Here is a 57,671-nt window from a genome sequence, read left to right as displayed (position 1 = left end):
GCGGCGCGGGTGCCGCACGTCTGCGAGCAGGCGCCGGCGGCGCGCAGGTCGCAACGGACGATTATAGCGTGATGCAATGCGGTCACGGCCCGCCGCAACGGCGGCCGGGCCGGTCGAATAGAGGGTATCGAATCAAATGAACAACGCGGTACGCGGCAGCCTGCCGACGCTGGCCATCCTGATCGGCGCGTCGGTATGGGGCCTGATCTGGTATCCGCTGCGGATTCTCGCGTCGCTCGGGCTGACCGGCACGCTGGCCAGCGCGCTGACGAGCGCGGTCGCGTTCCTGTTCGTGATCGTGGCCCGGCACCGCACGATCGCGACGCTGCGCTGGCACTGGGTGCTGCCCGGCATCGCGATCACGGCTGGCGTGACCAACCTGGGGTTCGTGTGGGGCACGATTCACGGCGAAGTGCTGCGCGTGATGCTGCTGTTCTATCTGACGCCGGCTTGGACCGCGATCTATGCGCACTTCCTGCTGCGCGAGCGGCTGACGTGGGCCGGCGCCGGCCTCGCGGCGCTGTCGATCGGCGGCGCGATGCTGATGCTGTGGTCGCCGAAGCTCGGCGTGCCGCTGCCGGCCAATCCGGCCGAATGGGCGGGCCTTGCTGCGGGCCTCAGTTTCGCGATGAGCAACGTGCTCGTGATCAAGGCGAGTCGCGAGCTTCCGGAGATGCGCGCCGAGATGCGCACCGCGACGCTGTTCGGCGGCGCGGCGGTGTTCGGCGCGGCCGCGTCGCTGGTCGAAGGACTGCCGGCGGCGCCCGCCAGCGGGCAAGTCGGTCCGGCCGCGCTGATCATCGTCGCGATCGGCGTGACGATGGCCGCAAATAATCTGCTTGTGCAGTACGGGCTCGCGCGCGTGCCCGCGAACCGCGCGTCGATCATCATGTTGTTCGAGATCGTGATCACCGCGCTGTCCGCGTGGGTGTTCGCGAACGAATTGCCGAGCGCGCGCGAGTGGGCGGGCGGCGCGTGCATCGTGCTGGCGACGCTGCTGTCGAGCCGGGTCCATCGCGCCGCGCCCGCATCGGGCAAACCCGGCGGCGGTCGGGACGGCGCACGCGCGATGGTATGATGGAAGCCGTTTGCGGGGCCCAACGCTTCAGATGCGCGCGGCCCCGTTTTTGAATTCCGGGGCGCATCGCGCGTACGGGCCGCTCGGCCCCGCGCGACGCGGCCCCGTCCGTTTCACACCTTCTTCACATCCGATACCGCCGTGCGTCTGAGCTCGATCAAACTCGCTGGCTTCAAATCCTTCGTCGATCCCACGCATTTCCAGGTTCCGGGCCAGTTGGTCGGCGTGGTAGGCCCGAACGGGTGCGGCAAGTCCAACATCATCGATGCCGTGCGCTGGGTGCTCGGCGAGTCGCGGGCGTCCGAGCTGCGCGGCGAGTCGATGCAGGACGTGATCTTCAACGGCTCGACCGCCCGCAAGCCCGGCAGCCGGGCGAGCGTGGAACTGATCTTCGACAACTCCGACGGCCGTGCGGCCGGACAGTGGGGGCAATACGGCGAGATCGCCGTCAAGCGCGTGCTCACGCGCGACGGCACGTCGAGCTACTACATCAACAACCTGCCGGCGCGCCGCCGCGACATCCAGGACATCTTCCTGGGCACGGGGCTCGGGCCGCGCGCCTACGCGATCATCGGGCAGGGCATGATCGCCCGGATCATCGAGGCGAAGCCGGAAGAGCTGCGCGTGTTTCTCGAGGAAGCCGCGGGGGTGTCGAAGTACAAGGAGCGCCGCCGCGAGACCGAGAACCGCCTGCACGACACGCGCGAGAACCTGACCCGCGTCGAGGACATCGTTCGCGAACTCGGCGCGAACCTCGAGAAGCTGGAGGCGCAGGCCGTCGTCGCGACCAAGTACAAGGAACTCGTCGCCGACGGCGAGGAGAAGCAGCGCCTGTTGTGGCTGCTGCGCAAGAACGAGGCCGCGGGCGAGCAGCAGAAGCAGCAGCGCGCGATCGAGCAGGCGCAGATCGACCTCGACGCGCAGACGGCGAAGCTGCGCGAGGTCGAGGCGCAGCTCGAAACGCTGCGGGTCGCGCATTACTCGGCGAGCGACGCGATGCAGGGCGCACAGGGCGCGCTGTACGAAGCGAACGCCGAAGTGAGCCGCCTCGAGGCCGAGATCAAGTTCATCGTCGAATCGCGCAACCGCGTGCAGGCGCAGATCGCCGCGCTGAACGCGCAGCGCGAGCAATGGCGTGCGCAGGCGGAGAAAGCGCAGGACGAGCTCGAGGAAGCCGAAGAGGCACGCGCGATCGCCGACGAGAAGGCCGCGCTCGCGGAAGACGCCGCCGCCGCAAAGCACGACGCGCTGCCGGCGCTCGAAGCGAAATGGCGCGACGCGCAGGCGCAGCTCAACGATGAGCGCGCGCGGATCGCGCAGACCGAACAGTCGCTGAAGCTCGAAGCCGCGCACCAGCGCAATGCGGACCAGCAGCTCCAGCAGCTCCAGCAGCGCCACGAGCGCCTGAAGGCCGAGGCGGGCGGCCTCGACGCACCCGATGAAGCGCAGCTCGAGGAACTGCGCATGCAGCTCGCCGAGCAGGAGGAAATTCTCGCGGAAGCGCAGGCACGTCTGAGCGATGCGCAGGAGGCGCTGCCGCGCCTCGACGGCGAGCGCCGTGCCGCGCAGGAGCGCGTGCAGGCGGAAAGCGCGCAGATCCACCAGCTCGAGGCGCGGCTGGCCGCACTCAAGCAACTGCAGGAGAACGTGCAGACCGAAGGCAAGATCCAGCCGTGGCTCGACAAGCACGAGCTCGGCGCGCTGCCGCGCCTTTGGAAGAAGCTGCATGTCGAAGCCGGCTGGGAAGCGGCGCTCGAAGCCGTGCTGCGCGAGCGCCTCGCCGCGCTTGAAGTGTCGAATCTCGACTGGGTGAAGGCATTCGCGACCGATGCGCCGCCGGCGAAGCTTGCGTTCTACGCGCCGCCGATGGCCGGTGAGGCGCCGGCCGCCCCGGCGGGCCTGCGCCCGGTGCTGTCGCTCGTGCGCATCGACGATGCGGGGATTCGCGCGGTGTTGAACGACTGGCTCGGCAACGTGTACGTCGCCGACGACGTCGCGCAGGCGCTCGCGACGCGTGCGCAACTGCCGGCGGGCGGCGCGTTCGTCGTCAAGGCCGGCCATATCGTCACGCGTGTCGGCGTGCAGCTGTACGCGGCCGATTCGGAGCAGGCCGGGATGCTGGCCCGCCAGCAGGAAATCGAAAACCTGACGCGCCAGGTGCGCGCGCAGGCGTTGCTCGCCGACGACGCGCGCACGGCAGCCGTGCGCGCGGAAGCCGCGCACACGCAGGCCACGCAGGCGCTCGGCGATCTGCGTGCGCAGGCCGAACGCGCGACACAGCGCGTGCACGCGCTGCAGATGGAGGTGCTGAAGCTCGCGCAGGCGCACGAGCGTTACACGCAGCGCAGCACGCAGATCCGCGAGGAGCTGGAGGAAATCGGCGCGCAGATCGACGAGCAGCGCGCGCTGCGCGCGGAATCCGAAGCGAACTTCGAGCGTTTCGACGGCGAGCTCGCGGAACTGCAGGCGCGCTTCGAGGACAACCAGCTTGCGTTCGAGGCGCTCGACGAATCGCTGACGCAGGCACGTCAGGAAGCGCGTGACCTCGAGCGCGGCGCGAACGACGCGCGTTTCGCCGCACGCAACGCGGTCACGCGGATCGACGAACTGAAGCGCAGCATCCAGGTCGCGCACGAGCAGAGCGAACGTGTGGCCGCGTCGCTGGAAGATGCGCGCGCGGAGCTTGAAACGATCAACGAGCAGACCGCGCACACGGGCTTGCAGGATGCGCTCGAAATTCGCGCGGTGAAGGAGGAGGCGCTCCAGGCCGCGCGGATCGAACTCGACGACCTGACCGCGAAGTTGCGCGCGTCCGACGAACAGCGTCTCGTCGCCGAACGTTCGCTGCAGCCGCTGCGCGACCGCATTACCGAGCTGCAGCTGAAGGAGCAGGCCGCGCGCCTGGCCGTCGAGCAGTTCGCCGAGCAGCTCACCGCCGCCGAGGTCGACGAGGAAGCGCTGCGCGCCAAGCTGACGCCGGACCTGAAACCGTCGTACCTGCAGGGCGAGGTCACGCGCCTGAACAACGCGATCAATGCGCTTGGCCCGGTGAACATGGCTGCACTCGACGAGCTGAAGGCCGCGAGCGAGCGCAAGGTGTTCCTCGATGCGCAATCCGCCGACCTGACCGACGCGATCACGACGCTCGAGGACGCGATCCACAAGATCGACCAGGAAACTCGTACGCTGCTGCAGGGCACGTTCGACGAGGTCAACCGTCACTTCAGCGATCTGTTCCCGCGCCTGTTCGGCGGCGGTCAGGCGAAGCTGATCATGACGGGCGACGAGATCCTCGACGCGGGCGTGCAGGTGATGGCGCAGCCGCCGGGCAAGAAGAACGCGACCATCCATCTGCTGTCGGGTGGTGAAAAGGCGTTGACCGCGACCGCATTGGTGTTCGCGATGTTCCAGTTGAACCCGGCGCCATTCTGTCTGCTCGACGAGGTCGACGCGCCGCTCGACGACGCGAACACGGAGCGTTTCGCGAACCTCGTGCGCGCGATGTCCGACAAGACGCAGTTCCTGTTCATCTCGCACAACAAGATCGCGATGGAGATGGCGCAGCAGCTGATCGGCGTGACGATGCAGGAGCAGGGCGTGTCGCGGATCGTCGCGGTGGACATGGAAACCGCCGCGGGTTTTGCCCAGAATTGACGTTTGACGAAACCGGACCGCGTTCGCGCGGCGCATGGGCGCCCGTTCGCGGTTCCGACGACAAAGAATTGCTGATGGAGCATGCATGGACGAGTTGACACTCGGATTGATCGGCGCCGGCGCCGTCGTGGTGGGCGGCGTCGTGGTCTACAACGCATGGCAGGGCGCGAAGGTGCGGCGCAGGATGCCGCGCCCGATGCCGGAGGAGGCGGCTGAGGCGATGAATCGCCCCGAGCGCGACGACGAGCTGCCGTTCATCGAGCCGGTGCGCCAGCCCGTGCGCCGCGAACCGGCGGCGTCGGCACCGGCCGCCGCGGCGGCTGCATCGGCCGAAGCCGCACGCGTCGAACCGACCTTCGGCGGCTCAGCGTCAAGCGGTGCGGCGCCTGCCGACACGCCGGCCGATCTGCAGGCCGAGGCCACCGGCACCGACGTGCCGTCGGAGTCCGCCGAGTCCGCCGGGCAGGCCGTCGGCGAAGGTACGGTCACTGCAACGCAGGAAGCACCGGCCGACGTGGCGAGCGAGCCGGCCGAACCCGTGCTGCCGGCCGCGACGACGATTTCGTCGGCGCCGCCGGCGATCGTCGACCGCCGGATCGACTGCATCGTGCCGATCCGCCTGGGCGCGCCGCTGCCGGGCGACAAGATCCTGCCGATCGCGCAGCGGCTGCGCCGCGCGGGCACCAAGCCCGTGCACATCGAGGGCAAGCCGGAAGGCGGCCATTGGGAGTTGCTGCAGAACGGCGTGCGCTATGAAGAGCTGCGCGCGGCCGCGCAGCTCGCGAACCGCAGCGGCGCGCTGAACGAGCTCGAATTCTCGGAGTTTGTCACCGGCGTCCAGCAGTTCGCCGACGCAATCGACGGCGCGCCCGAATTCCCGGACATGATGGAGACCGTCGCGATGGCGCGCGAGCTTGACGGCTTTGCCGCGCAGTGCGACGCGCAGCTGTCGATCAACGTGATGTCGGACGGTGCGCCGTGGTCCGCCAACTACGTGCAGGCCGTCGCGTCGCAGGACGGGCTCTTGCTGTCGCGCGACGGCACGCGGTTCGTGAAGCTCGACGCGAAGCAGAATCCGGTGTTCATGCTGCAGTTCGGCGACACGAACTTCCTGCGCGACGATCTCACCTACAAGGGCGGGAACATGATCACGCTGGTGCTCGACGTGCCGGTCGCCGAAGAGGACATCCTGCCGTTCCGGCTGATGTGCGACTACGCGAAGTCGCTGTCGGAGCGAATCGGCGCGCGAGTCGTCGACGATTCGCGCCGGCCGCTGCCGGAATCGACGCTGGTCGCGATCGACCAGCAACTGATGAAGCTGTACGCGAAGCTCGAGGAAGCGGGCATCCCGGCCGGGTCGCCGGTCACGCGGCGGTTGTTCAGTCAGTAACGCGTGTCGCGTGCGGGGGCTACGCTGCCGCACGTTGCTGCTGCAGTGCACACACGCTGTGCGCGCACTGCAGCAGGCCCGCGTAACGCACATCGCGTGCCCCGCCGCGGCGTCAAACTGAGATAATCGGAAATCCGATTTTTCAGAACGAATCCGCCGCCAGCATGGCCCGAACCCAAGCCGAACCGCCAGCCAGCCAGCCCGACGCGCGTGCCGCGTGGCTGCGCGATCAACTCGAGCGGGCGAACTACGCCTATTACGTGCTCGATCAGCCGGATCTGCCCGACGCCGAATACGACCGGCTGTTCGGCGAGCTGCAGCAACTCGAAGCCGATCATCCCGAACTCGTGACCCCCGATTCGCCGACGCAGCGCGTCGGCGGCGAAGTGGCGAGCGGGTTCACGCCGGTTGTCCACGACGCGCCGATGCTGTCGCTGAACAACGGCTTTGCCGATGAGGACATCGTCGCGTTCGACAAGCGCGTCGCCGATGCGCTCGCGAAGACGACCGATCTCGCCGGCTCGGTGATGGACCCTGTCGAATACGCATGCGAGCTGAAGTTCGACGGTCTCGCGATCTCGCTGCGCTACGAGCGCGGCGTGTTCGTGCAAGCCGCGACGCGCGGCGACGGCACGACCGGAGAGGACGTGACCGAGAACGTCCGCACGATCCGCTCGATCCCGCTGAAGCTGAAGGGCGCACACGTACCCGCCGTGCTCGACGTGCGCGGCGAAGTGCTGATGTTCAAGCGCGATTTCGCACGCCTGAACGAACGCCAGCGCGCGGCCGAGCAGCGCGAATTCGCAAACCCGCGCAACGCCGCGGCCGGCAGCCTGCGCCAGCTCGATCCGAAGATCACCGCGCAGCGTCCGCTGTCGTTCTTCGCGTACGGGATCGGCGTGCTTGACGGAATGCCGATGCCGGACACGCACAGCGCGCTGCTCGACTGGTACGAGTCGCTCGGCCTGCCGGTGAACCGCGAACGTGCGGTCGTGCACGGTGCCGATGGCTTGCTCGGCTTCTTCCGCAAGGTCGGCGAGAAGCGCGATTCGCTGCCGTACGACATCGACGGCGTCGTCTACAAGGTGAACCGGCGCGACGAACAGGATCGGCTCGGCTTCGTATCGCGTGCACCGCGTTTCGCGCTCGCGCACAAGTTCCCCGCACAGGAAGCGCTGACGAAACTCGTCGCGATCGACGTGCAGGTCGGCCGCACCGGTGCGATCACGCCGGTTGCGCGCCTCGAACCGGTGTTCGTCGGAGGCGCGACGGTGACCAACGCGACGCTGCACAACGAGGATGAAGTGCGCCGCAAGGACATCCGGATCGGCGACACCGTGATCGTGCGGCGGGCGGGCGACGTGATTCCGGAAGTGGTCGGCGCGCTGCTCGACCGACGTCCGGCGGACGCGGCCGAGTTCGTGATGCCGACCGAGTGCCCGGTGTGCGGCTCGAAGATCGAGCGTCTGCCGGACGAAGCGATCGCGCGCTGCACTGGCGGCCTGTTCTGTCCGGCGCAGCGCAAGCAGGCGTTGTGGCACTTTGCGCAGCGCCGCGCGCTCGACATCGACGGGCTCGGTGAGAAGATCATCGATCAGCTCGTCGAGTTGAATCTCGTGCGCACGCCGGCCGACCTGTTCAATCTCGGCTTCGCGACGCTCGCGGAGCTCGACCGGTTCGCGGAGAAATCCGCCCAGAACCTGCTCGACTCGCTCGAGAAGGCCAAGCACACAACGCTCGCGCGCTTCATCTACGGGCTCGGCATTCGCCATGTCGGCGAGTCGACCGCGAAGGATCTTGCGAAGCACTTCGGGTCGCTGAATCCGATCATGGATGCGTCGATCGACGAACTGCTCGAAGTAAACGACGTCGGGCCGATCGTCGCCGAGTCGATCCATCAGTTCTTCGCGGAAGAGCACAACCGCACCGTGATCGAGCAACTGCGCGCGCCCGGCAAGGTCACGTGGCCGGAAGGCCCGCCCGCACCGAAGGCGCCGCAGGGCGTGCTGGCCGGCAAGACCGTCGTACTGACGGGCACGCTGCCGAACCTCACGCGCGACGCGGCTAAGGAGATGCTCGAAGCGGCGGGCGCGAAGGTCGCCGGGTCGGTATCGAAGAAGACGGATTACGTGGTCGCGGGCGCCGAAGCGGGCAGCAAGCTCGCGAAGGCGGAGGAACTCGGGATCCCCGTACTGGACGAAGACGGACTGCATCAACTCCTGGAGGGCAATACGCCATGATTCGCGAGATCCTGAAGATGGGCGATCCGCGCTTGCTCGAAGTCGCGAAGCCGGTCGAGCGATTCGATACGCCCGACCTGCACGAGATCGTCGCGGACATGTTCGAGACGATGCACCACGCGAACGGTGCGGGGCTCGCCGCGCCGCAGATCGGCATCGGGCTGCAGATCATCATTTTCGGCTTCGGCAGCAACAACCGTTACCCGGACGCGCCGCCCGTGCCCGAGACCGTGCTGATCAACCCGAAGATCGAGTACATGCCGCCGGACATGGAGGAGGGCTGGGAGGGCTGCCTGTCGGTGCCTGGCATGCGCGGGGTCGTGAGTCGCTATTCGAAGGTGCGGTATAGCGGCTACGACCAGTTCGGCGCGAAGATCGATCGCGTCGCCGAGGGCTTCCACGCGCGCGTGGTCCAGCACGAATACGACCACCTGATCGGCAAGCTGTATCCGATGCGGATCACCGACTTCACGCGGTTCGGCTTCACCGAGGTGCTGTTCCCGGGGCTCGATCCGACCGGCGACGACTGACCGGACGCCGGCGGCGCGCGGCGTCGAGCGTCGCCGTTGTCCCCGCCGTTGTCCTGTAAACGAAAGAAGCCCGCTGGCGCGGGCTTCCTCACTGCGTGGCACGTACTGCGTGCCGGCAATCAGAACGATTCGTCGGCTGACAGGTAGCGCCATTGGCCTTGCGGCAGCGCGCCGAGCATCACCCGACCCATCCGCACGCGCTTCAGGCCGATCACTTCGAGTCCGACCAGTTCGCACATCCGGCGGATCTGGCGCTTCTTGCCTTCGCGCAGCACGAAGCGCAGCTGCTCGCCGTTCTGCCAGCTCACCATCGCCGGCTTCAGCGGCACGCCGTCGAGTTCGAGACCATGGCGCAGTTTCGCGAGCGATTCGGCGGGGAAGTGCTGGTCGATGTCGATCAGGCGATCGCCGAAGCGCACGCGCACCAGGTATTCCTTGTCGATGTCCGATTGCTCGCCGATCAGCTGTTTCGCGATCACGCCGTTCTGCGTGAGCACGAGCAGGCCCGTCGAGTCGATGTCGAGCCGGCCGGCCGGCGCAAGCGCGTGCAGGTGTTGCGGCGAGAACCGGATCTGCGAGCGGTCGCCGCTCCACTGGTTCGCGCGCGTGATCAGCACCGATGCGGGCTCGTAGCCGTCTTCGGCCTGCCCCGACACATAACCGACCGGCTTGTGCAGCAGGATCGTCACTTGCGCAGCCTGCGCAGCGCTAGCGCGCTCGTCGATCTCGATCTTCTGGTCGGGACGGACCTTCGTGCCGAGCGTGTCGATGCGTTCGCCGTCGACCAGCACCCAGCCCTTTTCGATCCATTCGTCGGCTTCGCGGCGCGAGCACAGGCCCAGTTCGGACATCCGTTTCGACAGGCGCATCAGGCCCGTTTCGTCGCCGTGATCGACGTCGGCGGCGCGGCGCTTGACCGGTTGGGCGGTCTTTAGCGCAGTGCCGGTCGGGCGGCGCTCGGTGCTGCTGCGTTCGCCGAAGCTGCGCTTCGCGCCTTCGCCGGCCGGCTTGTCACGGTACGGCGCGCGTGTGCCGCCTTCGGTGCCTGCGCGGCGCGGGCGAGCATCGTCGCCACTGCGGCGGGCGGGACGATCGGACGGGGCGCGGCGTTCGCCGAAGCTGCGCTTCGCGCCGTCGCCGGCCGGCTTGTCGCGGTACGGGGCGCGTGCCCCGCCTTCGGCGCCTGCGCGGCGCGGGCGTGCATCGTCGTCGCTGCGGCGTGCGGGGCGATCGGACGATGCGCGGCGTTCGCCGAAGCTGCGCTTCGCGCCTTCGCCGGCCGGTTTGTCGCGGTACGGCGCGCGTGCGCCGCCTTCGGCGCCTGCGCGGCGCGGGCGAGCATCGTCGTCGCTGCGGCGTGCGGGACGATCGGACGATGCGCGGCGTTCGCCGAAGCTGCGCTTCGCGCCGTCGCCGGCCGGCTTGTCGCGGTACGGCGCGCGTGCGCCGCCTTCGGCGACTGCGCGGCGCGGGCGTGCATCGTCGTCACTGCGGCGTGCGGGGCGATCGGACGGGGCGCGGCGTTCGCCGAAGCTGCGCTTGTCGCCGTAGCCGTCGGCCTTGTCGCGATAGGGCGCGCGTGCGCCACCTTCGGCGACTGCGCGGCGCGGCCGAGCGTCGTCGCCGCTGCGATACGGACGCGCGTCGCCACGTTCGGCACCACCGTCACGCGGCACACGTTTCGCCGGCGCGCGGTCCGCACCGGGGCGGTCCGTGCCGCGCGGCTTGAACGCGCGTTCCCCGGCAGCTGCTGGCGCGGCGGCCTTTTTGGGGCGCGGAGGCTTGTCGGCTGCGGGCGGCGCGGCGGCGCGCACCGGCTTGCGGGCGACGAGGCTGCCGGAGCGGACAGGGGCGCGGGTCGGCGATGCCGGCTTCGGATTCTTGACGGTGAGTTTGGTGCGCATAAACGCTGGAATTCATTCAGACTGCGATCGCGCGCAGCAATTCGGTTTCGAGCTGGATCTGCAGGCGGTTGTCGGACAGGCCGGTACCGTCGAGCAGGAAAATGTCCTCGACACGTTCGCCGAGCGTGTTGATCCGCGCCGCGTGGACGCCGACCCGATGCTCGGCCAGTACGCGCGCGATCGAATAGAGAAGGCCCGGCCGGTCGTTGGCGGACACGGACAGGATGTAGTACTGGCCGCGCTCGTCGGCCCGGAGGTCGACGCGCGGCGTGATCGGAAACGTCCGCGACAGCCGCGACAGGCGGCCCTTGGACGGCTCCGGCAGCGGGGCGGTTTCAGCGAGGCGCGCCGCGAGCTGCTGTTCGACGAGATTCGCGATGTCGCGATAGCGCACGTCGTGCTCTGTCTGCGTGACGATGAAGTTGTCGAGCGCATAGCCGTGCCGCGTCGTGCTGACGCGCGCATCGAGCACCGACAGCCCGTTGCGGTCGAAGTACGCGCAGATGCCCGCGAACAGGTCAGGGCGGTCCTTCACGTATACGAGCACCTGCAACGCGTCGCCGATCGGCGACGGCCGCGCCCGCACGATCGCGGTTTCGGCGTTTACGTGCCGGTACAGTACGCGCGTCTGCCATGCGATGTCGGCCGCGTCGTGACGCAGAAAGAAACCTACGTCGAGCTGATCCCACAGTGCGCGGTGCGCGTCGTCGGGCACGGTCTCGAGGCGCAGCAGTGCGAGCGCCTGCTCCTGCCGCGATTTCAGTTCCGAGTGCGCGTCGGGCTTCGCACCGCCAAGCACCGCGAGCGTGATGCGGTAGAGATCCTCGAGCAGCTTGCCCTTCCACGCATTCCATACCTTCGGGCTCGTGCCGCGGATATCGGCGACGGTCAGCAGGTAGAGCGCGGTCAGATACCGTTCGTTGCCGACGACTTCCGCGAAGCGCTGGATGACTTCCGGATCGCTCGTGTCCTGTTTCTGCGCGACCTGGCTCATCGTCAGGTGATGCTGGACAAGCCACACGATCAATGCAGCATCGTCGCCTGCGATCCCGTGCTCGCGGCAGAAGCGCCGCGCATCGGCCATCCCGAGCGTCGAATGATCGCCGCCGCGGCCTTTCGCGATGTCGTGGAACAGCGCCGCGACGTAGAGCACCCACGGCCGCTCGAAGTTGCCGATCAGCTGGCTGCAGAACGGGTACTCGTGCGCATGCTCGGCCACCGCGAAGCGGCGAATGTTGCGCAACACCATCAGGATGTGCTGGTCGACCGTGTACACGTGGTACAGGTCGTGCTGCATCTGGCCGACGATGCGGCGGAAGTTCAGCAGATAGCGGCCGAGCACGCTCGTCTGGTTCATCAGCCGGAACGCGTGCGTGATGCCTTCGGGCTGCTGCAGGATCTGCATGAACGTGCGGCGGTTCTGCGGATCGCGCCGCCAAGTGTTGTTCATGATCTCGCGCGAGTTGTACAGCGCGCGCAGCGTGCGGGCCGACAACCCCTTCACGCCGCGGGTCGTTTCGTACAGCAGGAACGCCTCGAGGATCGCGTCCGGATGACGTTCGAACACGCCGTCGTCGACGATCTCGAGCATGCCCTGCTTCTCGACGAAGCGATCGGGCGACAGCACCCGCGTGATGCCGCTCGTTGCGGGGAACAGCTGCGCCTCGATGTTCTGGATCAGGATCGTCGCGAGCTGCGTAACCGCTTTCGCGGCCCAGTAGTAGCGGCGCATCAGCTGCTCGCTCGCGCGCTTGCCTTGCGTCGACTGATAGCCGAAGCTCTCGGCCGCCTGCGTTTGCAGGTCGAACACGAGCATGTCCTGGCGGCGGCCGGCGATCACGTGCAGCCGCGCGCGCAGTGTCTTCAGGAACCCTTCGTTGCGGCGCAGCTCGCGCGCTTCGCGCTCGGTGATGAGGCCGCGCGTGTCGAGCTCGCGCCAACTGCTGCCGAAGCCGGCCGCGCGCGCGATCCACAGGATCGTCTGCAGGTCGCGCAGCCCGCCGGGGCTTTCCTTCACGTTCGGCTCCAGGCTGTACGGCGTGTCCTGGAACTTCGCGTGGCGCTGCCGCATCTCGAGCACCTTCGCGGTGAAGAATGCGCGCGCGTCCAGCGCCTCGTGATAGCGCACGGTGAAGCGCTCGAACAGCGCGGTGCTGCCGACGATGCGCCGCGCCTCGAGCAGCGAGGTCTGCACGGTCACGTCCTGCGACGCTTCCTCGATGCATTGCGCGACCGTGCGCACGCTGCTGCCGATCTCGAGCCCGAGATCCCATGCCATCCCGATGAAGCGCTCGATCCGCGCGTCGAGCGCTGCATCGTGCGCATCGGGCAGCAGCACGAGGATATCGACGTCCGAGTGGGGCGCGAGCTCGCCGCGCCCGTAGCCGCCGACCGCGACGAGCGCGAGCGTCGCCGGCAATCCGCAGTCGTCCCATACGCGCTTGAGCGCGTCGTCGGTGAGTTTCGACAGCGCGTGCATCAGCGATGCGACGTTCGTCGCGCTGCGAAAGCGCTCGAGCATGTCGGCCTTGGCGGCCTTGAATTCGGCGCGCCGCGACAGCGCTTGGGGCGAGGGGGCGGCGTGAGCGCTCATGGGCGGCCGTTCAGGTCAGGTGCGGGTGGACGGGAGTGACGAGTAACGCGGCGGCGCTCAGACCGCGGCGGCCGGTTGCGCGAACACCGGCCGCGCCGGCGTGCCGGCGGACACGGTCAGCACTTCGTAGCCGGTGTCGGTGACGAGCACCGTGTGCTCCCATTGCGCGGACAGGCTGCGGTCGCGCGTCTTGACCGTCCACTGGTCGGGCATCGTGCGGATGTCGCGCTTGCCGGCGTTGATCATCGGCTCGATCGTGAAGATCATCCCGGCCTTCAGTTCGATGCCGGTGCCCGGCCGGCCATAATGGACGACCTGCGGATCTTCGTGGAAAACGGTGCCGATGCCGTGGCCGCAGTACTCGCGCACGACGCTGTAACCCTGCGCTTCCGCATGCTTCTGGATTGCATAGCCGATGTCGCCAAGGTGCGCGCCGGGCTTGACCTGGTCGATCCCGAGCCACATGCACTCGTAGGTAGTCTGCACGAGGCGCTTCGCGAGGATCGAGCCCTCGCCGACGATGAACATCCGGCTGGTATCGCCGAAATAGCCGTTCTTGATGACGGTGACGTCGATGTTCAGCGCGTCGCCGTTCTTCAGCACCTTCTCGCCCGGAATGCCGTGGCAGATCACGTCGTTGACTGAAATGCAGGTCGCTTTCGGGTACGGCGGATAGCCGGGCGGCTGGTAATTCAGCGGCGCGGGGATCGTGCCCTGCTCGTTGACCATGAATTCGTGACAGAGCCGGTCGAGCTCGGCGGTCGTGATGCCCGCGACGACGTGCGGCGTGATGAAGTCGAGCACTTCGCTCGCGAGACGGCAGGCGACACGCATCTCGGCGATGTCGTGTTCGTTTTTGAGCGTAATAGCCATCGAGGTATGCCTGGAATGCGGTGAATTAAAGGATTATCGCACCTTATGGCGGGTATCGCAGCCCCTGCGGCTCGCCCTGGTGCGGGTTTTCGCGGATTGTCCGCGGGGCTCGCGGGCGGCAGTCGGAAATGGCGAGCGACTTGAGAGCCGACAAATCGGCGTGCTATACTCTCTGGCTAAGTCGACATCCAAATGCCGAACATGCTCCATCCGGGGTGATGTGGGGCGGTATCGCGATGAAAGGCTTGCGGCACGCGCATTTTCGCACGTGCCGAATCGCAAGCCGGCGCAACCAGGGTGCCGGCCGCGCGGAACGAAGGCCTCACGGCGCGTTCGCGCGGCGGTACGGCAGCCGGCTTAAGACCCAACCCTCGTGGAGAATTTACATGGCAGTTACGATGCGCCAAATGCTGGAAGCGGGTGTCCACTTCGGTCACCAGACGCGCTTCTGGAACCCGAAGATGGCTCCGTTCATTTTCGGTCACCGCAACAAGATTCACATCATCAACCTCGAAAAGACGCTGCCGATGTTCACGGACGCACAGAAGTACGTGCGCCAGCTGGCAGCGAACCGCGGCACGATCCTGTTCGTCGGCACGAAGCGCCAGTCGCGTGACACGATCGCCCAGGAAGCGCAACGTGCGGGCATGCCGTACGTCAACGCACGCTGGCTCGGCGGCATGATGACCAACTTCAAGACGCTGAAGGTATCGATCAAGCGCCTGAAGGACATGGAAGCCGCAGTCGAGGCGGGCGAGCTCGAGAAGATGAGCAAGAAGGAAGCGCTGCTGTTCGAACGCGAAATCGCCAAGCTGCAGAAGTCGATCGGCGGCGTGAAGGACATGGGCGGCATTCCGGACGCAATCTTCGTCGTCGACGTCGGCTACCACAAGATCGCCGTCACGGAAGCGAACAAGCTGGGCGTGCCGGTCATCGCCGTGGTCGACACGAACCACTCGCCGGAAGGCGTGGACTACGTGATCCCGGGCAACGACGACTCGAGCAAGGCTGTCGCGCTGTACGCTGAAGGCGTGGCCGACGCGATTCTGGAAGGCCGTGCGAACGCGGTCAACGAAGTGGTCCAGGCCGCGCGCGGCGACGACGAATACGTCGAGGAAAACGCGTAACTGGCCCCGAGCCGGCGCAAAAAGGGGGCTCTCAACAGGCCCCCTTTTTTTAAGCTTGTGCGCCGGACCTGATCGCGCGGAATCTGCGCGGGTCCGGAAACGATTTTCGGCCGTCCGCGTCCAAGCGGGCGGCGTTGTGAATACAGACTCAAGGAGCGAATGATGGCGGCAATTACCGCAAGCATGGTGGCAGAACTGCGCGCAAAGACGGACGCACCGATGATGGAGTGCAAGAAGGCGCTGACGGAAGCCGACGGCGATCTGGCCAAGGCTGAAGAGCTGCTGCGCGTCAAGCTCGGCAACAAGGCGAGCAAGGCGGCATCGCGCGTGACGGCCGAAGGCGTCGTCGCATCGTTCGTCGGCGGCAACGCAGGTGCGTTGGTCGAGCTGAACTGCGAAACCGACTTCGTCGCAAAGAACGACGACTTCCTCGCGTTCTCGAAGACGGTTGCAGAACTCGTTGCGACGAAGAACCCGGCCGACGTGGCCGCGCTGTCGGCGCTGCCGCTCGACGGCAAGACGGTCGACGAAGTGCGTCTGGCACTGGTCGGCAAGATCGGCGAGAACATCTCGATCCGCCGTTTCGTGCGCTTCGAAACCGCGAACAAGATCGCGACGTACCTGCACGGCGCACGCATCGGCGTGATCGTCGAGTACACGGGCGCGGACGAGCAGGTCGGCAAGGACGTCGCGATGCACATCGCCGCGATGAAGCCGGTCGCGCTGTCGTCGGCCGACGTGCCGGCGGAACTGATCGAAACGGAGCGCCGCGTCGCCGAACAGAAGGCTGCCGAATCGGGCAAGCCGGCTGAAATCGTCGCGAAGATGGTCGACGGCAGCGTCCAGAAGTACCTGAAGGAAGTGTCGCTGCTGAACCAGACGTTCGTTAAGAACGACAAGCAGACGATCGAGCAGATGCTGAAGGCAGCGAATGCGGCAGTGCAGAAGTTCGCGCTGTTCGTCGTCGGCGAAGGCATCGAGAAGCGCCAGGACGACTTCGCCGCCGAAGTGGCCGCGCAAGTCGCAGCAGCAAAGCAGCAGTAAGCAGTCAGGCAGTATCCGCGGCGGGCGTCCGCTCCGCCGCGGCCGGCGGCGCCGCCGGCCGGCCGGGAACCCCGGTCCGGTCGCCGGCGCTTGCCCGAATCAGTATTTCGCCCCTACAGTTCGTGGTTGTCATCCTCTCGTCGCTCGGAAGCCCCTATGTCCAATGCCTATAAACGCGTCCTCCTCAAACTCTCCGGCGAAGCGCTGATGGGCGACGATGCCTTCGGCATCAATCGCGCGACGATCGAGCGGATGGTGGCGGATATCGCCGAAGTCGTGGGTCTCGGCACGCAGCTCGCGGTCGTGATCGGCGGCGGTAACATTTTCCGCGGTGTCGCGGGCGGTGCGGCCGGCATGGACCGCGCGACGGCCGACTACATGGGGATGCTGGCGACGATGATGAACGCGCTGGCGCTGCAGGACGCGATGCGCCACGCCGGCATCGTCGCGCGCGTGCAGTCCGCGCTGCGCATGGATCAGGTCGTCGAGCCGTATATCCGGCCGCGCGCGATCCGCCAGCTCGAGGAAGGCAAGGTCGTGATCTTCGCGGCCGGCACGGGCAACCCGTTTTTTACGACGGACACGGCCGCCGCGCTGCGCGGTTCGGAAGTGGGCGCCGAGGTCGTATTGAAGGCGACCAAGGTCGATGGCGTATATTCTGCCGATCCGAAGAAGGATCCGTCGGCCACGCGTTACACGACGATCAGCTTCGACGAGGCGATCAGCCGCAATCTGCAGGTGATGGACGCGACGGCCTTCGCGCTGTGCCGCGACCAGAAGCTGCCGATCCGCGTGTTTTCGATCAACAAGCCGGGCGCGCTCAAGCGCATCGTGCTGGGCGAGGACGAAGGTACGCTCGTCCACGTGTAAACTCCCGCGGATGCGGGCAAGCGGCGTGGGTCGTCGGCCGCGGCGCGTGGCGCGCCGGGCGGGGCCCGCGTTCATTGAAGGTTTGAAGGTTCGGAGGTTGAAATGAGTGTCGCTGATGTCAAGAAGGGCGTAGAGCAGAAGATGCAGCGCTCGATCGAAGCGTTCAAGAACGATCTGGCGAAGATCCGCACGGGCCGTGCGCATACCGGTCTGCTCGATCACGTGCAGGTCGACTACTACGGCTCGATGGTGCCCATCTCGCAGGTCGCGAACCTGACGCTCGTCGATGCGCGCACGATCGGCGTGCAGCCGTGGGAAAAGAACATGGTCGCGAAGGTCGAGAAGGCCATCCGCGAAGCCGATCTGGGCCTGAACCCGGCCACGGCCGGCGACCTGATCCGCGTGCCGATGCCCGCGCTGACGGAAGAGCGCCGCCGCGAGCTGACCAAGGTGGTCAAGAGCGAAGGCGAAACGGCCAAGGTCGCGATCCGCAACCTGCGCCGCGACGCGAACGAAGCGCTGAAGAAGCTCGTGAAGGACAAGGAAATCTCCGAAGACGACGAGCGCCGCGCGAGCGACGACGTGCAAAAGCTCACGGACAAGCACGTCGCCGAAGTCGACAAGCTCGTGCAGACCAAGGAAGCCGAGATCATGACGGTCTGACGACCGTCGTCTCGCGCGCCGCCTTCTTCCCGCATCACTGTCTCAACGGCCATGACCTATACCAGCTCTACCGTTCGCGTGCCTGACGTCGGCGCCGTGCCGCGTCATATCGCGATCATCATGGACGGCAACGGCCGTTGGGCGACCGAACGCCGCTTGCCGCGCGTCGCGGGGCACACCCGTGGCGTGGACGCCGTGCGGGCGGTGGTCGAAGGCTGCGCGCGCGCCGGCGTCGAATACCTGACGCTGTTCGCATTCAGTTCGGAAAACTGGCGCCGCCCGAGCGACGAAGTGTCGTTTCTGATGCGCCTGTTCATCACCGCGCTCGAGCGCGAGATCGGCAAGCTGCACGCGAACGGGATCCGCCTGCGTGTGGTCGGCGATCTCGAGCGCTTCGAGCCGCGCATCCGCGAGCTGATCCGCCGCGCCGAGACCAAGACGGCGCGCAATACCCGCCTGACCCTGACGATCGCCGCGAACTACGGCGGCCGCTGGGACATCCTGCAAGCGACGAAGAAACTCGTCGAACAGGCCGTGCGCGAGGGGCGCGAGGTCGACGTGACCGAAGAAGCGTTCGCGCCGCACCTGGCGATGGCCTATGCGCCTGAGCCCGACCTCTTCATCCGCACCGGCGGCGAGCAGCGCGTCAGCAATTTCCTGCTGTGGCAGCTCGCGTACGCCGAGTTCTACTTCACGGACAAATACTGGCCGGACTTCGACGGCGCGGCGCTCGCCGACGCGATCGCGTCGTACACCGAGCGCGAGCGTCGTTTCGGACGCACCAGCGCCCAGCTCGAACCGCAATCGCAGAACGCCGACTCCCTTTCATGCTGAAGACCCGCGTGATCACGGCGGTCGTGATGCTGGCAGTGCTGCTGCCGGTGACGCTGTTCGCGCCGCTTGGCGGTTTCGGCGCGCTGATCGGCGTCGTACTCGTGTTCGCCGCATGGGAATGGGCGCGCCTGTTGAAGCTCGGCGCCGCCGGCTCCGTCATGTACGCGATCGTCGCGGCACTCGCGCTGGCAGCCACCACGCCGCTCGGCGTCGGTGCGACTTCGTCCCGTCCCCTTTTCATGGCGGCCGGCGTGTTCTGGCTACTCGTCGGCCCGTACTCGTTGCGGCGCAAGCCCACGCTCGCCGGCGGCGTGTGGCGGCCGTTCCTGCTCGCGGCCGGTGTCGTCGTGTTCGCGGCCTGCTGGCACGCGCTCGTCGCGGCGCGTGCGCAGGGCGTGCCGTTCGTGCTGTCGCTACTTCTCGTCGTGTGGCTCGCCGATATCGGCGCATACTTCGCGGGCAAGGCGTTCGGAAGGCGTAAACTGGCGATCACGATCAGTCCCGGCAAAAGCTGGGAAGGCGCCGTGGGCGGCTGGCTGGCTGTGATGATTGTCGCCGGTGTCGCCATGGCCGCGCACTGGTTCGAACCGACCCTGTTTTCTGCGTTTGCCGCGCGCTACGGGATGCCCGGCGCATGGGCCGCGCTGACGCTGCTGGTCGTCTACAGCGTGATCGGCGATCTGTTCGAATCGCTGCTCAAGCGTCAGGCGGGCGTGAAGGACTCGAGCGGCCTGCTGCCCGGTCACGGCGGCGTGCTCGATCGCGTCGACGCGCTGCTGCCCGTGCTGCCGCTCGCGATGCTGCTGCTTGGTTAAACCACTATTTCTGTTATGCAAAAACGTCTGACACTGCTCGGTTCCACGGGCTCGATCGGAGACAGCACGCTCGACGTGGTCGCGCGCCATCCCGAGCGTTTCTCGGTCTACGCGTTGACCGCGCACCGTAATGGCGACAAGCTCGTCGAGCAGTGCCTGCGCTTCGCCCCCGAAGTCGCGGTCGTTGGCGATGCGGCGACGGCCGCGCACGTCGAAGCGCGGCTGCGCGCGGCAGGCAGCAAGACCGCGGTGCTGTACGGGCCGCAGGCGCTCGTCGACGTGTCGAAGAGCGACGGCTGCGACACGGTCGTCGCGGCGATCGTCGGCGCGGCCGGCCTTGCGCCGAGCCTTGCGGCCGCACGCGCCGGCAAGCGCATCCTGCTCGCGAACAAGGAATCGCTGGTGATGTCGGGCTCGATCTTCATGGACGCGGTGCGCGATCATGGCGCGATCCTGCTGCCGGTCGACAGCGAACACAACGCGATCTTCCAGTGCATGCCGCGTGACGGGAACGAGCACGGCGGGATCTCGAAGATCATTCTGACCGCGTCGGGCGGCCCGTTCCGCACGCGCGAGCCGGCGACGCTCGCCGACGTGACGCCGGACGAGGCGTGCAAACACCCGAACTGGGTGATGGGCCGCAAGATTTCGGTCGACTCCGCGACGATGATGAACAAGGGCCTGGAGGTGATCGAGGCGCACTGGATCTTCGGCCTGCCTGGCGACCGGATCGACGTGCTGATTCACCCGCAGAGCGTGATCCATTCGCTCGTGTCGTACCGCGATGGCTCCGTGCTCGCGCAGCTCGGCAATCCGGACATGCGTACGCCGATCGCGCACGCGCTGGCATTCCCGGAGCGCGTCGACGCGGGCGTCGAGCAGCTCGATCTTGCGCAGATCGCGCAGCTGTCGTTCGAGAAGCCCGATTACGCGCGCTTCCCGTGCCTCGCGCTCGCGCTGAAGGCGCTCGAAGAGGGCGGTATCGCGAGTGCCGCGTTGAACGCCGCGAACGAAATCGCGGTCGAAGCGTTTCTCGAGCGCCGAATCGGCTTCATGGCGATCGCGGCAACGGTCGACGCAGTGCTTAACGCATTGCCGAACCGCGAGCCGAACGGGCTCGACGACGTCCTGGCGGCGGATGCCGAGGCTCGCCGCCTCGCCGCCGAGATCATTGCGAAAGCGCCTGCGCCACGCGTGGAGCGTACTGTCTGAATGAGGTGCTCATGAACGTGCTGGTCGAACTGATCGCGTTTGCGGTGGCGATCGGGGTGCTGGTCGTCGTGCATGAGTACGGACATTATCGCGTCGCGCGCTGGTGCGGCGTGAAGGTGCTGCGTTTTTCGATCGGCTTCGGCCAGCCCGTCGCGCGCTGGGTCAGCCGCAGGACCGGCACCGAATGGACGCTTTCCGCGTTGCCGCTTGGCGGGTACGTGAAGATGCTCGACGAGCGCGAGCCGGGGCCGGGCGTGAAGCCAGAGGAACTCGACCAGGCGTTCAACCGGCAGTCGGTGTTCAAGCGTATCGCGATCGTTGCCGCCGGCCCGCTCGCGAACTTCCTGTTGGCAATCGTCCTCTTTTCCGCCGTATTCGCGACTGGCGTGACCGAGCCGGCCGCGGTCGTCGCGCCGCCGGCCGCCGGCACGGTGGCGGCTCGCGCGGGCTTCGACGGCGGCGAGACGATCGTGTCGATCCGCGACGCCGACGGCGGCGATGCCGCGCCGGTTCGCTCGTGGTCGGACCTGCGCTGGAAGCTGCTGGCTGCTGCGTTCGATCATCGCGAGGTCGTGCTCGGCGCGCGCGACGGCGGTTCGTCGACGTTCGATTTCCGCGTCGACCTGCGCAATGTGCCCGAAAGCCAGCTCGACGACGATTTCATGATGCACCTCGGCTTCGAGACCGGAGGCGGCACGCTGTCGATCGCATCGGTGCAGCCGGGCAGCGCGGCCGAGCAGGCAGGCCTGAAGGCCGGCGACAAGCTGCTTGCGCTCGACGGCAAGCCGATCGGCGGCGCATCGCGCTTCATCGATATCGTGAAGCACCACGCGGGCCGGGCGGTCGACCTGCAGGTCGACCGCGGCGGTTCCACGCAAACCGTGCAGATCGTGCCGCAGGTGCAGCGCGACGACGAGACGGGGCAGCAGATCGGCCGCATCGGCGCTGCGCTGTCGATGCACACGCCGTCGGTCGACGTGCGATACGGCCCGCTCGAAAGCCTGCGGCTGGGCGCGCATCGCACGTGGGACATCGCCGTCTATTCGCTGAAGATGTTCGGTCGGATGATCACGGGCAACGCGTCGTTGAAGAACCTGTCCGGCCCGGTGACGATCGCCGACTACGCGGGCAAGAGCGCGCGGCTCGGTCCGTCGGCCTTCCTGTCGTTCCTCGCCCTTGTCAGCATTAGCCTCGGGGTGTTGAACTTGCTGCCGATTCCCGTTTTGGACGGGGGGCATCTGTTATATTATCTGGTTGAAGCCGCGACCGGGAAAGCCGTCTCGGAGCGCTGGCAGCTGATTCTGCAAAGAGCCGGGTTGATCTGCATCGTCGCGTTGTCGGCGATCGCGCTGTTCAACGACCTGGCTCGGTTAATCCATTTCTGAAGCGTCAGGCGGCGGCCGGTCGGCCGCCGCCTGATTTGATGCAGCTAAATATTGGGGATGCACGTTGTTCAAACCTCATCGCTTTGTACCTAAGACAGTTGCAGCGGCCGCGCTCGCCGCGCACGGCCTCGCGGCGCATGCAGCGGCACCGTTCGTGGTGCAAGACATCAAGATCGAGGGGTTGCAGCGCGTCGAAGCGGGTTCGGTGTTCGCGTACCTGCCGATCAAGCAGGGCGATACCTTCACCGACGACAAGGCATCCGAAGCAATCCGCGCGCTGTACGCGACGGGCTTTTTCAACGACGTGCGCATCGCGACGCAAGGCAACGTCGTGATCGTGCAGGTGCAGGAGCGTCCGGCCATCGCGTCGATCGACTTCACCGGCACGAAGGAATTCGACAAGGACAACCTGACGAAAGCGCTGCGCGCGGTTGGCCTGGCCGACGGCCGCTACTACGACAAGGCGCTCGTCGACAAGGCCGAGCAGGAGCTCAAGCGTCAGTACCTGACTCGCGGTTTCTACGCGGCCGAGGTGAAGACGACGATCACGCCGGTCGACGCGAACCGCGTGTCGATCCTGTTCGCGGTCGCGGAAGGGCCGAGTGCGAAGATCCGCCAGATCAACTTCATCGGCAACAAGGCGTTCAGCACCAGCACGCTGCGCGACGAGATGCAGCTGTCGACGCCGAACTGGTTCTCGTGGTACACGAAGAACGACCTGTACTCGAAGGAAAAGCTGACGGGCGACCTCGAGGCCGTGCGCTCGTATTACCTGAACCGCGGCTACCTCGAGTTCAATATCGAGTCGACCCAGGTGTCGATCTCGCCCGACAAGAAGGACATGTACCTGACGGTCACGCTGCATGAAGGCGAGCCGTACACGGTGTCGGGCATCAAGCTGTCGGGCAACTTGCTCGATCGCGAAGCCGAACTGAACAAGCTGATCAAGATCAAGCCGGGCGATCGCTTCTCGGCCGAAAAGCTGCAGCAGACGACGAAGTCGATCGTCGACAAGCTCGGCGAATACGGTTACGCATTCGCGACCGTCAACGCGCAGCCGGACATCGACCAGGCGAACCACAAGGTGAACCTGAACCTCGTCGTCGATCCGAGCCGCCGCGTGTACGTGCGCCGCATCAACGTGGTCGGCAACACGCGCACGCGCGACGAAGTCGTGCGCCGCGAAATGCGCCAGCTCGAAAGCTCGTGGTTCGATTCGAACCGCCTCGCGCTGTCGAAGGATCGCGTGAACCGTCTCGGTTACTTCACCAACGTCGACGTGACGACGGTGCCGGTCGAAGGCACGAACGACCAGGTCGACGTGAACGTGAAGGTCGACGAAAAGCCGACCGGCGCGATCACGCTGGGCGCGGGCTTCTCGTCGACGGACAAGGTGGTGCTGTCGGCCGGCGTGTCGCAGGACAACGTGTTCGGCTCGGGCACGAGCCTGTCGGTGAACGTGAACACCGCCAAGAGCTACCGTACGCTGACCGTCACGCAGGTCGATCCCTACTTCACGGTCGACGGCATCAAGCGGATCACCGACGTGTACTACCGCACGTACCAGCCGCTTTACTACTCGACGAGCTCGAGCTTCCGGATCATCAGCGCGGGCGGCAACCTGAAATTCGGCATTCCGTTCTCGGAAGTCGACACCGTCTATTTCGGCGCGGGCTTCGAGCAGAACCGTCTTGATGTCGACTCGAACACGCCGCAGAGCTACCAGGATTACGTAAACGAATTCGGCCGCGTGTCCAACACGGTGCCGCTGACGGTCGCGTGGTCGCGCGATGCGCGTGACAGCGCGCTGATCCCGAGCCGCGGCTACTTTACGCAGGCGAACGTCGAATACGGCGTGCCGGTCGGCAAGATTCAGTACTACAAGGCAGACCTGCAGGCGCAGTACTACTATTCGTTCTCGCGCGGCTTCATCCTCGGCCTGAACCTGCAGGGCGGCTACGGTAACGGTATCGGCAACCCTTACCCGATCTTCAAGAACTACTACGCGGGCGGTATCGGCTCCGTGCGTGGCTACGAGCCGAGCTCGCTGGGCCCGCGCGACACGAAGACGAACGATCCGATCGGCGGCTCGAAGATGGTGGTCGGCAACATCGAGCTGACGTTCCCGCTGCCGGGCACCGGTTACGACCGCACGCTGCGCGTGTTCACGTTCCTCGACGGCGGTAACGTGTGGGGCAACGCGCCGGGCGGCACGAGTACCGGCGCGAACGGCCTGCGCTACGGCTACGGTGTGGGTCTCGCGTGGATTTCGCCGATCGGGCCGCTGAAGCTGAGCCTCGGTTTCCCGCTGCAGAAACACGAAGGCGACCAGTATCAGAAATTCCAGTTCCAGATCGGGACGGCGTTCTGATCGAACGCATGACAACAGCAACGAGAGGGTAATTTTGCTAACCGGTAAGTTTTCGAAACGAGTGATGTGTGCGCTGACCGTTGCGCTGGCCTTGGGCGCGGCGACAGCACACGCTCAGGACGTCGCCCGCATTGCGGCGGTCAATTCGGATCGGATCCTGCGCGAGTCTGCGCCCGCCAAGGCGGCGCAGACGAAGCTCGAAGCCGAGTTCGCGAAGCGCGACAAGGATCTGCAGGATCTCGCGGCGCGCCTGAAGTCGATGTCCGACTCGCTGGACAAGAACGGAGCGTCGCTGTCGGCGGCCGATCGTGCACAGAAGCAGCGCGATCTCGCACAGCTCGACACCGACTTCCAGCGCAAGCAGCGCGAGTTTCGCGAAGACCTGAACCAGCGCCGCAACGAGGAACTCGCCGCGGTGCTCGAGCGAGCGAACAAGGTCATCAAGCAGATCGCCGAGCAGCAGAATTACGACCTGATCGTGCAGGAAGCCGTGTACGTCAGCCCGCGCATCGACATCACCGACAAGGTGCTCAAGGCGCTCGCGTCCGGCTCGACGAACTGAACGGAGCAGACGACGAATGGCATTGACGCTTGAGGCACTCGTAAAGCGGTTCGGCGGCGAGATCGCCGGCGACGCCCAGTGCACGGTCAGCGGCCTCGCGCCGCTCGACCAGGCAGGCCCTCAGCAACTCGCGTTTCTCGCGAATCCGAAGTACCTGTCGCAGGTCGAGACGACCCGCGCCGGCGCGGTGCTGATCGCACCGAAGGACCTCGAAAAGCTCGGCGCGGCGGCCAGCGGCCGCAGCTTTATCGTGACGCCGAATCCATACGCGTACTTCGCACGCGTCGCGCAGATGTTCATCGATCTCGCCGCGCCGCCGCGCGCGGCCGGCGTGCATCCGAGCGCGACGATCGATCCGGCCGCACAGGTTGCCGCAACCGCAGTGATCGGTCCGCACGTGACGGTCGAGGCCGGCGCGGTGATCGAAGACGGCGTGCAACTCGACGCGAACGTGTTCATTGGCCGCGGCACGACGATCGGCGCGGGCTCGCACCTGTATCCGAACGCATCGGTGTACCACGGCTGCAAGATCGGCCCGCGCGCAATCATTCATTCGGGTGCCGTGATCGGTTCCGACGGTTTCGGGTTTGCGCCGGATTTCGTCGGCGACGGCGACGCGCGCACCGGCACCTGGGTCAAGATCCCGCAGGTCGGCGGCGTGACCATCGGCCCGGACGTCGAGATCGGCGCGAATACGACGATCGATCGCGGCGCGATGGCGGACACCGTCATCGACGAATGCGTGAAGATCGACAACCAGGTGCAGATTGCCCACAACTGCCGGATCGGTGCCTACACGGTGATCGCCGGCAAGGCGGGCATCGCGGGCAGCACGACGATCGGCCGCCACTGCATGATCGGCGGCGCGGCCGGGATCGCCGGCCACGTGACGCTCGGCGACTATGTGATCATCACCGCGAATTCGGGCGTGTCGAAGTCGTTGCCGAAGGCCGGCATCTACACGAGCGCGTTCCCGGCCGTCGACCACGGCGAGTGGAACAAGAGCGCCGCGCTCGTGCGCAACCTCGACAAGCTGCGCGACCGCATCAAGGCGCTCGAAACCGCGCTGGCCGCCCACGGCGGCACGGACGCCTGACCGACACCATGCGAGACCACGAATCGGGCACGGCCAGCGCTACCGGCCCGGTTCGCCAGACTGGGCCGCGCGGCGGCCCGCTCCAGCCTTTGCATCACCACCGCGCAGCCTCTGCGTGAGACGAACCATCATGAGCACTGAAAAAATCAATCTCGACATCCACAAGATCCTCACGCTGCTGCCGCATCGCTATCCGATTCTGCTCGTCGATCGCGTGCTCGAACTCGAGCCGCACAAGGGGATCAAAGCGCTGAAGAACGTGTCGATCAACGAGCCGTTCTTCCAGGGGCATTTCCCGAAGCGGCCGGTGATGCCGGGCGTGCTGATTCTCGAGGCGCTCGCGCAGGCGGCCGCGCTGCTGACGTTCGCCGAAGAGCAGCCGAAGGATCCGGAAAACACGCTGTACTACTTCGTCGGCATCGACGGCGCGCGCTTCAAGCGTGTCGTCGAACCGGGCGATCAACTGATTCTGAACGTGACGTTCGAGCGCTACATCCGCGGTATCTGGAAGTTCAAGGCGGTGGCGGAAGTCGACGGCAAGGTCGCGGCGGAAGCCGAACTGATGTGCACGGTCAAGACGGCCGACGCGGCGCCCTGAGCGACGCGGCAAGCATGAATAACGCAACGCGACACATCACATCGAGAGGCAACGGCGCATGACCAGGATTCATCCCACCGCGATTGTCGAACCGGGCGCGCAGATCGACGAGTCCGTCGAGATCGGGCCGTACGCAATCGTCGGGCCGCACGTCACGATCGGCGCGCGCACGACGATCGGCTCGCACAGCGTGATCGAAGGTCACACGACGCTCGGCGAAGACAACCGCATCGGCCATTACGCGTCGGTCGGCGGCCGTCCGCAGGACATGAAGTACAAGGACGAGCCGACGAAGCTCGTGATCGGCAACCGCAACACGATCCGCGAATTCACGACGATCCACACCGGCACGGTGCAGGACGCCGGCGTGACGACGCTCGGCGACGACAACTGGATCATGGCGTATGTGCACATCGGCCACGACTGCCGCGTCGGCAACAATGTGATCCTGTCGAGCAACGCACAGATGGCCGGCCACGTCGAGATCGGCGATTTCGCGATCATCGGCGGAATGTCGGGCGTGCACCAGTTCGTGCGCATCGGCGCGCACGCGATGCTGGGCGGCGCATCGGCGCTCGTGCAGGACGTGCCGCCGTTCGTGATCGCAGCGGGCAACAAGGCCGAGCCGCACGGCATCAACGTGGAAGGCCTGCGCCGGCGCGGGTTCTCGCCCGACGCGATTTCCGCGCTGCGCAGCGCGTATCGGCTGCTCTACAAGAACGGCCTGTCGCTCGAAGAAGCGAAGGTGCAGCTGCGCGAGCTGGCGGCGGCGGGCGGCGAGGGCGACGCGGCAGTGACCGCGTTTGTCGAGTTCATCGACGCGTCCCAACGCGGCATCATCCGCTAAGCGATGTCGCTCCCGACCAATCAGCTCAGGCTCGCGATGGTCGCCGGCGAGCCGTCCGGCGATCTGCTCGCGGCATCGCTGCTCGGCGGGCTTCACGAGCGGCTGCCCGCGTCGACGCTGTATTACGGGATCGGCGGCCAGCGCATGCTCGCGCACGGCTTCGACTCGCACTGGCAGATGGACAAGCTGACGGTGCGCGGCTACGTCGAGGCGCTCGGCCAGATTCCCGATATCCTGCGGATTCGCGGTGAGCTGAAGCGCCAGCTGCTCGCGGAGCGGCCCGATGCGTTCATCGGCGTCGACGCGCCCGACTTCAACTTCAACGTCGAACAGGCGGCGCGCGACGCGGGCATCCCGTCGATCCACTTCGTGTGTCCGTCGATCTGGGCGTGGCGCGGTGGACGGATCAAGAAGATCGCGAAGTCGGTCGATCACATGCTGTGCCTGTTCCCGTTCGAACCTGCGATCCTCGACAAGGCGGGTGTCGCGTCGACGTATGTCGGCCATCCGCTCGCCGACGAGATTCCGCTCGAGCCCGACACGCACGGCGCGCGCATCGCGCTCGGCCTGCCGGCCGACGGCCCGGTGATCGCGGTGCTGCCGGGCAGCCGGCGTTCGGAGATCGCCCTGATCGGCCCGACGTTCTTCGCGGCGATGGCGTTGATGCAGCAGCGCGAGCCCGGCGTGCGGTTCGTGATGCCGGCGGCGACGCCCGCACTGCGCGAACTGCTTCAGCCGCTCGTCGACGCACATCCGCAACTTGCACTGACGATCACCGACGGCCGTTCGCAGGTCGCGATGACGGCCGCCGACGCGATCCTCGTGAAGAGCGGCACCGTCACGCTGGAGGCCGCGCTGCTGAAAAAGCCGATGGTGATCTCGTACAAGGTGCCCTGGCTGACCGGCCAGATCATGCGCCGCCAAGGTTATCTGCCGTACGTCGGCCTGCCGAACATCCTGGCCGGGCGTTTCGTCGTGCCCGAGTTGCTGCAGCATTTCGCGACGCCCGAGGCGCTCGCCGATGCAACGCTCACGCAACTGCGCGACGACGCAAACCGCCGCACACTGAACGAGGTCTTCACGGAAATGCACGTGTCGCTGCGGCAGAACACGGCCGCGAAGGCAGCCGAGGCGGTCGTGCGTGTGCTCGAGCAACGCAAGGGGCGCGCATGACGGTCGCACGTGCTCCACGCGGTCGCGCGTTCGACGACGTGCAGGGCGGTTTCGACTTCACGCGGCCCGACGAGATCGTCTGCGGCGTCGACGAAGCGGGCCGCGGCCCGCTCGCGGGGCCGGTCGTGGCCGCCGCGGTGATCCTCGATCCCGCGCAGCCGATCGACGGGCTCGACGATTCGAAGGCGCTGTCCGCGAAAAAGCGTGATGCGCTGTACGAGCTGATCGTCGCGCGCTCGCGTGCGTATTGCGTCGCATCGGCCAGCGTCGACGAGATCGATACGCTGAACATCCTGCACGCGACGATGCTCGCGATGAAGCGCGCGGTAGAAGGCCTGTCCGTCGTGCCGACGCTCGCGCAGATCGACGGCAACCGCTGCCCGACCCTGATGGTCCGAGCCGAGGCGATCGTCAGCGGCGACGCGCTCGTGCCGAGCATCTCGGCCGCGTCGATTCTCGCGAAGGTCACGCGCGACCGGATGCTCGTCGAGCTGCACGAACGCTATCCGGTGTACGGCTTCAACGTGCATGCCGGCTACGGTACCGAGAAACATCTTGCCGCGCTGCGCGAGCACGGCCCGTGCGAAGCGCACCGGCGCTCGTTCGCGCCCGTGCGCGCGGCCCTTGACCTGATTCGATGAAGAGCATCACTTCCCGCGACAATCCGCTGTACAAGCGCCTGAAGGCGCTCGCGGGCTCGACCTCCCAGCAGCGCCGTGGCGGCCACGCGCTGCTCGAAGGTTTCCATCTTGCGAGCGCATATCTCGACACGGGCGCCGTGCCCGAGCTGTGCGTCGCGACCGAAGGCGCGCTCGCGCATGCCGAAGCGCAGGCGATCGTCGCGCGCATCGACGCGCAGCGCGTTGTCACACTGCCCGACACACTATTCGGGCAACTGTCGAACGTGGTCAGCGGCGTCGGTTTCCTGCTGCTCGTCGACCGGCCGGCGCAGCCGCTGCCCGAGCGCGTCGCGCATACGTCGGTCGTAATCGACGGCGTGCAGGATGCCGGCAACGTCGGCTCGATCCTGCGCAGCGCGGCGGCGGCCGGCGTGCGGCACGTGTTCTGCGCGCCGGGCACTGCGTATGCGTGGTCGTCGAAAGTGCTGCGATCGGGCATGGGCGCACACTTCCTGCTGTCGATCCACGAGGACGTCGAACCGCAAGGACTTGCCGAACGTCTCGACGTGCCGGTCGCGCTGACCGATTCGCACGGCGCACAGCCCGTCTACGATTGCGACCTGTCCGGCCCCGTCGCGTGGGTGTTCGGCAATGAGGGCGCGGGCGTGTCGGCGTTCTGGCGCGATGCGGCCACGCATCGCGTGACGATCCCGCAACCGGGCGGCATGGAGTCGCTGAACGTCGCGGCCGCGGCGGCGGTGTGCCTGTTCGAGCAGGTGCGGCAGCAGCGGCGCGCATGACGGAGTGGCGGCGCGCACTGCGTGTCCGCCGATCTGCCCGTACGATAAAAAAGGCCGCGTTCGACGCGGCCTTTTTGCTGCCAGCGGCCTCGCAGCCGCGCCGTCGCGCGCGTCAGTACGACTGCCGGTCGAGACGGATTTCCTGCAGGATCGTCGTCGCGATCTCCTCGATCGATTTGTGCGTCGACGACAGCCACTTGATCCCTTCGCGGCGCATCATCGCCTCGGCTTCGTTGATCTCGTATCGGCAATTCTCGAGCGCCGCGTACTTGCTCCCGGGGCGGCGCTCGTTGCGGATCTCGGACAACCGCTGCGGGTCGATCGACAGCCCGAACAGCTTCTCGCTGTATGGCGACAGCGCCGACGGCAGCTTGCCGCGCTCGAAGTCTTCCGGAATCAGCGGATAGTTTGCCGCCTTCACGCCGTACTGCATCGCGAGATACAGGCTCGTCGGCGTCTTGCCGCTACGCGACACGCCGACCAGGATCACGTCCGCTTCCGACAGGTTGCGGTTCGACTGGCCGTCGTCGTGCGCGAGCGAGAAGTTGATCGCCTCGATCCGAGTTTTGTATTCCTCGGTATCGGCGTTCTGGTGGCCGCGGCCCATCGCGTGGCTCGACTTCAGTTCCAGTTCCTGCTCGAGCGGCTCGACGAAGCGCTGGAACATGTCGAGCACCAGCGCGTTCGAGCGCTTGACGATGTCGTTCGATTCGCTGTCGACGAGCGTCGTGAACACGATCGCGCGGCGGCCGTCATGCACCGCGGCCTCGTTGATCTTCTCGACCGTCGCGAAGGCCTTGTCGAGCGAGTCGACGAACGGCACGCGCACGAGGCGGAACTTCTGGTCGAACTGGGAGAGGATCGAGTGCGCGAAGGTTTCGGCAGTGATCCCGGTGCCGTCGGAGACGATGAAAACGGTAGGCAGCATGAACAGGGCGTCGAACGTGAAGGGCGGTTGCGCGGCGCGCTGGAGGTTCGCCTCCACACGCAGTGACAAGGTCGCGCCACATCCGGCAGCCGGCACGGTAGAATAGCGGCAACCTGTTGGATAAGCAATTGCGGGAGCGCGGTGCGAACGGCACCTTCGGCTTGTCGCCATTGAACGAAAACTCCCGGCAAGTTCGGCGATTCATCTGAATATATCGCCCTTCTGCCGGGATTTTTTCAAATCGGGTCGGAAGCTTTTCAGCTGCTGCGATTGTTTCTCCAACAGGTTGCGCAAGACGCGCCGCGCCTTTTTGCAAGCGCCCGCGTTCGAGCCCACTTGCGCAATCGAGCATTTTTTTCACACTTAGGGGCTTGTATGACTAACGCAGCAAACGTCGCAAAGGACCAGGCGTATGTAATCCCGTTCGAGCAGTTGCGGATGACCGATGTGGAGATCGTGGGCGGCAAGAATGCGTCGCTCGGCGAGATGATCAGCCAGCTTTCCGAGGCAGGCGTTCGTGTACCCACCGGTTTCGCCACAACCGCGCTCGCATTCCGCGATTTCCTGAAGCACAACGATCTGACCGATCGCATCGCGAAGCGTCTCGAGTCGCTCGACATCGACGACGTGAAGGCGCTCGCCGAAGCCGGTGCCGAAATCCGTAAATGGATCGTCGACGCGCCGCTGCAGGCACGCCTCGAGCAGGAAATCCGCGCACAGTTCGAAATCCTGAAGAGCGGCTCGCCGAGCGAGCTGTCGTTCGCCGTTCGCTCGTCCGCAACCGCGGAAGACTTGCCCGACGCGTCGTTCGCCGGCCAGCAGGAGTCGTATCTGAACGTCGTCGGCATCGAAGACGTGCTCGACCGCATGAAGCACGTGTTCGCGTCGCTGTACAACGACCGTGCGATCTCCTATCGCGTGCACAAGGGCTTCACGCACGCCGAGGTCGCGCTGTCGGCCGGCGTGCAGCGCATGGTGCGCTCGGACGTCGGCGCGGCCGGCGTGATGTTCACGATCGACACCGAATCGGGCTTCAAGGACGCCGTGTTCATCACGTCGAGCTACGGCTTGGGCGAGACCGTCGTGCAGGGCGCGGTGAACCCGGACGAGTTCTACGTGTTCAAGACGACGCTCGCGCAGGACAAGTACCCGATCATCCGCCGTTCGATCGGCTCGAAGCTGATCAAGATGGAATTCACGCAGCCGGGCGAGCCGGGCCGCGTGAAGACGGTCGACGTGCCGCACGAGCAGCGCAACCGCTATTCGATCACCGACGACGACGTGATCGAGCTCGCGAAGTACGCGGTCATCATCGAGAAGCACTACCAGCGTCCGATGGACATCGAGTGGGGCAAGGACGGCCGCGACGGCAAGATCTTCATCCTGCAGGCGCGTCCGGAAACGGTGAAGAGCCAGGCGAGCGGCAAGGCCGAGCAGCGCTTCAAGCTGAAGGGCCAGTCGCAGGTGCTGGCGACGGGCCGCGCGATCGGCCAGAAGATCGGCGCGGGCCCCGTGCGCGTGATCCAGGATCCGTCGGAAATGGAACGCGTGCAGCCGGGCGACGTGCTGGTGGCCGACATGACCGACCCGAACTGGGAGCCGGTGATGAAGCGTGCGTCGGCGATCGTCACGAACCGTGGCGGGCGCACCTGCCACGCGGCGATCATCGCGCGTGAGCTTGGCGTGCCGGCGGTGGTCGGCTGCGGCGACGCGACCGACGTGCTGAAGGACGGCGCGCTCGTCACCGTATCGTGCGCGGAAGGCGACGAAGGCAAGATCTACGACGGGCTGCTCGAGACGGAAGTCACCGAGGTGCAGCGCGGCGAACTGCCGGAAATCCCGGTCAAGATCATGATGAACGTCGGCAACCCGCAGCTCGCGTTCGACTTCTCGCAGTTGCCGAACGCCGGTGTCGGCCTCGCGCGTCTCGAGTTCATCATCAACAACAACATCGGCGTCCACCCGAAGGCGATCCTCGAATATCCGAACATCGACCAGGATCTGAAGAAGGCGGTCGAGAGCGTTGCGCGCGGTCATGCGTCGCCGCGTCAGTTCTACGTCGACAAGCTGACCGAAGGCGTCGCGACGATCGCCGCCGCGTTCTATCCGAAGCCCGTAATTGTGCGCCTGTCCGACTTCAAGTCGAACGAGTACAAGAAGCTGATCGGCGGTTCGCGCTACGAGCCGGACGAGGAAAACCCGATGCTGGGCTTCCGCGGCGCATCGCGCTACATCGCCGAAGACTTCGCGCAGGCGTTCGAGATGGAGTGCCGTGCACTGAAGCGCGTGCGCGACGACATGGGCCTGACCAACGTCGAGATCATGGTGCCGTTCGTGCGGACCGTGAAGCAGGCGGAGCGCGTCGTCGGTCTGCTCGAGAAGTTCGGCCTGAAGCGCGGCGAAAACGGCCTGCGCCTCGTGATGATGTGTGAAGTCCCGACCAACGCGATCCTCGCCGAAGCGTTCCTCGAGCACTTTGACGGTTTCTCGATCGGTTCGAACGACCTTACGCAGCTCACGCTCGGCCTCGACCGCGACTCGGGCATGGAGCTGCTGGCCGTCGACTTCGACGAACGCGACCCGGCCGTGAAGTTCCTGCTCAAGCGGGCAATCGACACCTGCCGGAAAATGGGCAAGTACGTCGGTATCTGCGGCCAGGGCCCGTCCGATCACCCGGACTTCGCGCAATGGCTGACCGACGAAGGCATCGTATCGATCTCGCTGAACCCGGACACGATCATCGACACGTGGCAGGCGCTCGCCAACCGCAAGTAACGATCGGTCATCCAGCTTCGACGAAAGGGCGGCTCGCCGCGCTTTCGTTGAAGGCAAAATGCAAGGTTCATGCTATAAACACCCCGGTAAGCACCGGGGTGTTTTTTTTCGTCGGTCCGTGGGAGGCCGCGTCGCGAGCATCGACCGCTGCGCACAGCGGCGAGCGCGGCGAATATAGTGAGCGTCGAGGACGTTCTTCTGGAGACCACAATGATGTCGGGGCATTTGTTCTGGTGGGTCGGGGTCGGCGTGCTGGTCGTCGCCGAATTGCTGACTGGCACGTTCTATTTGCTGATGATCGCGCTCGGCTTTCTCGCAGGCGGCGTGTTGCAGCTCGCGGGCGTCGCGCCGCACGTGCAGATCGGCGCGGCCGCAGCGGTCGCGATCGTCGCGATGATCGTGCTGCGCCGTTCAGGGCTCGGGCGCAAGCAGAAGCGCGACACGTCGACGAATCCGGACGTCAATCTCGATATCGGCGCGACCGTCACGGTCGATGCGTGGCACGACGGCCGTGCGCGCGTGCAGTATCGCGGCGCCGACTGGGACGTCGAACTCGCGACCGGCGAGCGCGTCGATGCGCGCGTGTATCAGGTGCGTGCCGTTCGCGGCAACTGTCTCGTCGTCGTCGCGAAACCCGCGGGCTGATCGTCCACCGATAAAACAAGGAGGGAATATTTCATGGATTCGCTGATCGTCTGGATCGTCCTGCTCGTCATCGCCATCGTGATCGTGTCGAAGACGGTGAAGATCGTGCCGCAGCAGCATGCATGGGTGCTCGAACGCTTCGGGCGCTATCACGCGACGCTGTCGCCGGGGCTGAACATCGTGCTGCCGTTCGTCGACCGGATCGCGTACCGGCACGTGCTGAAGGAAATTCCGCTCGACGTGCCGAGCCAGGTCTGCATCACGCGCGACAACACGCAGCTGCAGGTCGACGGCGTGCTGTATTTTCAGGTGACCGATCCGATGAAGGCGTCGTACGGGTCGAGCAATTTCGTGCTCGCAATCACGCAGCTCGCGCAAACGACGCTGCGCTCGGTGGTCGGCAAGCTCGAGCTCGACAAGACCTTCGAGGAGCGTGACTTCATCAACCACAACATCGTTTCGGCGCTCGACCAGGCCGCCGCGAACTGGGGCGTGAAGGTGCTGCGCTACGAGATCAAGGACCTGACGCCGCCGAAGGAGATCCTGCATGCGATGCAGGCGCAGATCACCGCCGAGCGGGAAAAGCGTGCGCTGATCGCCGCGTCGGAAGGCCGCAAGCAGGAGCAGATCAACCTCGCATCGGGTGCGCGCGAGGCGGCGATCCAGAAGTCCGAGGGCGAGCGGCAGGCCGCGATCAATCAGGCCCAGGGCGAGGCGGCTGCGATTCTCGCGGTGGCTGAAGCGAACGCGCAGGCGATCCAGAAGATCGCAAACGCGATTCAGTCGCAGGGCGGGATGGACGCGGTGAACCTGAAGGTCGCCGAGCAATATGTCGGCGCGTTCTCGAATCTCGCGAAACAGGGCAACACGCTGATCGTGCCGGCGAACCTGTCGGACCTCGGCACCGCGATCGCGTCGGCGCTGACGATCGTCAAGAACGCGGCGCCGGCCGCGGGCGCGAAGGGCTGAATGCGGCGTACTGGTCGGCATCCTCGCGGTGGCGGCGCGGACTGGCGGTGCAGCGGCGCCGCGCCCGGCATGCGTCGAATCGTCGCGTGCCTCGGCATGAGCGCCAGTTGCATTGCCACAAGTGCGCGACGCAGACGCGCATTCGTGGCGGCGGAGAGGGACGATCCGCGTGACGCTCGCATGCATCGCACAAAGCAATACGGCCCGCTCGAAGCGGGCCGTATTGCTTTGTGATGAGGATCGTGCGTGTCAGGTGCCGGCGCGCATGATCCGCGCCTTTTCGCGTTCCCAGTCGCGCTTCTTCTCGGTTTCGCGCTTGTCGTGCAGCTTCTTGCCCTTCGCGAGCGCGATGTCGCATTTCACGCGGCCGCCCTTGTAGTGGAAGTTCAGCGGTACTAGCGTGTAGCCGCGCTGCTCGACCTTGCCGATCAGCTTCTTGATTTCCTCGCGATGCAGCAGCAGCTTGCGCGTGCGCACCGGGTCGGGCTTGATGTGCGTCGAGGCTTCGGGCAGCGGGCTGATGTGGGTGCCGATCAGGAAGATCTCGGCGTTTTTCACCACGACGTAGCCTTCCTTGATCTGGCCGCGCCCGGCGCGCAGCGCCTTGACTTCCCAGCCCTCAAGCACGAGCCCCGCCTCGTAGCGTTCCTCGATGTGATAATCGAAGTGCGCTTTCCTGTTGTCGATGATGCTCATGAAAGGATCGGGCCAACTCGTTTAAAATCACGATTTTAGCAAAGCGGGGCGGGAATCGCCCGGCTTGGCGTTCCCACCTCAAGCGATGCCGCGCGATTTATGGCAGATGTCCAGAAAACCGTATTGATCCGTCATTCGGCGGAACAGATGTTCGACCTCGTCACCGACGTGGCCGACTACCCCAATTTCCTGCCCTGGTGCGGCGGCGTCGAGATTCGACGTCAGGACGACAGCGGGATGGAAGCGCGCATCGACATCAACTTCAAGGGCATCAAGCAGCATTTCGCGACGCGCAACATCCAGCAGCGTCCGACGCGGATCGACATGGAGTTCGCGGACGGCCCGTTCAAGAAGTTCACGGGCTCGTGGCGCTTCATCCCGCTGCGCGCCGATGCATGCAAGATCGAGTTCGCGCTGCACTACGAGTTCTCGAGCATCCTGCTCGAGAAAATCATCGGGCCGGTGTTCAGCCACATCGCGAACACGTTCGTCGATTCGTTCGTGAAGCGCGCCGATCAGCGCTACGGAAAGGGGTGACGCGATGTTGTCGATCGAAGTCTGCTATGCGCTGCCGGATCGCCAGACGCTGATTCCGGTGTCGCTGCCCGAAGGCGCGACCGTGCGCGCGGCCATCGACGCTAGCGGCGTGCTCGCGCTGCACCCGGAGATCGATCTCGCGCACGTGAAGACGGGCGTATTCGGCAAGCTCGCGCCGCTCGACGCGCCGCTTGCCGACCACGACCGCGTCGAGATCTATCGTCCGTTGATCGTCGATCCGAAGCTCGCGCGCCAGCGGCGCGTCGACAAGACCCGCCGCGAAGGCTCCATCGAGGGCCGCAAGTGGATGCACAAGGACGCGCGCTGACGCGTCGCGCCCGCGCCGCACGACCTGATCCGTTCCGATTCGTCAGACCGCGCGCCCGCGCTAGTGGGCCGTGACGTTCGCGTTCGCGGGCGCGTCGCTGCGCGTGTCGCCGTGGCGGCGCACCGACCCGTAGACGCCCGCGAGCAGCAGCGCGAGCGCCGCGATCTCCAGCATCCGGGGCATCCGATGATCGTAGACGAACGCGTAGAGCATCGCGAACACGGTCTCGAACACGATCAGTTGGCCCGACAACGTCAGCGGCAGCCGCTTCGATGCCGCATTCCACAGCCCATTGCCGAGCCACGACGCGCCGACCGCGAGCCCGAGGTTCAGCAGCCAGAACAACTGCCACCGCGATGCGGGCACGGCCGCCTGCAGCGTGCCGGCCGGCAGCGCGAGGATGACGAGCCAGCACATGCCGCCGATCGCGCCGGTCACGACACCCCACAGCACCGACCACTCGTTGCCGCCGAAATGGTGATGGCGTTGCAGGTAGCGCGCGTTCGCGACTGCGTACCAGGTCCAGCTTGCGAGCGCGCCGCACGCGCACGCGACGCCCGCGAGCTTCTGGCCGAGCGTCGTCGCGTGCGCGGCTTCCGATGTGAACAGATCGACGTTGATGCACGCGATGCCGGCGATCACCAGCGCGAGCGGGGCGGCGAGGCGCCGCAGCGGCACTGCGCCGTGGTCGCCCAGGCCCACGAGCGTGACGGTCACGGGCAGCACGCCGACGATCAGCGAACTCGGCCCAATGCCGACCAGATGCACCGCAGCGGACAGCAACATGTAGTACGCGACGTTGCCGATCAGCGCGAGCCGCGCGAGTGCGACGAGATCCTCGCGGGTCAGCCGCGCGAGCAGCGAGCGCGCGGCGGGCAGTGCCGCGGCCAGCGACACGAGGCCGTACATCGCATAGCGGCCGGCGCTCAGCAGCAGCGGCGAGAAATCGGTCAACAGCCGCGGCACGAGAAAGACCATCCCCCACAACGCGCCCGCAAGGACGCCATACACCACACCGCGCTGCATCGACCGCTCCAAACAAATGACTGACGAGCGCGCATCTTAGCGACGGCGGCGGGCTCACGTCTTGTTCATTCCTGCACTCGAAGCGGGTCGCGTTCGATCGGGCTGGGCTGATGGCGCCGTCGCGATTCAGTTTCGCTATCGGCTGGAAGCCCCCTGTCGACGATTGGCGGCTCAGCGCTCGGCCGTCGTCCGCGCTCGCGCAGGGCGGCGGACCGCGCGCAGCTTGCCGCTGTTGCCGCCACCGCAGTAGAACGTGTCGCGGCCGTCGGATTCCAGCCCTGACACGCCGACACCGGCCGGCATGTCGAGCTGTTCGAGCACGTCGCCGGTGTGCGGGTCGATCCGCCGCAGTTCGCTTTCATCCGCTTCCCATGTGCCGTGCCACAGTTCGCCGTCGACCCACGTGACGCCGGTGACGAAGCGGTTCGATTCGATCGTGCGCAGCACGGCGCCCGATTGCGGGTCCACCTGATAAATCTTGCGCTCGCGGTACTGGCCGACCCACAGCGTGCCCTCGGCCCACGCGAGGCCGGAATCGCCGCCGCTGCCGGGTGCGGGGATCGTCGCGAGCACGCGTCCGGAGTCGGGATCGATCGTCTCGATCCGGTCCTCGACGATCTGATACAGATGACGCCCGTCGAACGCGGTGCCCGCGTGCGCGGCGACGTCGAGCGTGCGCACGGTCGCGCCGCGTTCGGGATCGAGCGCGTTCAGCTTGTCGCCGGACGCAAACCATACGTGCGTGCCGTCGAACGTGACGCCGTGCACGCCGTTGCCGCCTGGAAACGGGCCGTATTCGCGAAGGATGTCTGCGGTGGAGCGTTTCATGTTTGTCACCTCGTCGTGGGTGTACCCATCCTAATCGCCGGGCAGCGGTGCGGGGAGTAACAAGGTCGTCGCGAATCCGGGCAGCGGCGGGGTCATCCAGCGGCGCGCGCGGCCGCGTCCGAGCGCTTGCACCTTGTTCGCGCCGGCGAGCGCGTCGAGTGCGCGCTGCACGGTGCGCTGGCTCGCGCCGAGCGCGAGCGCCAGTGCGGAGCTCGACCACGCCTCGCCGTCCGCGAGCAGCGCCAGTACCGCGGCGTGACGATCGTCGACCGGGCGCGCGAGCACGACGGCTTCGCGCAGGCCGAGCGGCTCGAGCGCGAAGCCGCCGGGCGTCGCGGTGATGTTCGCGAGCGGCCGCACCATCGCGCGCAAGCGGCCGATCTCGACGCGCAGCCGCGCGCGATGCGATTCGTCCGCATGCTTCGCGCGAAACGCGGCGGCGACCAGCGCGCTTCGCGACACGTCGCCGGGCCACGCCTCGCCGAGCATGCGCGCGAGTATGAACAGCACCGGGCGGCGCGCGAGCGACACGGTCGTGCGCGCGTCGCGCACCGCGTGACGGCATGCGTCGACGATCAGCGCGTTCGACGCCAGCAGCGCCTCGACGTCGTCGAGCAACACAAGCCGCGACGTGCCGCGCGCGATCAGTCGCGCCGCCGGTGTATCGAGCACGCGCGCGGCCGTCTCGACTTCGGCCGTCAGTGCGGCGATGCCGGCGTCCCGTGCGGCTGCGCGGGCGCGGACGAGGGCCAAGCGCGCTGCGTGCGGGCGGATGCGGCGCATCGCGATTCCGGCGGCGATCAGCTCGTGCGCCGCGCGCGATGTGGCAGGCAGCGGCGCGGGATCGAGGCTCGCAAGCCGCTGCTCGGCCTCGTCGAGATGCCCGATCAACAACATTCGGCGCACGCCGAGATAGCGCGCATGCGCGGCGTTCGCGCGGTCGCCGTGCGCGTCGAGCGTCGCGCATGCGGCATCGAGCGCCCGCGACGGCCAGCCGAGATCGCGCGACGCCAGCGCGATCTCGGCTTCCGCGACCACACAGCGCGCCCGCGCGACGGCTTCCTTCGCGCCGAATGCGCGCGCCGCGCCGCGCACGAGCGTCCGTGCGCGCTCGAAGTCGCCAAGTTGCGCCATCGCGATGCCGCGCAACGCAAGCGCCGGTGCGTCGTTGCGCAGCGCGACGCGGTTCAGTGCACCGAGCGGGTCGCCCGCCGCGAGCGCCCGCGCGGCGGCCGTGATCAGCGAATCCATCCGAATCCCGACACAGTTGTCACTCCCTTCGGTTCGATGCCCGGCCCTAATCTAGCACCACGCACACGGCGGATGTGCCGTGCCCGAATCCCTGTCCGAAGGAGGACCTCGCAATGACGAACCATCTCACCGGAACACGCGACGAGTGGCTCGCGGCGCGCCGCGCGCTGCTCGATGCAGAAAAGAACTTGACGCGGCAGAGCGACGAGCTCGCGCGACGCCGGCAGGCGTTGCCGTGGGTTCGTGTCGACAAGATTTACCGGTTCGAGACCGAGAACGGCGTCGCGACGCTCGGCGATCTGTTCGAGGGCCGCTCGCAACTGCTCGTCTATCACTTCATGTTCGGCCCCGATTACAAGGCCGGTTGCCCGTCGTGCTCGGCGCTCGCCGACGGCTTCGACGGGTTTGCGGTGCATCTGGCGAACCACGACGTGACGCTCGCGGCGGTGTCGCGCGCGCCGCTCGCGAAGCTCGTCGCCTACCGGCAGCGAATGGGGTGGCGCTTTCCATGGGTGTCATCGGACGGCGGCGAATTCAACTTCGACTTCAACGTGTCGTTCACCGAAGCGCAGCAGCGCGCGGGCGACGTCGAGTACAACTATGCACGCGCCGGCCACGCGATGGACATGGAGCCGCCGCCTGCCGCCGTCGCGCAGTTCGCGGCGACCTGCGGCACCGACGCCGCCACGTATGCACGCGACCGGCCGGGAATGAGCGCGTTCGTGCGCGAGGACGGTGTCGTCTATCACACGTATTCGACGTACGCGCGCGGGCTCGACGGGCTCTGGGGGATGTATCAGTGGCTCGACCGCGCGCCGCTCGGGCGCAACGAAACGGGTGTGTGGTGGCGTCGCCATGACGAGTACGCGCGCGGCTGAGCGCAAGCCGGCCGCCGGCGGGGAGCGGGCGATGAGGACGGCGACAGACGTGGACGATGAAGCCGTCGCGAAAGCGGCAGACTGCAGTGCTACGGGCGGCGGCCGGCGGTCGTTCGGCGCCGTGCTCGGTGCGGTGTTCGCCGCCGCCGTTTGGGCGATGCTTGCGCAGCACGCTTCGATGGGCGCGCTGGCCGGAGTGCCGATGGCGGACGGCCGGACGCTGTCGGCCGGTTGGCTCACGCCATGTGGATGGCGGCCGGCACACGCATTCTTCGCATTTGCCGGCATGTGGGGCGCGATGGTCGTGACGATGATGCTGCCGGTGCTGGCGCCGGTGCTCTGGCGATATCGGCAGCGTATCGGCGTATTGAGCGGCGCGCACGCGGCATGGCGGGTCGCGGTCGTGGGCGTCGGCTATTTCTCCGTATGGATGGCGTTCGGCGCGTTGCTGTTTCCGGCCGGCACGGCGTTGGCGGCCGCGGCGGCCCGGTCGCCCGCACTGGCGGCCGCGATCCCGGTTGCCGCTGGCGCCGTCGTGTTCGGTGCGGGCGTGCTGCAGTTTTCCGGCTGGAAGATGCGGCGGCTGGCTTGCTGCCGGCACGCAGGTGGCGAACGGTGCGTGCGGCGGCCGGAGCTTGCAGCCGCGAGCGCGTGGTGGCACGGCGTGCGCGCCGCGCTGTGGTGTGCCGCCTGCTGCGGGAACCTGATGGCCGTCTCGCTGGCGGCCGGCATGACGGATCTGTGCGTGATGGCGATCGTGACCGTGGCGATTGCAGCTGAACGGCTGCCGGGCGGCGAACGCGTCGCGCGGATCGTAGGGGGCGTCGCGATCGGCGCCGGCGCGGTCATGACCGCGTGCGCGGCGGCTGCGGCGATCTAGCGCGGCTGGGACCGCAGGCGTGCGCGGCGCGGTGCCGATGCCGCAGACGGTGTTGTGGTGCCACGACACGCGGGCGGCGCCGATCCCGGCCGATTCCAGCCGATTTCGCCCGGTTGCGCGAATGGGGCGATGGCGGCGTGAAACGAAAGGCGATCGAAAACGATCCGAACGGCGATCCGAACGATTCGGCCCCTCTACGCGCGGAGACGTCTAACCCGTTGTTCGTGTTGTGAAAATTCGCGGCGCTTCGCGTATAATTCGCTTTTGCGCCCATAGGATTTGCCATGCGTCTGATCCAAAAAGCACTCACTTTCGATGACGTGCTCCTCGTTCCCGCCTTCTCCGACGTTCTCCCGCGCGACACCAGCCTGAAAACCAAGCTGACCCGCAACATCTCCCTGAACATGCCGCTCGTGTCCGCCGCGATGGACACGGTCACCGAAGGTCGCCTCGCGATCGCGATGGCGCAGCAGGGTGGGGTGGGCATCGTCCACAAGAACCTCACGCCGGCCGAGCAGGCCCGCGAGGTCGCGAAGGTCAAGCGTTTCGAATCGGGTGTCGTGCGCGACCCGATCACGGTTCCGCCGCAGATGAAGGTGCGCGACGTGATCGCGCTGTCGCGCCAGCATGGCATCTCGGGTTTCCCGGTCGTCGAAGGCCCGCAGCTCGTCGGCATCGTCACGAACCGCGACCTGCGCTTCGAGACGCGCCTCGATGAACCGGTCAAGTCGATCATGACGCCGCGCGAGCGTCTCGTTACGGTCAAGGAAGGCACGCCGCTCGCCGAAGCGAAAGCGCTGATGCACAGCCACCGCCTCGAGCGCGTGCTGGTCGTCAACGACGCGTTCGAACTGCGCGGCCTGATGACCGTCAAGGACATCACGAAGCAGACCGAACATCCGGATGCGTGCAAGGACGAACACGGCAAGCTGCGCGCGGGCGCCGCCGTCGGTGTCGGTCCGGACAACGAAGAGCGTGTCGAGCTGCTGGTGCAGGCCGGCGTCGACGTGATCGTCGTGGATACCGCGCACGGCCACAGCAAGGGCGTGCTCGAGCGCGTACGCTGGGTCAAGCAGAACTTCCCGCACGTCGAGGTGATCGGCGGCAACATAGCGACGGCCGCGGCCGCGAAGGCGCTCGTGGAATACGGCGCGGACGCGGTCAAGGTCGGCATCGGCCCGGGCTCGATCTGCACGACGCGGATCGTCGCGGGCGTCGGCGTGCCGCAGATCAGCGCGATCGCGAACGTCGCGGAAGCGCTGAAGGGCACCGGCGTGCCGTGCATCGCCGACGGCGGCGTGCGCTTCTCGGGCGACGTGTCGAAGGCGCTCGCGGCCGGCGCGAACGCGGTGATGATGGGCAGCATGTTCGCGGGCACCGAAGAGGCGCCGGGCGACGTGTTCCTGTACCAGGGCCGCCAGTACAAGTCGTACCGCGGCATGGGTTCGGTCGGTGCGATGAAGGACGGCGCGGCGGACCGCTACTTCCAGGACAACTCGGCGAACATCGACAAGCTCGTGCCGGAAGGCATCGAAGGCCGCGTCGCGTACAAGGGCTCGGTCAACGCGATCCTGTTCCAGCTGGTCGGCGGCGTGCGGGCGAGCATGGGCTACTGCGGCTGCCGCACGATCGACGAGCTGCACGAGAAAGCCGAATTCGTTCAGATCACTGCGGCGGGCATGCGCGAGTCGCACGTGCACGACGTGCAGATCACGAAGGAAGCGCCGAACTACCACGTGGACTGATCGCCGATGAAACCGCTGTTGCGCGCCGTGCTGATCGTCGATGCCGTGCTGTTGCTGGCGTTCGGCGTGCTGTTCGTGCTGACGCCGTGGCAGGCGCTGTTCGACGCGCTGCGGCTCGCGAACATCCAGCCGGCGATGCTCGGCCAGGCGTTCGGCATTGCGCTGCTCGGGCTCGCGTGGCTCGCGTTCCATGCGGCGGTCAACGGCGACCTCACGGCGCCCGTCGCGCGCGCGGTCGGCCATGTGAACTGGCTGATCGGCGTACTGACGGTCGTATGGTCGCTCGGCACCGGCAACGGCCCCGCGCTCGCGGCCGCCGGCCGCGTGCTGTCGGCGATGGCGGGCATCGTGCTGATCGTGCTCGGGCTCGGCGGCGTGCGGCTCGCATCGGCCGTGCGGCGGCGCGAGCGGGCGGAACGCGCACAGGCGCTCGAGATTCGGGACGCGAAGCGTCCGGCCGAGCCGGTGCCGTCCGCAGCGCGGCCGCAGCGGGTCGAGCCGGCGGTCGGCCGTCCGGCGCCGGCCGCGCCGGCCACGGCAGCTCCGTCGGCAGCATCCGACCGAGCGTCAGGCAGCGTTGCGTTCGACGCGCGCCCGCCGTCGCAGGATTGACCGGCATGCGTCGCGCGAGCCGCCTGCCGCGCGCCGCCGCTGTCCATGCTTTTGACGCAGCGCTTCGTGCGCTGCTTTTCTTATCATCTTCATCCCGTCCGCAGCCATGCACGACAAAATCCTGATTCTCGACTTCGGTTCGCAAGTCACCCAACTGATCGCGCGCCGCGTGCGCGAAGCGCACGTCTACTGCGAAATCCATCCGAACGACGTGTCCGACGAGTTCGTCCGCGAGTTCGCGCCGAAGGCGGTGATCCTGTCGGGCAGCCACGCAAGCACGTACGAAGACCACCAATTGCGCGCGCCGCAGGCCGTGTGGGATCTCGGCGTGCCGGTGCTCGGCATTTGCTACGGCATGCAGACGATGGCGGTTCAGCTCGGCGGCAAGGTCGAGTGGAGCGATCACCGCGAATTCGGCTATGCGGAAATGCGTGCGCACGGCCATACGCGCCTGCTTGACGGCATCGAGGATTTCAAGACCGCCGAAGGCCACGGCATGCTCAAGGTGTGGATGAGCCACGGCGACAAGGTTGCCGAGCTGCCGCCGGGCTTCGCGCTGATGGCGTCGACGCCGAGCTGCCCGATCGCCGGCATGGCCGACGAGGCGCGCGGCTACTACGCGGTGCAGTTCCACCCGGAAGTCACGCACACGGTGAAGGGCCGCCAGATCATCGAACGCTTCGTGCTGCAGATCGCAGGCGCGAAGCCCGACTGGATCATGAAGAACCACATCGAGGAAGCCGTCGCGAAGATTCGCGAACAGGTCGGTGACGAGGAAGTGATTCTCGGCCTGTCGGGCGGCGTCGATTCGAGCGTGGCGGCTGCGCTGATCCATCGCGCGATCGGCGACCAGCTGACCTGCGTGTTCGTCGACCACGGCCTGCTGCGCCTGAACGAAGGCAAGATGGTGCTCGACATGTTCGAGGGCCGCCTGCATGCGAAAGTCGTGCACGTCGACGCATCCGAGCAGTTCCTCGGCCATCTGGCCGGCGTGACCGATCCCGAGCAGAAGCGCAAGATCATCGGCCGCGAGTTCGTCGAGGTGTTCCAGGCCGAGGCGAAGAAGCTGTCGAAGGCGAAGTGGCTCGCGCAGGGCACGATCTATCCGGACGTGGTCGAGTCGGGCGGCACGAAGACGAAGAAGGCGACGACGATCAAGAGCCACCACAACGTCGGCGGCCTGCCGGAAACGCTCGGTCTGAAGCTGCTGGAGCCGCTGCGCGACCTGTTCAAGGACGAAGTGCGCGAACTGGGCGTCGCGCTCGGCTTGCCGCCGGAGATGGTGTACCGCCATCCGTTCCCGGGCCCGGGCCTCGGCGTGCGGATTCTCGGCGAAGTGAAGCGTGAATACGCGGACCTGCTGCGCCGTGCGGATGCGATCTTCATCGAAGAGCTGCGCGGCACGACCGCTACCGCGCAAGACGCGGCGGCGGGCCTGTGCGGCGAAGCCGACGTCGGCAAGACGTGGTACGACCTGACGAGCCAGGCGTTCGCGGTATTCCTGCCGGTGAAATCGGTCGGCGTGATGGGCGATGGCCGCACGTACGACTACGTGACGTCGCTGCGTGCGGTGCAGACCACCGACTTCATGACCGCGCACTGGGCGCACCTGCCGTACGCGCTGCTCGGCCGGGCGTCGAACCGGATCATCAACGAAGTGCGCGGCATCAACCGGGTCGTGTACGACATTTCGGGCAAGCCGCCGGCGACGATCGAGTGGGAATGATCCGGCGCCGAGCCGCGCACCGGTAGGCGGTCGCGGCGTCGAACGCTGCAAACGCCCGGCAGGGAAACCTGCCGGGCGTTTTTTTGCGCGATGCGCAGATTCGTCCGATTAATCATAATGAACGTTCGTTCATCGGCGTATTCACCATGCTGCCGTGATTCAGCTGACCCTTCCCGGCCTTGATGTGCCGCCTCCCGTTGCCGAGCACCGCTTTTTCTTCGCGGCGATGCCGGACCCGGACACTGCCGTGCGGCTCGTCGGCATCGCGCAGCGGCTCCATGGCGAGAATGCGGGCACGCGCGGGCTGCTGCACGCCGGGCGGCTGCACGTGACGCTGTATTCGCTCGGCGATTTTGCTCGTCTGCCGGGCGCCACGCTCGCCCGCGCGTGCGCCGCGGCTCGCCGAATCGATGCGCGGTCGTTCCGCGTCACCTTCGATCAGTTAGTCAGTTTCAACGGACGGCCCGGGCATTGCCCGCTGGTGCTGACGGGCGACGCGGGGCTCGACCAATTGGTTGCGTTTCGGCAACGGCTTCGCGGCGCGCTCGGCGAAGCGGGGCTGCGCGTGTCGCGCGCGCGTTTCACGCCTCACGTGACGTTGCTGTACGGGCAGCGACGGCTCGGCCGCTACAGGATTGAGCCCATTTCCTGGATCGTGTCCGAATTCGTACTGATCCAGAGCTGGCTCGGCCGAACCCGCTACGACATCGTCGAGCGCTGGCCGTTGGCGGGTGCGGGGTCGTCGCGGTCATCGCCGGATTGATGCCGCGCTTTCGCATCGTTGCGGGAATCACTGCGGCGCCGGCTCCCGAGAAGCCGGCGAGAGCCCGTCGATCTGCCGGTTGTCGGCCGCACCGATGGGGCGACGAGCGGATTTTTGCGTCGGCGCACGCCGAGCGTGTCGATTTTTCGACATGTGGTGCGTCGTATCGGTATCGACGGCAGATTGCGAACCGAGCGCAATTCGCCCTTTCGTCATCCAGCCCGCGGCAGACCGGGAGAAAGGAGATGCCAGATGCGTGATTCCCGCTACCGTTGGGTGATCGTCGCCGCGGGCGGCGTGCTGAGCTGCGTCGCGATCGGTGCGATGTTTTCGCTGCCCGTGTTTCTGCGGGCCATCGCACGCGACACCGGCTGGTCGATGACCGGCATCTCCGCCGCAATGACGCTCGGCTTCGTCGCGATGGCGTTCGCGAGCATCGGCTGGGGCAGCCTGTCGGACCGGATCGGCACGCGCGCGGTGGTCATCACGGGCGCCGTGCTGCTGTCGGCGAGCCTGGCGCTCGCGAGCCGCGCGCCATCGCTGCTCGCGTTCCAGCTGATGTTCGGGCTGGCCGTCGGCAGCGCAACGGCAGCGATCTTCGCGCCGATGATGGCGTGCGTGACCGGCTGGTTCGACACGCACCGCAGCCTCGCGGTATCGCTCGTGTCGGCGGGTATGGGGATGGCGCCGATGACGATGTCGCCGCTCGCCGCGTGGCTCGTGTCGGCGCACGGCTGGCGCACGTCGATGCTGCTGATCGCCGTGCTGGCAGCGGTTGTGATGATTCCTGCATCGTTGCTCGTGCGGCGCGCGCCCGCGCTGGATACGGCGCACGCCGAACCGGCGAACGCAGGCGGGCCGGCGGCCGTGCCGCTGTCGGCAGGCGCCGCGCTGCGCTCGCCGCAGTTCATCGTTTTGCTGCTCACCAACTTTTTCTGCTGCGCGACGCACTCGGGCCCGATTTTCCACACGGTCAGCTACGCCGTCAGCTGCGGGATTCCGCTGATCGCCGCGGTGTCGATCTACAGCGTCGAGGGGCTCGCCGGCATGGGCGGGCGGATCGCATTCGGGCTGCTGGGCGACCGCGTTGGCGCGAAGCGCATGCTGGTCGCCGGACTGCTCGCGCAGGCGCTGGGCGCGCTCGGCTACTACTTCGTACGCACGCTCGACGGCTTCTACGCGGTCGCGACGCTGTTCGGCTTCATCTATGCGGGCGTGATGCCCCTCTACGCGGTGCTCGCGCGCGAGAATTTCCCGCTGCGGATGATGGGCACCGTGATCGGCGGGTGCGCGATGGCCGGCAGCCTCGGGATGGCGGCGGGGCCGGTCGCGGGCGGGCTGATCGTCGATGCACTCGGCAGCTACGGCTGGCTTTACGTCGGATCGTTCGCGATCGGTGTCGGCGCATGCGGCGTGGCGACGATGTTCCGGCCGTTCCCGCGCGAGCGCCGGCGGCCCGTTGCCGCGTGATCGGGCCGTGGTGAGCGACGAGTTCCGCGGGATGACGACCGCCGGTCCGGCATGACGAAAATAAAAATATCGCGCCCGACATCGCGCGCATGCGCGGCATCGAATTCGCGCGTAGCCCGCTGCGTCGCAGCACAGCGGCAAGTCGCCGCGATCGGCACGCATGCGCGGCGATTCGTGCCCTAAAAACGCAATGTCGAGCATGCATTCGAAGGGCCTGTCATACGCACGTCACCCTGCTAGAATTCGCCTGCCGCATTTGCTCCGATTGACTGATGAGATTGCTTGACGCACTGGTCGAACAACGTATCGCCGCCGCCGCCGCGCGGGGCGAGTTCGACGATTTGCCGGGTACCGGCGCGCCGCAGGCGCTGGATGACGACCTGCTCGTACCCGAGGAGGTACGCGTGGCCAACCGTATCCTCAAGAATGCGGGGTTCGTGCCACCGGCCGTCGAACAACTGCGCGCGCTGCGCAACCTGCAGGACGAATTGCAGGCGGTGAGCGACCGGGCCGCACGCTGCCGGCTGCAGGCGAAGATCCTCGCGCTCGACATGGCGCTCGAATCGCTGCGCGGCGGCCCGATGGTGATGCCGCGCGATTATTGCCGGCGCATCGCGGAACGTCTGTGCGAGCGCGGGCTCGACGATGCGTCCGCCGAAGCGGGGACGATGTGAGCGCCGACACGCTGCCTGACGCGGCCGCTGCATCTGCTGTCCCTTCCGACTCTCCCGTTCCCGAGGCCGCGCCGGTGTCGGCGCGCGACGTGCATTTCATGCGGCTCGCGCAGGCCGCCGCGGAAGAGGCGCGGGCGGCCGGCGAAGTGCCGGTCGGCGCCGTGCTCGTGCGCGGCGACGAAGTAATCGCCCGCGGTTTCAATCACCCGATCGGCGGTCACGATCCGTCTGCCCACGCGGAAATGGCTGCGCTGCGCATGGCCGCGCAGCATTTGCAGAACTACCGGATGCCGGGCTGCGAGCTGTACGTGACGCTCGAGCCGTGCCTGATGTGCGCGGGCGCGATCATGCACGCACGGATCGCGCGCGTCGTCTACGGTGCCCCCGATCCGAAAACCGGCGCATGCGGGAGCGTAATCGATGCGTTCGCGAATCCGCAGCTCAATCACCATACCGAAGTGGCTGGCGGCGTGCTCGCCGACGAATGCGGTGCGGCGCTGAAGTCGTTCTTCGCCGAGCGCCGCCGCGCGCTGCGTGAGGCCCGGCTTGCCCGCGACGCCGAAGCCGGCGCGGCATGACCGTCCCGGCCGCGGCCGTGGCCCCGAGCGGGCGGCGCGTGCGCTTCGATGAACCCGTGACGGTTCAGGCCCTCTAAGCAGGTTTGACGAACCCGATACCTTCCGCCATGTCCTTCCAGTCCGCCGCGTCGTACACCATCCGCCTGCTGGCGCCGTCCGGTTATCCGCATGATCCCGACGCGATCAATCGCGCGCTGGAGCGCCTGAGCGTGGCGCAGCATCGCATCGAGAACCTCGAGGCGACGCAGCGGCGCTTCCAGCGCTTCGGCGGCACCGACGGCGAGCGTGCCGGCGACCTGAACCGTCTGGCGGACCCGGAGCGGCCGCTGCCGGACATCGCGCTCGCGGTGCGGGGCGGCTACGGGGCCGCGCGGATCCTGCACGGCCTCGACTATCGCGGGCTCGAGCGCCGGTTGCGAGACCAGCCGATCGCGCTGGTCGGGCACAGCGACTTCACCGCAATCCAGCTCGCGTTGTACGCGAAGGCGCGCATCAAGACGTTCGGCGGCCCGATGCTGTCGGCCGACTTCGGCGCGGAGACGCCAAGCGACTTCACGATGCGGCATTTCTGGCAGACGCTGTCGCAGCCGACCACGACGATCGTCGCCGACGCGCCGCAGGTGCAGACGGCGAACGTGACGGGCACGCTGTGGGGCGGCAACCTCGCGATCCTGACGTCGCTGATCGGCACGCCGTACATGCCGGACATCGACGGCGGCATCCTGTTCATCGAGGACGTGAACGAGCAGCCGTTCCGGATCGAACGCATGATTTACCAGCTGCACCTGTCGGGGCTGCTTGCGCGCCAGCAGGCGCTCGTGCTCGGGCAGTTCACGGGTGCCCGGCCGTTCGAGTACGACAACGGCTACGACATGCAGGCGATGATCGACCAGGTGCGGTCGGTGGTCGGAATTCCCGTCGTCACGGGGCTGCAGTTCGGTCATGTGCCCGATCTGCTGACGCTGCCGTTCGGCGCCCAAGCGCAGCTCGTCGCGAACGCGCACGGTTTCCGGCTGACGCTGTCGGACTATCCGCATCTCGGTTGAGCCGGATTGGCGGATACCATCGAAAGGCGGGACTTCCGCCTTTTTCTTCAATACGATACGCAACTAACGGTCCAAAATTTCGATCCATCCAAACTGGGTCGACTTCGTGGTGTGCACCAATTTTGTCAACAAAATAACGGGCGGGTATACACCATGAACGGCCATGGACAAGCATCAAAGGCTTGTCGTGCCTGGATTTCGTGCATTGCGCACCCATTTCGTACGACCGGATGCACGCTGATTGTGCGCAATAAGCCAAAAGAATTGTTGACAATCTTTATGTCCGTCCTAGGATGAGGACCATCACACGATGCATAACATGAACGCGCCCGATTCCCCTCCGTCCGGCACGCCCGGCCCCGAAGCGATCGCCGAGCGGATCCGCACCGCGATCCTCGAGCATCGGCTCGCGCCCGGCGCGAAGCTGACGGAGGCGCAGCTCTGCGAAGTATTCGGCGTGAAGCGCGGGACGATCCGGCAGGCACTCGCGCAGCTCGCGACCGACAAGCTGGTCGATCTCGAACCGAACCGCGGTGCGTTCGTCGCGAGTCCGACGCTGCAGGATGTGCACGAGGTGTTCGAGATGCGCCGGATCATCGAACTGGCCGTCGTCGAGCGGCTCGCGACAGGGCCGGGCGCGAAGCGGCTGAAGGGCGTCGCCGCGTTGATCGAAAAGGAACGTCGCGCGTTCGAGCGGCACGACTTCGCGGCGTGGATCCGCCTGTCGGGCGAATTCCACACGGCGCTCGCCGCGCTGGTCGGCAATGCGACGCTCTGCGAGTGCCTCGACGGGCTCGTCGCACGCTCGACGCTGATGTCGGCACTGTACGAATCGCACGGCCGCAGTCCGTGCTCGTTCGACGATCACAACGAGATCCTGGCCGCGCTGGAAGCGGGGGACGCGAAGCGGGCGGCGGCGCTGATGGCGCACCACCTGCAGCATGTCGAACTGAAGATGCTGGACCGGCCCGCGCAAGGGCAGGTCGATTTGCGCGAGGTGTTCGGCGGCGCCTGAGCGGCGACGCGAACCGGCCGCGCGCCACACGACAAGAGCAATCCAGGCCGGCGGTTTGCGCCGCCGGCCGCCAGTCCGACTCCGGGCGACGATCCGGAGCGATATCGATGACGGTGGAGCGGCCGCACGGCCGCATCAAGGAGAAATCATGGCTCAGTTCAGTGTGGCGCACGACAGCGCGTATCCGGCGGAAGAAGGCGGCGAGGGCGGCGGCCCCGCGTTGCCGGACGGTTACAGTCCACGTCTGTACAACGAAGATTTGGCACCCCTGAAGAATCAGACATGGGGGGCATACAACATCTTCGCGTTCTGGATGTCGGACGTGCACAGCGTCGGCGGGTACGTGTTCGCGGGCAGCCTGTTCGCACTCGGTCTGACAAGCTGGCAGGTGTTGATCGCGCTGATCGTCGGCATCACGATCGTGAACCGCCTGTGCAACCTGATCGCGCGGCCGAGCCAGCAGATCGGCGTGCCTTATCCGGTCGCATGCCGCGCAACCTTCGGCGTGCTCGGCGCGAACGTGCCGGCCGTGATCCGCGGGTTGATCGCGATCGCGTGGTACGGCATCCAGACCTATCTCGCGTCCAGCGCGCTCGTGATCGTCGTGCTGAAGTTCTTTCCGCAATGGATGCCTTACGCGGACGTCCATCGCTACGGCTTTCTCGGGTTGTCGGCGCTCGGGTGGGCCGGCTTCATGCTGCTGTGGGTGCTGCAGGCATTCGTGTTCTGGAACGGGATGGAGACGATCAAGAAGTTCATCGACTTCGCCGGGCCGGCGGTCTACGTCGTGATGTTCATTCTGGCGGGCTACATGGTGTGGCGTGCGGGCTGGCGCAACATCGGGATCAACCTCGGCGGCGTCAAATATCACGGTGCGGAAGTGATTCCGGTGATGATCACGGCCGTATCGCTCGTCGTGTCGTATTTCTCGGGGCCGATGCTGAATTTCGGCGACTTCTCGCGCTACTGCCGCACGTTCGGCGACGTGAAGCGCGGCAATTTCTGGGGGCTGCCGGTCAACTTCCTCGCGTTCTCGCTCGTCACGGTGATCACCACGGCCGCGACGCTGCCGGTATTCGGAGAACTGATCACCGATCCCGTCGCGACGGTCGGCCGCATCGACCATCCGACCGCCGTGATCCTCGGCGCGCTGACCTTCACGATCGCGACGATCGGCATCAACATCGTCGCGAACTTCGTGTCGCCCGCGTTCGATTTCTCGAACGTCGCACCGCGGCTGATCAGCTGGCGCGCGGGCGGCATGCTCGCGGCCGTCGCGTCGATCTTCATCACGCCGTGGAACCTGTTCAACAATCCGGCGGTGATCCACTACACGCTCGACGTGCTCGGCGCGTTCATCGGCCCGCTGTACGGCGTGCTGATCGCCGACTTCTATCTCGTGAAGCGGGGCCGCCTCGTGCGCGACGACCTGTACACGATGTCGGAGAGCGGCAGCTACTGGTACACGGGCGGCGTGAACCGCCGCGCGCTCGCCGCGCTGTTGCCGGCCGCGGTGATTGCCGTGATCTGCGTGATGATGCCGGGCTGGGAGGCGCTCGCGAACTTCTCGTGGTTCATCGGCGCGGCGCTCGGTTTCGCGTTCTACCGGCTGCTCGTTAGCACGAAGTCGTGAGGAGCGCGCGATGAAGATCAAGCTGATCAATCCGAATACGACGCAGCGGATGACCGATGCGATGGGCCGCTGCGCGCGCGAGGTCGCGGCCGCGGGCACGGCGATCGTCGCGGTGAGCCCGCCGATGGGGCCGCCGTCGATCGAAGGCTATTACGACGAGGCGCTCGCGACGCCCGGGCTGCTCGCCGAGATCGCGCAGGGCGAGCGTGACGGCTTCGATGCGTACGTGATTGCGTGTTTCGGCGATCCCGGACTGTACGCGGCGCGCGAGGTCGCCCGCGGGCCCGTGATCGGGATCGCGGAGGCGGCGATGCACGCGGCGAGCGTGCTCGCGCCGGGCTTCTCGGTCGTCACGACGCTTGCGCGCACCTGCGGGATGGCGTGGCATCTCGCCGAACGCTACGGGATGAAGCGGTTCTGCCGCAACGTACGCGCGACCGACGTCGCGGTGCTCGAGCTCGACCGGCCAGGTTCGGCCGCACGGCGGATCATCGTCGACGAATGCCGGCGCGCGCTCGACGAGGACGGCGCCGACGCGATCGTGCTCGGCTGCGCGGGGATGGCCGAATTCGCGCACGAGATCGAGCAGCAGATCGGCGCGCCGGTGGTCGAGGGCGTCACGGCAGCCGTGAAATGGGCCGAGGCGCTCGTGTCGCTGCGCCTCGCGACCGCGAAGCGCGGCGATTATGCGCGGCCGCTGCCGAAGCGCTATGACGGCGAATTCGCACGCTTCAGCCCGCCGGACGACGCGTCGGCAGCCGTGCCGCCGGACGCCGCCGCGCGCAACGGCAACGGCGCGGGGGAACCCGGGCCGGATTTGCCGCAGCCGCACATACACTCCGTCTGACACGCACTATCTGCGCGGCTGTATGGGCGCGTATGAACCTTTTCGCTACACTGGGCCGTCATCGCATCGGCCCGCGCGGCCGGCCTCCGGCGCCTGCGCCGGCCGATGCGAACCCATTATTTCAGCGCGCTTTCGCCGCATTTCGAACCCATGTCACTCGATCCCAACTATCCTCGCGACCTGATCGGCTACGGCCGCCATCCCGTGCAGGCGAACTGGCCCGGGCGCGCCCGTGTTGCCGTGCAATTCGTGCTGAATTACGAGGAGGGCGGCGAGAACTGCGTGCTGCACGGCGATCCGGGCTCCGAACAGTTCCTGTCCGAAATCGTCGGCGCGGCCGCGTATCCAGACCGCCACATGAGCATGGAATCGATCTACGAGTACGGGTCGCGTGCGGGCGTGTGGCGCATCCTGCGCGAATTCGAGAAGCGCGGGCTGCCGCTGACGGTGTTCGGTGTCGGCATGGCGATCGAACGTCATCCGGAGCTTGCGCGTGCGTTCGTCGAACTCGGTCACGAGATCGCGTGCCACGGCTGGCGCTGGATTCACTACCAGAGCATGACGCCCGAGCTCGAGGCCGAGCACATGCGACTCGGGATGGAAGCGATCGAGCGCGTGACGGGCGAGCGTCCGCTCGGCTGGTACACCGGCCGCGACAGCCCTAACACGCATCGTCTCGTCGCCGAATACGGCGGCTTCCTGTACGACTCCGACAACTACGGCGACGATCTGCCGTTCTGGATGGACGTCGAAGTGTCGGGCGGCGGTACGACGCCGCAGCTGATCGTGCCGTACACGCTCGACACGAACGACATGCGCTTCGCGACGCCGCAGGGCTTCAACACGGGCGATCACTTCTTCCAGTATCTGCGCGACGCGTTCGACGTGCTGTACGCGGAGGGCGACGATGCGCCGAAGATGCTGTCGATCGGCATGCACTGCCGGCTGCTGGGCCGGCCTGGGCGTTTCCGCGGGCTGCAGCGTTTCCTCGATCACATCGAGAAGCACGATCGCGTATGGGTGACGCGCCGTGTCGATATCGCGCGTCACTGGCGCGAACATCATCCGTATCAGCCCAATCATCGAAACGAAGGGAAAGCATGAAGGCGATGCGTTACACGTTGGAGCAACTGAACACGATGGCGCCGGGCGCATTCGTCGCGGCGCTGTCCGGGATCTTCGAACATTCGCCGTGGGTGGCCGAGGTTGCGGCGGGCAAGCGGCCGTTCGCGAGCATCGACGCGCTGCACCGGACGATGTCGGACGCGGTCGAAACCGCAGGCGACGCGCGCCAGCTCGCGCTGATCAACGCCCACCCGGAACTGGCCGGCAAGGCCGCGGTGCGCGGCGAGCTGACGGCCGAGTCGACGCGCGAGCAGAGCGGCGCGGGCCTCGACCAGTGCACGCAGGAAGAGTTCGACAAGCTGTTGACGCTGAACCGCACGTATCGCGAGAAATTCGGTTTCCCGTTCATCCTCGCGGTGCGCGGCTACGACCGCCACGGCATCATCGCGAACTTCGAGTCGCGCGTGAATCATTCGCGCGACGAGGAATTACGCGCCAGCCTCGACCAGATCTACCGGATCGCACGCTTTCGCCTCGACGACCTGATCGACGCGTGACACCGTAACGCGGGCTGCTGCGTCGCAGCGGCCCGATCGCATCACTGAAACAAGGAAACATCATGGCTGTTCCGCTTCTCGATCCCGATGCCCCCGATTTCACGCGGCGCTACGTGAACCTTGCCGACCCGCGTCTCGGCGCGCAGGCGCTCGAGGCGAGCGACGACTTCTTCGCGCCGAAGGAGCGGATGCTGAACCCGGAGCCGGCGGTGTTCATCCCGGGCAAGTACGACGACCATGGCAAGTGGATGGACGGCTGGGAGACGCGCCGCAAGCGGACGACGGGCTACGACTGGTGCATCGTCAAGCTCGCGCGGCCGGGCGTGATCAAGGGTTTCGACATCGACACGAGCCATTTCACCGGCAACTTCCCCCCGGCCGCATCGGTCGAGGCCGCTTTCGTGGCCGACGGCGCGCCGACGCACGCGACCGAGTGGGTCGAGATCGTGCCGTCGACGACGCTGCAGGGCAACAGCCATCACTACGTCGCGGCAAGCGACGCACGTGCGTTCACGCATCTGCGCGTGAACATCTACCCGGACGGCGGCATCGCGCGCCTGCGCGTGTACGGTCAGCCGCAACTCGACTGGGCGGGCGCGAGCGCGACCGAGCTGTTCGACCTCGCAGCGATGGAAAACGGCGGCTACGTGGTGGCCGCGAACAACCAGCACTTCGGCGTCGCGTCGAACCTGCTGCTGCCCGGCCGCGGCGTGAACATGGGCGACGGCTGGGAAACGCGCCGCCGCCGCGAACCGGGCAACGACTGGGCGATCATCGCGCTCGCGCAGCCGGGCGTGATCCGCAAGATCGAAGTCGATACCGCGTTCTTCAAGGGCAACTATCCGGACCGCTGCTCGATCCAGGCGGCGTATGTGTCCGGCGGCACCGACACCTCGCTGATTACGCAATCGATGTTCTGGCCGGTGCTGCTCGGCGAGCAGAAGCTCCAGATGGACAAGCAGCATTACTTCGAACAGGACATCGCATCGCTGGGCCCGGTGACCCACGTGCGCCTGAACATCATTCCGGACGGCGGCGTGTCGCGCTTGCGTCTGTGGGGGACGCTGGACAAATGAAGACGCTTGCAATCGAACCGCTGACCAAAGCAGCATTCGCACCGTTCGGCGACGTGATCGAGACCGAAGGCGCGAAGCAGATTCCGATCAATCTCGGCACGACGACCCGCTTTCACGATCTCGCGAACGTCGACGTGGCGGATGAAAACGGCCGCACGCTCATCAACCTGTTCCGCGGCCAGCCGCGCACGCTGCCGTTCGAAGTGAAGATGCTCGAGCGCCATCCGCTTGGCAGCCAGGCGTTCGTGCCGCTGAACGACCAGCCGTATCTGGTCGTCGTCGCGCCCGCCGGCGATCTCGATCCTTCGAAGATTCGCGCGTTCGTGACGAGCGGGTGGCAGGGCGTCAACTACGCGAAGGGCGTGTGGCATCACCCGTTGATCGCGCTGGGCGGCGTCAGCGACTTCATCGTCGTCGATCGCGGCGGCGACGGGTTGAACCTGAACGAGCAGGACCTGCCTGAATCGCTGTGGCTCACCGAGGACGCGCTCGATGCAGTGACGGCCTGAGTTTGAACCTGCGTTGTCCGGCGAGCCCGCGCATGATGCGCGGGCTTTGTTCGTTTTGGGGCCGCGCGCCGAGACTTGGCATATTCCGTATCGTTGGTTCGCCGCGAAGGCCGGGACCGGTATCTTGAGCGCTTTGTCGGCCCGTCGAGCCGATGTGTTCCGGATCCTCCAACGTCGTCCTCGCCCCACGAACATCCCGACATGAACGGAAGAATCCCGATCGTCGCGGCCGCTGCAATGGCGGCGGCCGTGCTGACGCTCGCCGGCTGCGGCGGCAGCGACGGCGACGTCTTCGCCGCGACAGGCACGAACGCAGCGCGCAGCGCGAATCCGCT

The 57,671-nt window shown here is 66.7% G+C and carries 52 protein-coding genes (1 of these 52 only partly in view); 44 read left to right on the top strand and 8 right to left on the bottom strand.

What is annotated here, in order from left to right:
- The first annotated feature begins 136 nt into the window (after positions 1–136).
- The 5 genes from WK25_RS09780 to def all read left to right on the top strand — a co-directional run bounded on the left by WK25_RS09780 (position 137) and on the right by def (position 8,892).
- Complete coding sequence (locus WK25_RS09780; protein WP_069241513.1) at positions 137–1,078, top strand: DMT family transporter; 942 nt, start codon at positions 137–139, stop codon at positions 1,076–1,078.
- A 141-nt stretch (positions 1,079–1,219) separates the two neighbouring features.
- Positions 1,220–4,732, top strand: a complete 3,513-nt coding sequence (gene smc / locus WK25_RS09775) for a chromosome segregation protein SMC (RefSeq protein ID WP_040144491.1) — start codon at positions 1,220–1,222, stop codon at positions 4,730–4,732.
- 85 nt (positions 4,733–4,817) lie between these two features.
- Positions 4,818–6,122, top strand: a complete 1,305-nt coding sequence (locus WK25_RS09770) for a cell division protein ZipA C-terminal FtsZ-binding domain-containing protein (RefSeq protein WP_059547742.1) — start codon at positions 4,818–4,820, stop codon at positions 6,120–6,122.
- Positions 6,123–6,286: 164 nt separating this feature from the next.
- Complete coding sequence (gene ligA / locus WK25_RS09765) at positions 6,287–8,362, top strand: NAD-dependent DNA ligase LigA (protein ID WP_059547740.1); 2,076 nt, start codon at positions 6,287–6,289, stop codon at positions 8,360–8,362.
- Complete coding sequence (gene def / locus WK25_RS09760; RefSeq protein ID WP_040144488.1) at positions 8,359–8,892, top strand: peptide deformylase; 534 nt, start codon at positions 8,359–8,361, stop codon at positions 8,890–8,892. The genes ligA and def overlap by 4 nt, the downstream gene beginning before the upstream one ends.
- A 119-nt stretch (positions 8,893–9,011) precedes the next feature.
- Here def and WK25_RS30205 read toward each other — a convergent pair whose 3' ends face one another.
- From WK25_RS30205 to map, 3 genes are read right to left on the bottom strand one after another with little or no spacing between them, the layout of a single operon-like run.
- Positions 9,012–10,796 (bottom strand): pseudouridine synthase, encoded by a 1,785-nt coding sequence (locus WK25_RS30205; protein WP_083252977.1) that lies wholly within the window; start codon positions 10,794–10,796, stop codon positions 9,012–9,014.
- A 16-nt stretch (positions 10,797–10,812) separates the two neighbouring features.
- Complete coding sequence (locus tag WK25_RS09750) at positions 10,813–13,389, bottom strand: [protein-PII] uridylyltransferase (RefSeq protein ID WP_069241512.1); 2,577 nt, start codon at positions 13,387–13,389, stop codon at positions 10,813–10,815.
- 57 nt (positions 13,390–13,446) lie between these two features.
- Entirely contained in the window at positions 13,447–14,262 is an 816-nt protein-coding gene (gene map, locus WK25_RS09745; RefSeq protein WP_040144486.1) for a type I methionyl aminopeptidase, read from the bottom strand.
- A 386-nt stretch (positions 14,263–14,648) separates the two neighbouring features.
- Here map and rpsB point away from each other — a divergent pair, with 386 nt between their 5' ends.
- The 16 genes from rpsB to WK25_RS09665 all read left to right on the top strand — a co-directional run bounded on the left by rpsB (position 14,649) and on the right by WK25_RS09665 (position 30,279).
- Positions 14,649–15,389, top strand: coding sequence for a 30S ribosomal protein S2 (gene rpsB, locus WK25_RS09740; RefSeq protein WP_006483818.1), 741 nt, complete (start codon positions 14,649–14,651; stop codon positions 15,387–15,389).
- A gap of 162 nt (positions 15,390–15,551) precedes the next feature.
- Entirely contained in the window at positions 15,552–16,433 is an 882-nt protein-coding gene (tsf, locus tag WK25_RS09735; protein ID WP_040144485.1) for a translation elongation factor Ts, read from the top strand.
- 156 nt (positions 16,434–16,589) lie between these two features.
- Positions 16,590–17,303 (top strand): UMP kinase, encoded by a 714-nt coding sequence (gene pyrH / locus WK25_RS09730; protein WP_011885142.1) that lies wholly within the window; start codon positions 16,590–16,592, stop codon positions 17,301–17,303.
- A gap of 102 nt (positions 17,304–17,405) precedes the next feature.
- The gene (gene frr / locus WK25_RS09725; protein WP_006483822.1) at positions 17,406–17,966 is read left to right on the top strand and encodes a ribosome recycling factor; all 561 of its coding nucleotides are present in this window, start codon (positions 17,406–17,408) and stop codon (positions 17,964–17,966) included.
- 51 nt (positions 17,967–18,017) lie between these two features.
- Positions 18,018–18,800 (top strand): polyprenyl diphosphate synthase, encoded by a 783-nt coding sequence (uppS, locus tag WK25_RS09720; RefSeq protein ID WP_040144484.1) that lies wholly within the window; start codon positions 18,018–18,020, stop codon positions 18,798–18,800.
- The gene (locus tag WK25_RS09715; RefSeq protein ID WP_059547736.1) at positions 18,794–19,615 is read left to right on the top strand and encodes a phosphatidate cytidylyltransferase; all 822 of its coding nucleotides are present in this window, start codon (positions 18,794–18,796) and stop codon (positions 19,613–19,615) included. The genes uppS and WK25_RS09715 overlap by 7 nt, the downstream gene beginning before the upstream one ends.
- Positions 19,616–19,630: 15 nt before the next feature.
- Complete coding sequence (locus WK25_RS09710) at positions 19,631–20,827, top strand: 1-deoxy-D-xylulose-5-phosphate reductoisomerase (RefSeq protein WP_069241511.1); 1,197 nt, start codon at positions 19,631–19,633, stop codon at positions 20,825–20,827.
- Positions 20,828–20,838: 11 nt separating this feature from the next.
- Positions 20,839–22,212 (top strand): RIP metalloprotease RseP, encoded by a 1,374-nt coding sequence (gene rseP, locus WK25_RS09705; protein ID WP_069241510.1) that lies wholly within the window; start codon positions 20,839–20,841, stop codon positions 22,210–22,212.
- Between the two features lie 64 nt (positions 22,213–22,276).
- A complete protein-coding gene (bamA, locus tag WK25_RS09700) occupies positions 22,277–24,583 on the top strand; it encodes an outer membrane protein assembly factor BamA (protein ID WP_044843770.1) in 2,307 nt (768 codons plus the stop codon).
- 64 nt (positions 24,584–24,647) lie between these two features.
- Positions 24,648–25,145: an OmpH family outer membrane protein gene (locus WK25_RS09695; protein ID WP_040144479.1), complete on the top strand. Its 498-nt coding sequence runs from the start codon at positions 24,648–24,650 to the stop codon at positions 25,143–25,145.
- 16 nt (positions 25,146–25,161) lie between these two features.
- Positions 25,162–26,241 (top strand): UDP-3-O-(3-hydroxymyristoyl)glucosamine N-acyltransferase, encoded by a 1,080-nt coding sequence (gene lpxD, locus WK25_RS09690; protein ID WP_040144478.1) that lies wholly within the window; start codon positions 25,162–25,164, stop codon positions 26,239–26,241.
- Between the two features lie 130 nt (positions 26,242–26,371).
- The gene (fabZ, locus tag WK25_RS09685) at positions 26,372–26,839 is read left to right on the top strand and encodes a 3-hydroxyacyl-ACP dehydratase FabZ (RefSeq protein ID WP_006495559.1); all 468 of its coding nucleotides are present in this window, start codon (positions 26,372–26,374) and stop codon (positions 26,837–26,839) included.
- A 58-nt stretch (positions 26,840–26,897) separates the two neighbouring features.
- Positions 26,898–27,686: an acyl-ACP--UDP-N-acetylglucosamine O-acyltransferase gene (lpxA, locus tag WK25_RS09680; protein WP_040144477.1), complete on the top strand. Its 789-nt coding sequence runs from the start codon at positions 26,898–26,900 to the stop codon at positions 27,684–27,686.
- 3 nt (positions 27,687–27,689) lie between these two features.
- Complete coding sequence (gene lpxB / locus WK25_RS09675) at positions 27,690–28,859, top strand: lipid-A-disaccharide synthase (RefSeq protein WP_069241509.1); 1,170 nt, start codon at positions 27,690–27,692, stop codon at positions 28,857–28,859.
- Positions 28,856–29,500, top strand: a complete 645-nt coding sequence (rnhB, locus tag WK25_RS09670) for a ribonuclease HII (RefSeq protein WP_069241508.1) — start codon at positions 28,856–28,858, stop codon at positions 29,498–29,500. Before lpxB ends, rnhB begins: the two co-directional genes overlap by 4 nt.
- Complete coding sequence (locus tag WK25_RS09665; protein ID WP_069241507.1) at positions 29,497–30,279, top strand: TrmH family RNA methyltransferase; 783 nt, start codon at positions 29,497–29,499, stop codon at positions 30,277–30,279. The genes rnhB and WK25_RS09665 overlap by 4 nt, the downstream gene beginning before the upstream one ends.
- Positions 30,280–30,391: 112 nt before the next feature.
- On the opposite strand, the gene ppsR is transcribed toward WK25_RS09665, so the two are convergent.
- The gene (gene ppsR, locus WK25_RS09660) at positions 30,392–31,207 is read right to left on the bottom strand and encodes a pyruvate, water dikinase regulatory protein (protein WP_040144980.1); all 816 of its coding nucleotides are present in this window, start codon (positions 31,205–31,207) and stop codon (positions 30,392–30,394) included.
- Between the two features lie 375 nt (positions 31,208–31,582).
- Here ppsR and ppsA point away from each other — a divergent pair, with 375 nt between their 5' ends.
- The 3 genes from ppsA (at position 31,583) to WK25_RS09645 (ending at position 35,596) form a co-directional block, all read left to right on the top strand.
- Entirely contained in the window at positions 31,583–33,982 is a 2,400-nt protein-coding gene (ppsA, locus tag WK25_RS09655; RefSeq protein ID WP_040144473.1) for a phosphoenolpyruvate synthase, read from the top strand.
- Between the two features lie 210 nt (positions 33,983–34,192).
- Entirely contained in the window at positions 34,193–34,627 is a 435-nt protein-coding gene (locus WK25_RS09650) for an NfeD family protein (RefSeq protein ID WP_040144472.1), read from the top strand.
- 33 nt (positions 34,628–34,660) lie between these two features.
- Positions 34,661–35,596: an SPFH domain-containing protein gene (locus tag WK25_RS09645; RefSeq protein ID WP_059547730.1), complete on the top strand. Its 936-nt coding sequence runs from the start codon at positions 34,661–34,663 to the stop codon at positions 35,594–35,596.
- A gap of 249 nt (positions 35,597–35,845) precedes the next feature.
- Here WK25_RS09645 and smpB read toward each other — a convergent pair whose 3' ends face one another.
- Positions 35,846–36,292 carry an SsrA-binding protein SmpB gene (smpB, locus tag WK25_RS09640; RefSeq protein WP_006478511.1) on the bottom strand — a complete coding sequence of 149 codons (447 nt, stop codon included), beginning with the start codon at positions 36,290–36,292 and terminating at the stop codon, positions 35,846–35,848.
- A gap of 99 nt (positions 36,293–36,391) precedes the next feature.
- Between smpB and WK25_RS09635 the strand changes: the two genes are divergently transcribed.
- On the top strand, positions 36,392–36,829 hold the full coding sequence (locus WK25_RS09635) for a type II toxin-antitoxin system RatA family toxin (RefSeq protein ID WP_040144470.1): 438 nt from the start codon (positions 36,392–36,394) through the stop codon (positions 36,827–36,829).
- A 4-nt stretch (positions 36,830–36,833) separates the two neighbouring features.
- A complete protein-coding gene (locus WK25_RS09630) occupies positions 36,834–37,157 on the top strand; it encodes an RnfH family protein (RefSeq protein ID WP_040144469.1) in 324 nt (107 codons plus the stop codon).
- A 60-nt stretch (positions 37,158–37,217) separates the two neighbouring features.
- Here WK25_RS09630 and WK25_RS09625 read toward each other — a convergent pair whose 3' ends face one another.
- The 3 genes from WK25_RS09625 to WK25_RS09615 all read right to left on the bottom strand — a co-directional run bounded on the left by WK25_RS09625 (position 37,218) and on the right by WK25_RS09615 (position 40,262).
- Positions 37,218–38,183: a DMT family transporter gene (locus WK25_RS09625; RefSeq protein WP_069241506.1), complete on the bottom strand. Its 966-nt coding sequence runs from the start codon at positions 38,181–38,183 to the stop codon at positions 37,218–37,220.
- A 171-nt stretch (positions 38,184–38,354) separates the two neighbouring features.
- Complete coding sequence (locus WK25_RS09620; RefSeq protein WP_069241505.1) at positions 38,355–39,011, bottom strand: glutamine cyclotransferase; 657 nt, start codon at positions 39,009–39,011, stop codon at positions 38,355–38,357.
- Between the two features lie 30 nt (positions 39,012–39,041).
- Positions 39,042–40,262: a DNA-binding protein gene (locus tag WK25_RS09615; RefSeq protein WP_069241504.1), complete on the bottom strand. Its 1,221-nt coding sequence runs from the start codon at positions 40,260–40,262 to the stop codon at positions 39,042–39,044.
- A gap of 113 nt (positions 40,263–40,375) precedes the next feature.
- On the opposite strand from WK25_RS09615, the gene WK25_RS09610 reads away from it, so the two are divergent.
- From WK25_RS09610 to WK25_RS09525, 18 genes are all read left to right on the top strand, one after another.
- On the top strand, positions 40,376–41,140 hold the full coding sequence (locus tag WK25_RS09610; RefSeq protein ID WP_069241503.1) for a DUF899 domain-containing protein: 765 nt from the start codon (positions 40,376–40,378) through the stop codon (positions 41,138–41,140).
- 31 nt (positions 41,141–41,171) lie between these two features.
- Entirely contained in the window at positions 41,172–42,020 is an 849-nt protein-coding gene (locus WK25_RS09605; RefSeq protein ID WP_069241970.1) for a DUF2182 domain-containing protein, read from the top strand.
- A gap of 284 nt (positions 42,021–42,304) precedes the next feature.
- Entirely contained in the window at positions 42,305–43,765 is a 1,461-nt protein-coding gene (gene guaB, locus WK25_RS09600; protein WP_034207642.1) for an IMP dehydrogenase, read from the top strand.
- Positions 43,766–43,771: 6 nt separating this feature from the next.
- Positions 43,772–44,377 (top strand): hypothetical protein, encoded by a 606-nt coding sequence (locus WK25_RS09595; protein WP_069241502.1) that lies wholly within the window; start codon positions 43,772–43,774, stop codon positions 44,375–44,377.
- Between the two features lie 106 nt (positions 44,378–44,483).
- Positions 44,484–46,103 (top strand): glutamine-hydrolyzing GMP synthase, encoded by a 1,620-nt coding sequence (gene guaA, locus WK25_RS09590; protein WP_040144462.1) that lies wholly within the window; start codon positions 44,484–44,486, stop codon positions 46,101–46,103.
- A 154-nt stretch (positions 46,104–46,257) separates the two neighbouring features.
- Positions 46,258–46,866, top strand: coding sequence for a 2'-5' RNA ligase family protein (locus WK25_RS09585; RefSeq protein WP_069241501.1), 609 nt, complete (start codon positions 46,258–46,260; stop codon positions 46,864–46,866).
- Positions 46,867–47,118: 252 nt separating this feature from the next.
- Positions 47,119–48,336 (top strand): MFS transporter, encoded by a 1,218-nt coding sequence (locus WK25_RS09580; RefSeq protein ID WP_059547716.1) that lies wholly within the window; start codon positions 47,119–47,121, stop codon positions 48,334–48,336.
- Positions 48,337–48,608: 272 nt separating this feature from the next.
- A complete protein-coding gene (locus WK25_RS09575; protein ID WP_040144459.1) occupies positions 48,609–49,010 on the top strand; it encodes a DnaJ family domain-containing protein in 402 nt (133 codons plus the stop codon).
- Complete coding sequence (gene tadA, locus WK25_RS09570; protein ID WP_052111051.1) at positions 49,007–49,588, top strand: tRNA adenosine(34) deaminase TadA; 582 nt, start codon at positions 49,007–49,009, stop codon at positions 49,586–49,588. Before WK25_RS09575 ends, tadA begins: the two co-directional genes overlap by 4 nt.
- A gap of 107 nt (positions 49,589–49,695) precedes the next feature.
- On the top strand, positions 49,696–50,634 hold the full coding sequence (gene ldcA / locus WK25_RS09565) for a muramoyltetrapeptide carboxypeptidase (protein WP_040144458.1): 939 nt from the start codon (positions 49,696–49,698) through the stop codon (positions 50,632–50,634).
- Positions 50,635–50,944: 310 nt separating this feature from the next.
- Positions 50,945–51,649 (top strand): GntR family transcriptional regulator, encoded by a 705-nt coding sequence (locus WK25_RS09560; RefSeq protein ID WP_059547713.1) that lies wholly within the window; start codon positions 50,945–50,947, stop codon positions 51,647–51,649.
- Positions 51,650–51,797: 148 nt separating this feature from the next.
- Positions 51,798–53,282, top strand: a complete 1,485-nt coding sequence (locus WK25_RS09555; protein WP_040144456.1) for an NCS1 family nucleobase:cation symporter-1 — start codon at positions 51,798–51,800, stop codon at positions 53,280–53,282.
- Between the two features lie 10 nt (positions 53,283–53,292).
- Positions 53,293–54,129 carry an aspartate/glutamate racemase family protein gene (locus WK25_RS09550; RefSeq protein WP_069241500.1) on the top strand — a complete coding sequence of 279 codons (837 nt, stop codon included), beginning with the start codon at positions 53,293–53,295 and terminating at the stop codon, positions 54,127–54,129.
- A 150-nt stretch (positions 54,130–54,279) separates the two neighbouring features.
- Positions 54,280–55,233 carry an allantoinase PuuE gene (gene puuE / locus WK25_RS09545; protein WP_040144454.1) on the top strand — a complete coding sequence of 318 codons (954 nt, stop codon included), beginning with the start codon at positions 54,280–54,282 and terminating at the stop codon, positions 55,231–55,233.
- Complete coding sequence (gene uraD / locus WK25_RS09540; protein ID WP_040144453.1) at positions 55,230–55,751, top strand: 2-oxo-4-hydroxy-4-carboxy-5-ureidoimidazoline decarboxylase; 522 nt, start codon at positions 55,230–55,232, stop codon at positions 55,749–55,751. The genes puuE and uraD overlap by 4 nt, the downstream gene beginning before the upstream one ends.
- A 62-nt stretch (positions 55,752–55,813) precedes the next feature.
- Positions 55,814–56,827 carry an allantoicase gene (gene alc, locus WK25_RS09535; protein ID WP_069241499.1) on the top strand — a complete coding sequence of 338 codons (1,014 nt, stop codon included), beginning with the start codon at positions 55,814–55,816 and terminating at the stop codon, positions 56,825–56,827.
- Complete coding sequence (locus WK25_RS09530; RefSeq protein ID WP_040144451.1) at positions 56,824–57,336, top strand: ureidoglycolate lyase; 513 nt, start codon at positions 56,824–56,826, stop codon at positions 57,334–57,336. Before alc ends, WK25_RS09530 begins: the two co-directional genes overlap by 4 nt.
- 201 nt (positions 57,337–57,537) lie before the next feature.
- A protein-coding gene (locus WK25_RS09525; protein ID WP_069241498.1) for a hypothetical protein crosses the window boundary here: on the top strand, positions 57,538–57,671 show its start. It continues 1,234 nt past the right edge of the window; only the first 134 of its 1,368 coding nucleotides appear in the window; it begins with the start codon at positions 57,538–57,540; the stop codon falls past the right edge of the window.

Source organism: Burkholderia latens, from assembly GCF_001718795.1.
Lineage (GTDB): Bacteria > Pseudomonadota > Gammaproteobacteria > Burkholderiales > Burkholderiaceae > Burkholderia > Burkholderia latens_A.
This window is presented reverse-complemented; position numbering and strand designations above follow the sequence as displayed.

Excerpts from the sequence above, each read along its gene's own strand:
- WK25_RS09610 (WP_069241503.1), top strand. The coding sequence starts at position 40,376 with ATGACGAACCATCTCACCGGAACACGCGACGAGTGGCTCGCGGCGCGC.
- WK25_RS09630 (WP_040144469.1), top strand. The coding sequence starts at position 36,834 with ATGTTGTCGATCGAAGTCTGCTATGCGCTGCCGGATCGCCAGACGCTG.
- lpxA (WP_040144477.1), top strand. The coding sequence starts at position 26,898 with ATGACCAGGATTCATCCCACCGCGATTGTCGAACCGGGCGCGCAGATC.
- alc (WP_069241499.1), top strand. The coding sequence starts at position 55,814 with ATGGCTGTTCCGCTTCTCGATCCCGATGCCCCCGATTTCACGCGGCGC.
- WK25_RS09650 (WP_040144472.1), top strand. The coding sequence starts at position 34,193 with ATGATGTCGGGGCATTTGTTCTGGTGGGTCGGGGTCGGCGTGCTGGTC.
- WK25_RS09750 (WP_069241512.1), bottom strand. The coding sequence starts at position 13,389 with ATGAGCGCTCACGCCGCCCCCTCGCCCCAAGCGCTGTCGCGGCGCGCC.
- WK25_RS09695 (WP_040144479.1), top strand. The coding sequence starts at position 24,648 with ATGTGTGCGCTGACCGTTGCGCTGGCCTTGGGCGCGGCGACAGCACAC.
- WK25_RS09710 (WP_069241511.1), top strand. The coding sequence starts at position 19,631 with ATGCAAAAACGTCTGACACTGCTCGGTTCCACGGGCTCGATCGGAGAC.
- frr (WP_006483822.1), top strand. The coding sequence starts at position 17,406 with ATGAGTGTCGCTGATGTCAAGAAGGGCGTAGAGCAGAAGATGCAGCGC.
- ligA (WP_059547740.1), top strand. The coding sequence starts at position 6,287 with ATGGCCCGAACCCAAGCCGAACCGCCAGCCAGCCAGCCCGACGCGCGT.
- puuE (WP_040144454.1), top strand. The coding sequence starts at position 54,280 with ATGTCACTCGATCCCAACTATCCTCGCGACCTGATCGGCTACGGCCGC.
- uraD (WP_040144453.1), top strand. The coding sequence starts at position 55,230 with ATGAAGGCGATGCGTTACACGTTGGAGCAACTGAACACGATGGCGCCG.
- guaA (WP_040144462.1), top strand. The coding sequence starts at position 44,484 with ATGCACGACAAAATCCTGATTCTCGACTTCGGTTCGCAAGTCACCCAA.
- WK25_RS09555 (WP_040144456.1), top strand. The coding sequence starts at position 51,798 with ATGGCTCAGTTCAGTGTGGCGCACGACAGCGCGTATCCGGCGGAAGAA.
- smpB (WP_006478511.1), bottom strand. The coding sequence starts at position 36,292 with ATGAGCATCATCGACAACAGGAAAGCGCACTTCGATTATCACATCGAG.
- WK25_RS09575 (WP_040144459.1), top strand. The coding sequence starts at position 48,609 with ATGAGATTGCTTGACGCACTGGTCGAACAACGTATCGCCGCCGCCGCC.
- WK25_RS09665 (WP_069241507.1), top strand. The coding sequence starts at position 29,497 with ATGAAGAGCATCACTTCCCGCGACAATCCGCTGTACAAGCGCCTGAAG.
- WK25_RS09530 (WP_040144451.1), top strand. The coding sequence starts at position 56,824 with ATGAAGACGCTTGCAATCGAACCGCTGACCAAAGCAGCATTCGCACCG.
- WK25_RS09645 (WP_059547730.1), top strand. The coding sequence starts at position 34,661 with ATGGATTCGCTGATCGTCTGGATCGTCCTGCTCGTCATCGCCATCGTG.
- WK25_RS30205 (WP_083252977.1), bottom strand. The coding sequence starts at position 10,796 with ATGCGCACCAAACTCACCGTCAAGAATCCGAAGCCGGCATCGCCGACC.
- rseP (WP_069241510.1), top strand. The coding sequence starts at position 20,839 with ATGAACGTGCTGGTCGAACTGATCGCGTTTGCGGTGGCGATCGGGGTG.
- lpxB (WP_069241509.1), top strand. The coding sequence starts at position 27,690 with ATGTCGCTCCCGACCAATCAGCTCAGGCTCGCGATGGTCGCCGGCGAG.
- WK25_RS09605 (WP_069241970.1), top strand. The coding sequence starts at position 41,172 with ATGAGGACGGCGACAGACGTGGACGATGAAGCCGTCGCGAAAGCGGCA.
- WK25_RS09770 (WP_059547742.1), top strand. The coding sequence starts at position 4,818 with ATGGACGAGTTGACACTCGGATTGATCGGCGCCGGCGCCGTCGTGGTG.
- fabZ (WP_006495559.1), top strand. The coding sequence starts at position 26,372 with ATGAGCACTGAAAAAATCAATCTCGACATCCACAAGATCCTCACGCTG.
- rpsB (WP_006483818.1), top strand. The coding sequence starts at position 14,649 with ATGGCAGTTACGATGCGCCAAATGCTGGAAGCGGGTGTCCACTTCGGT.
- tsf (WP_040144485.1), top strand. The coding sequence starts at position 15,552 with ATGGCGGCAATTACCGCAAGCATGGTGGCAGAACTGCGCGCAAAGACG.
- WK25_RS09550 (WP_069241500.1), top strand. The coding sequence starts at position 53,293 with ATGAAGATCAAGCTGATCAATCCGAATACGACGCAGCGGATGACCGAT.
- ppsA (WP_040144473.1), top strand. The coding sequence starts at position 31,583 with ATGACTAACGCAGCAAACGTCGCAAAGGACCAGGCGTATGTAATCCCG.
- WK25_RS09615 (WP_069241504.1), bottom strand. The coding sequence starts at position 40,262 with ATGGATTCGCTGATCACGGCCGCCGCGCGGGCGCTCGCGGCGGGCGAC.
- rnhB (WP_069241508.1), top strand. The coding sequence starts at position 28,856 with ATGACGGTCGCACGTGCTCCACGCGGTCGCGCGTTCGACGACGTGCAG.
- uppS (WP_040144484.1), top strand. The coding sequence starts at position 18,018 with ATGACCTATACCAGCTCTACCGTTCGCGTGCCTGACGTCGGCGCCGTG.
- ldcA (WP_040144458.1), top strand. The coding sequence starts at position 49,696 with ATGTCCTTCCAGTCCGCCGCGTCGTACACCATCCGCCTGCTGGCGCCG.
- WK25_RS09625 (WP_069241506.1), bottom strand. The coding sequence starts at position 38,183 with ATGCAGCGCGGTGTGGTGTATGGCGTCCTTGCGGGCGCGTTGTGGGGG.
- ppsR (WP_040144980.1), bottom strand. The coding sequence starts at position 31,207 with ATGCTGCCTACCGTTTTCATCGTCTCCGACGGCACCGGGATCACTGCC.
- guaB (WP_034207642.1), top strand. The coding sequence starts at position 42,305 with ATGCGTCTGATCCAAAAAGCACTCACTTTCGATGACGTGCTCCTCGTT.
- WK25_RS09620 (WP_069241505.1), bottom strand. The coding sequence starts at position 39,011 with ATGAAACGCTCCACCGCAGACATCCTTCGCGAATACGGCCCGTTTCCA.
- def (WP_040144488.1), top strand. The coding sequence starts at position 8,359 with ATGATTCGCGAGATCCTGAAGATGGGCGATCCGCGCTTGCTCGAAGTC.
- WK25_RS09595 (WP_069241502.1), top strand. The coding sequence starts at position 43,772 with ATGAAACCGCTGTTGCGCGCCGTGCTGATCGTCGATGCCGTGCTGTTG.
- map (WP_040144486.1), bottom strand. The coding sequence starts at position 14,262 with ATGGCTATTACGCTCAAAAACGAACACGACATCGCCGAGATGCGTGTC.
- lpxD (WP_040144478.1), top strand. The coding sequence starts at position 25,162 with ATGGCATTGACGCTTGAGGCACTCGTAAAGCGGTTCGGCGGCGAGATC.
- WK25_RS09580 (WP_059547716.1), top strand. The coding sequence starts at position 47,119 with ATGCGTGATTCCCGCTACCGTTGGGTGATCGTCGCCGCGGGCGGCGTG.
- pyrH (WP_011885142.1), top strand. The coding sequence starts at position 16,590 with ATGTCCAATGCCTATAAACGCGTCCTCCTCAAACTCTCCGGCGAAGCG.
- WK25_RS09780 (WP_069241513.1), top strand. The coding sequence starts at position 137 with ATGAACAACGCGGTACGCGGCAGCCTGCCGACGCTGGCCATCCTGATC.
- WK25_RS09715 (WP_059547736.1), top strand. The coding sequence starts at position 18,794 with ATGCTGAAGACCCGCGTGATCACGGCGGTCGTGATGCTGGCAGTGCTG.
- WK25_RS09635 (WP_040144470.1), top strand. The coding sequence starts at position 36,392 with ATGGCAGATGTCCAGAAAACCGTATTGATCCGTCATTCGGCGGAACAG.
- WK25_RS09560 (WP_059547713.1), top strand. The coding sequence starts at position 50,945 with ATGCATAACATGAACGCGCCCGATTCCCCTCCGTCCGGCACGCCCGGC.